Here is a 56574-nt window from a genome sequence, read left to right as displayed (position 1 = left end):
ATGAAAACTCGGCCGGATTCATGGCCGAGGCCGTGCATCACCGCGACGGCGCGCCTGCGATTCTGGTCGCCACTTTGGGTCCGGGCGCGATGAACGGCATCAATGTGGTGGCCAATGCGTTGCAGGACCGTGTTCCGATGATCGTTCTGACCGGTTGCGTCGATGCGGACGAGGCGCTGACCTATACTCATCAGGTCATGGATCACAGCCAGGTTTACCGTTCCATCACCAAGGGCACGTTCACACTGACGGCCAAGGGCGCGGATATCATCGCAGACAAGGCGGTGTCACTGGCCACACAGCCGCGACCGGGCCCGGTCCATATCGATGTTCCGATCTCGGTCGCCGATACGCCAGTGACTGGTGTGAAACGCCGCCGTCTGGCCAAGGTCGCGCCTGTCAGTCCCAATGGTGAATGCCTTGAAAAAGCCCGGCGCTGGGTGGCTGAGGCCGAGCGCCCCATCGCCATTATCGGTCTCGATGTCCTCTATGACGACTCGCGCAGTGTGGTGCAGGCGTTTTTGGAACATTTCGGAATTCCATTTGTGACCACCTACAAGGCCAAGGGTGTTGTTCCCGAAGATCACCCTTTGTGTCTGGGCGGCGCTGGCCTGTCGCCATTGGCAGACAAGCACCTTGTCCCATTGGTCGAACACGCCGATCTGGTGCTGTGTCTGGGGTATGACCCGATCGAAATGCGCCCCGGCTGGCGCGAAATCTGGGACCCCGAAGAAAAGCGCGTCATCGATATATCCGCGGTGATCAATGACCACTACATGCATCAGGCGGGTCTTAATCTGGTGGCCGACACGGGCGAGACGCTGGAGGCCATCGCCAAGGGAAACCCTGCCCGCGCAACGTGGCCGGGTGGTGAGCCCGCGCAGGTCAAATCTGCTCTGGCACAGGCCTTTCCCACTGATGAGGACTGGGGGCCCGCAGCGGTCATCGCCGAAACGCGCGCTACCCTGCGCCCCGAAACGCTGGCAACCGCCGACAGCGGCGCGCATCGCATTCTGCTGAGTCAGATGTGGGACTGCAGCGAGGAACGTGGGCTGATCCAATCCTCGGCGCTCTGCACCATGGGCTGTGCTGTCCCAATGGCCATTGGTCTGAAACTGGCCGAGCCTGACCGCCCGGTGATCAGCTTTTCGGGTGATGCCGGGTTTCTGATGGTCGCCGGGGAATTGTCGACGGCGGCTGAAATGGGCGGCAATCCGATCTTTCTTGTCTTCGTTGATGCCAGCCTTGCCCTTATCGAGTTGAAACAGCGGCAGCGGCAAATGGGCAAGAATGGCGTGGATTTCGGTCACCATGACTTCGCGGCCATGGGCCGTGCATTTGGTGGGAACGGCCACACTGTCCGCAACCGGGCAGAGTTGCGTGCAGCACTTGAAGCTGCTGTAAAGGCCGAGACATTTACCGTCATCGCCGCTGAAATCGACCGTGGAGGATACGATGGCCGCATCTGAGGGCCCGCTGAAGGGCGTCAAGGTTCTAGACCTCAGCCGTATTCTGGCCGGGCCGACCTGCACGCAGTTGCTGGGTGATCTGGGCGCAAGCGTCATCAAGATCGAAAACCCTGCCACCGGGGGCGACGACACACGGCAATGGGGTCCGCCCTATGTCACCGATGCCGACGGCAACCGCTCGGACCTGAGCGCCTATTTCATGTCAGCGAACCGAAACAAGAAATCCGTGGCGCTGGATATCGCGACTGAGAAAGGTCAGGCGGAAATCCGACGGCTGGCCTCACACGCGGATATTCTGATCGAGAATTTCAAACCCGGCGGTCTGGCGAAATACGGGCTGGACTATGCCGCCCTGTCGCAGGAATTCCCCAGCCTCGTTTACTGCTCGATTTCGGGTTACGGCCAAACAGGGCCGAACGCCAGCAAACCCGGCTATGACCTGATGGCGCAAGGTTATGGTGGGATCATGTCCCTGACCGGCGACCCGGAAGGCGCGCCGATGAAAGTGGGGGTCGGCATCGCTGATGTGATGTGCGGAATGTATGCAAGCGTTGGCATTTTGGCCGCGCTGCGCCACCGCGACCTGACCGGTGAAGGCCAGCAGGTCGATCTGGCACTTGTTGATTCTCAGATCGCATGGCTGATCAACGAGGGCGTCAATTACCTGACTTCAGGCGACGTTCCGCAACGCCGTGGAAACGGGCATCCCAACATCGTGCCTTATGACGTTTACGAGACATCCGATGGGCATGTCATTCTGGCGGTTGGAAATGATGGCCAGTTCAGAAAGCTCTGCGGTTTCCTGGGACAACCTGAACTTGCCGACGACCCCAGATTCGCGACCAACCCGGCGCGACTGGAACACCGTGATGCGCTGAACGCCATTCTTCGGCCCGCTGTTCAAGGTCTGGATACGCGATCCGTGATTTCCGGCCTTGAAGACGTGAAAGTGCCCGTAGGTCCGGTACAGACGCTGGATCAGGTTTTTGATACGGAACAGGTGGCAGCACGAAAAATGCAGATTTCGATGCAGGCCCAGCCCGGTGTGGTGAACCTGATCGGGAATCCCCTGAACCTGTCACGTACGCCTGTAACATATCGCAGCGCGCCACCCACCTGCGGGGCGGACACTGACTGGGTATTAAACGCTGAAAACCCGTTCGACGATTGAAACACTTGCACAACTAGGCGGCAAGTTGCTGAAACATGCCTTTGAATCGGCGGATTTTTTCGACTTTTTCACACACGACATTTCACCAATTCGAGAGCGGGGTCGATACTGATACGCCGCTCTCGCACACTCTGTTACATCAAACAGTGTCAAATACCGCAATCAGATTGGACCCAAGTATGAAACAAGACGTTTTTGGACAGATGAACACCTTGGCGCAGCCGGAAGCTGTCGAAGCCTGGAATGGTGTTCTGCTTGGGTTCATGGCACATGCCGCGGTTACGCCCCAACATCTGGGCAAAGTGTTGGAGCTTGAGCCCGATTTTGCTTTGGGCCATGCCGTTAAAGGCCTGTTCATGGCCCTTCTCGGTCGACGAGAGATGATGGCGGTTGCGGTCGAGGCTTTGGCAGCAGCCAATGCTGCGATGAAACGGCAGCCCGTCTCGACGCGCGAGCGGCTGTTTGTCGATGCATTGGGGCTGTATCTGGCGGGCCAACTGACACAGGCGGTGCAAAAGTTCGAAGCGGTCCTGCGCGACCATCCGCAGGATACGTTGGCGATGAAACTCAGCCATGCGACCCGTTTCGTTCTGGGGGATCCGAATGGAATGCGCCGCTCGATCGAACGGGTGATGCCTGCTTACGAACCCGATCACCCCGGTCGGGGCTATCTGCTGGGCTGCCATTCCTTCGCGCTGGAAGAAACCGGAGCCTATGAAAAGGCCGAAATCGCGGGACGTCAGGCGCTTTGGATGGTGTCCGACGATGCCTGGGGTCTGCACGCGGTGGCCCATGTCCATGAAATGACCGGCAACGCGCAGTTGGGCCTTGACTGGCTGGCCGGGCGCGAGGCTGCCTGGGCCCATTGCAACAACTTCCGCTATCACGTCTGGTGGCACAAGGCCCTGATGCATCTGGATCTGGGTCAGGTCGATCAGGTGATGGACCTGTATGACAACCACGTCCGCAAGGACAAAACCGACGATTACCGCGACATCTCGAACGGCACTTCGCTGCTGATGCGGCTTGAATTAGAAGGCGTAAATGTTGGAAATCGCTGGGAAGAACTGGCTGACCTGAGTGCCGCGCGCACCGAAGACGGCTGCCTGATCTTCGCCGATCTGCATTACCTTTTGGCACTGACAGGCGACAATCGCGTCGACGCCACAGCCAAAATGCTGAACCGCATGAGCAAGGATGCAGCGCGTGCCAATGACGACACCACCCGCCGCATGGCTGATCCCGGTGTCGCGGCCGCCATGGGCCTTGAAGCCTTTGGTGACGGCCATTATGGCACGGCATTTGATCACCTGTTGGCAGCGCGCGGTTCAATGCAACTGGCTGGTGGCAGTCACGCGCAACGTGATGTATTTGAACGCATTACCATCGATTCCGGGCTTCGGGCCGGTCGTCTTGATGCGGTTGAACGCATTCTGGATGACCGTCGCGCCAAGCGCGCCGGGGGTGAAGACAATTATGCCATCGCGCGCCGCGCCCTGATTGATGCGGCACGCGACGGCGGAGACATGCAAAGCGTCCCCGCCGAATAACAAGACGACCAAGAAGGACAGAGACCGTATGGCGACCATATCGCCCGCTGCTGATTTTGCACCCGTCGCAGCCCCGGCTGCGGCCCCCGCCCGCACGCGTGACCCGCGACTGGATTTCTATCGCGGCATCGCGATGTTCATCATCCTGATCGCCCACATTCCCAATGATCCTTGGGCGAATTGGATCCCGGCGCGCTTTGGGTATTCGGACGCAACCGAGATTTTCGTGTTCTGTTCGGGCATGGCCTCGGCCATCGCCTTTGGCGGGGCGTTCCTGTACAAGGGCTGGTGGATGGGCACGGCCCGAGTGGCCTATCGCATCTGGCAGGTTTATTGGGCCCATATTGCCCTGTTCTTCTTTGTCGCCATGACAATGGCAGCGCTGGACCTAACCGGCGCGTTCGGGAAAACCTATGTCTCGTCCCTGAACCTTCAGCATCTCTTCAATGATCCCGCCCCGCAGATGGTGGGGATCTTTACCCTGACTTATGTACCGAACTACTTTGACATCCTTCCGATGTATCTGGTGGTACTGGCGCTGATGCCGCTCTACATCGCGCTGTACCGTGTCAGTTTCTGGCTGATGGCGGCTGCATCTGTGACCATCTGGTGCATCACTCAGACCGGCGCGCTGGCCCTTCCGGCCGAGCCGTGGTCGGATCGGCAATGGTTTTTCAACCCGTTTGGCTGGCAATTGCTGTTCTTCACCGGATTTGCCTTGATGCGCGGATGGATTCCCGCTCCACCAGTATCGAAATCTCTGGTCTGGGCGGCTGCCTTGTTCCTGATCCTGTCAGCTCCGTTTGGGTCTTGGAAGGTCTTCCTCTGGGTTAACAGCGCTGCGCCTGAGTTGGGCGCTGCGATCCGAAAGATCTGGCCACTGACCGACGAATTGCGCGACAAGACCGAGTTTGGCGCGCTGCGATATGTCCATTTTCTGTCACTGGCCTATCTGGGCTGGGTCGCGGCTGGCGAACATGGTCACCGCCTGATTGCGACGGGCCACAGCATGGGTGCGCGCGTCTGGCAATTCCTGCTGACGGTCATCACCAAAGTCGGTCAGCAATCCCTTGCGGTGTTTGTATTTTCCATGGCAGCAGCACGACTTATCGGCGTTGCCCTCGATCAAGCTGGGCGGGATGTTGCCACCGTCTTTGTCGCCAACATAATTGGCTTTGCCATGATCATCGGCGTGGCCTATCTGGCAGCTTGGTTCAAGTCTCAACCCTGGAAATTGAAGAGATGAATTTCACCCGTCGCGCATTCCTAGTCTCGACGACTGCCTTGGCCTTTGCCCCATCGGCCTATGCGACCGGGGGCGCAGTCCCCTTTGACCGCGACCACGTGATCGAACTGGCCCGCGAACTGGCCAGCCGCCCCTATGCGGAACGCGAAATGGTTCCACAAGAATGGCAGGATCTGACTTACGAACAATATCGCTCGATCCGTTTTCGACTGGACCGGGCGTTGTGGTACGAAACCGAAACGCCATTCAACGTCGATTTCTTTACACCGGGCCTGTATTTCCCCCGGACCGTCAAGGTGGAAACGGTCGAAAATGGCATGACAACACCAGTCGATTTCGATCTGGGGATGTTCGACAAATCCGAAGATGTGCCGCAATTGCCCATCGACGAGACACTGGGCTTTTCAGGCCTGCGGCTGCGGACCGAGATGCACCGCCCCGGCAAGACGGATGAGTTCTGCGTCTGGCAGGGTGCCAGCTATTTCCGCGCTATTGGTCTGGACGAGGTCTACGGTCTGTCGGCACGCGGTCTCGCCCTGAAAACAGGCGACCCGGATGGCGAGGAATTTCCTGAGTTCATCCGTTTCTGGCTGGAGCGCCCCAAGCCCGGCCATCGGAATATGGTCGTACATGCGCTGATGGACAGTCCCAGCGTGACTGGGGCCTATCGCTTCAATGTCACGGCGGGGGCGGATTGCATTATCGACGTCGAGGCCACGCTGTTTCCCCGCGAAGACCTACCTCATGTAGGTATCGCGCCGGGCACCTCGATGTTTCTGTTCGACCAGACCAACCACAGCCGGTTCGACGATTTCCGTCCGGCCGTCCATGACAGCGACGGGCTGTTGATCCGCAATGGCGCGGGCGAGGTGTTGTGGCGTCCGCTGGCAAACCCGGCCCGCCTGCAAATATCGTCTTTCGTTGACGAGAACCCGCGCGGCTTCGGGCTGATGCAGCGCAAGCGCGAGTTTTCGGACTATGCCGACCTTGAGGCGAATTATCACAAGCGCCCGGGCCTGTGGGTCGAGCCTCGGGATGACTGGGGCAAAGGCACCGTTACACTGGTCGAGATACCGGCCGATCAGGAAATCTATGACAACATCGTCGCCTATTGGCGTCCGGCAGAGCCCTATGCGGCAGGCAGTCGGGTTGACCTGTCCTATCGTCTGATCTGGGGTGAGGAGCCTCAGCGCACTCCGATGCCACGGGTGACCAACACCGCCATGGGCGAAAACACCTTCGGTGAGGGGCGTTTGGCCGTCATCGATTTCGAAGGCAGCGATTTGTTCGATGATATCGAGGCGATCAGTGTCTTCGTGGATTCCCCTCATGCCGAAACCTCGGACGGTGTTCTGCAACGCAACCCGGATACGGGTGGATTGCGTCTGGCGTTTTCGTTCCAGCCTGATGGGCGCGATCATGTCGAATTGCGCGCGCAACTGCTGAAAGACAAACAGCCCGCCTCTGAGGTGTGGCTTTACCGATGGACCATATGAACCGCGATCTGCATATCATGCCGCCTGAAGCACCTCTGGCGATGCCCGCGCAGAATTTCAGCGTGGGGTTCCACGATGCCGATGCCCCGTCGGGCACAGACACGGGCGCGACTGGATTTTGGCGCGCGCTTGCGTTTTCACCGGCGATGGTGGCGACATTGGGCCTGCTGTGGATCATGAGCGACTGGTTCAGCGCCCAGGGGATCAATCTGATCGAGGGCATCCTGTTGGCGCTAATCTCGTTCAACTTCTTCTGGATTTCGTTCACGGTCTGCACCGTTCTGCTGGGTATGGTTTCGCTGTCGCGACAGGATCGCCCGCAGCGCAAGCGCACAGCACAGCCCCTGCGCGTGGCCCTTTTGACACCGGTATACAACGAAGTGCCATGGAACGTACTGGGCAACGCCCGCACCATGCTTGAAGATTTGCAGGCACGCGGAGGGCAGCATCACTATGCCATGTTCATCCTGTCCGACACACGCGATCCTGAAATCGCGGCACAGGAACAAGCCAGCGTCGAAGCCCTGCGCACCACGCTCGCCCCGGGGCTGGAGTTGTATTACCGCCGCCGCGAGCAGAACACCGACCGCAAGGTGGGTAACATCGCCGACTGGGTCAGTCGCTGGGGCGCAGACTGGGACGCGATGCTGGTTCTGGATGCGGACAGCCTGATGACAGGTCGCGCCATACACCGGCTGACCGATGTTTTGGCGCGTGATCCCGGTGCCGGGCTGATCCAGAGCTATCCGCAACTGATCGGCGCGCAATCGGTTTTTGCCCGGATGCAACAATTCGCCAATGGGGTCTATGGCATCGCCTTTGCCGAAGGGTTGGCGCGCTGGTGCGGGCAAGAGGGCAATTATTGGGGCCACAACGCCATAATCCGCACCAAGGCTTTCGCCACCAGTGCCGGACTGCCCAAGCTGCGTGCGTTCAACGGTCAGGACAAGCTGATCATGAGCCACGATTTCGTCGAGGCTGGATTGCTGCGCCGTGCCGGATGGGCGGTGCGGTTCCTGCCGCGCATTCGGGGATCTTACGAGGAAACGCCCCCCACACTGATCGATCATGCGATGCGGGATCGGCGTTGGTGCCAGGGCAACCTGCAACACCTGAAACTGCTGGGCTCGACTGGATTCCGGGCCGTCTCGCGTTTTCACATGTTCCACGGTGCCGTAGGATACCTGATGTCACCGTTGTGGTTTGCGCTGCTGTTGATGTGGGCACTGATCGGTCAGGGCAAAGACGCCTCTGTCCTGCATTACTTCAGCCCCGATAATCCGCTGTTCCCGCAATGGCCGGAAATGTCGGAAACCCGGCACGTTCTGATCATTCTTGTGATGTATGCAATGCTGCTGGCACCCAAGGTGCTGGGAGTTCTGGCTTTGCCGCTAAGCGGTGTGCGTTATTCCGAGTTCGGAGGCGGCCTCAAGTTCCTGACCTCGTTTCTGGCCGAGGTCATTCTGTCGATCCTGTATGCGCCGATCCTGATGGTGCAACAGATGATCGCCGTTTTCCGGACAGCGCTTGGCATTCAGCGGGGCTGGTCGCCGCAAGCACGCGACGGTGGCAGTTACGGATTGCGCACGCTGATCCTGTGTCACGCATTGGAAACCGTCAGTGGCATAGCCTTGAGCGTTGGTATCCTGTCCGGGCTGGTCTCGATCTGGCTGGCTCCGATTGCCATCAGTCTCGCCCTTGCCATTCCGCTATCGGCACTCAGCGGTGTTTCGGCCGGTGCCGCACGCCGGATGGTCGGAATGCGCGAGGATTTCCGCGAACCTGCCATCACCCGGTCGGCCCGGCGTTACCGGGCCGAGCTGAAGCAATTGGTTGAAGGCAAGATCAAGATGACCCCGGCAGAGTGATCAGCTGCCGGGAAGCCCTTCGTACCAATCCACGACCATATCAGCCCAACCGGCTGGAACTGTATGACCGCCCGGGAACAAGGCAAACTCCAGCGCGCTGCCTTTGGCACAGGTGGTCCAGCGGCGGCGCATGAAATTCCCCGTTGTGCTAAAGCCGGCCGGTTTGTGATCGACGCAGCCATTTGCCTCGCGCCAGATTTCGAGCCCGGCATAGATATCGCCCTGCTGAAACCGGCCACCGCCCAGTACGCGCCCCTCAAGCGGTACCACGTTGTCCGTCCAGCCATGGGTATGAAACATCCGGATCGGACCCTTGCAGGTTTCCGGGTGTGGCCGCCAGAATCCTCCGGACACCGGAACATATGCCGAAAATGTCTCGGGCGCCTTGCAGGCGAGATAGTTGACCATAAAGCCACCAGCCGAAAACCCGCCCAGCATGACCCGGTCCGCATTGATTCCAAACCGGTTTTCTGCGTCCTGAACCACTTCGGATAGAAACGCGGTTTCATCCCGTTCGCCAAATCCAGGAATAAAGTTCCAGCTTTTTCTGCCGCCCCGGTTGGGCCTTTCCGAACCTTCCGGTGCCATCACAGCATACCCCCGCGCCAGCAGAGGTTCGACCATCCCGCGATTTCGCATCGTGCCAGATCCACTGCCGCCATACCCGTGCAGAAACACCACCAATGGCGGGTTTTCCGCATCGGGCAATTCGATATGATACGCGCCCAAGGAGGTTTCGCAAATTTCCCCGTGATCAGCACAATCCGCCAAGGCCAACTGCGCGGTGAAGGCAAATACTGCTGCCAGGCTGATTTCCCTGATCATCCTGCATCCTCACTGTATTTACGGACCGGTAAACCGGCTCTTACCCATCCCGGCCCGGCCGCCGAGCCCAACATACCCTCGGGTACGTCGATGATATTTGTGAATCCGGCTTCAATCAAACGATTGCTGAGGCGCGCGGACCGCACCCCACGGGCGCAAATCAGCGCCACGGGCGCAGCCTGATCACCGCCGGTCATTTGTGTCAGAACGTCGACGAAATCCTCGCGGCGCAAGTCCAGCGGTACCGCGCCCTCGCCAATTCCCGAGGCGCGCCACTCGCGCGGTGTGCGGATATCAACCAGCAGAACGCGCCCGTCCACTGCCTGCTCATGAGCGTCGGCCACACTGATCCGGCCACCGCTGTGATCTTCGGGGATCAGCCTGTATTGCCTAATCGCAAACCCGGCAGCAATCGCGGCACCGACGCCAATCACTACCCACCGTCGGGATCGGTTCATTTTTTCGGCCACACCTCAGCCTCCTGTTCGCTGGTGCTGTTTCTATCACAACCAAACAGCAGGTTGCGCGGTGAAAGACAGCTCGCAGATCAAGATCGCGTCATTAATGCGCTGCGCCGCCAATACCTTGGTGATCCATTTCAGCTCGTTAAAAAGTTGCCATCTCTGGACAGTCGGCAAAATATCCTTACAAAATTGACCTCACCCTGACCGCCCAGACCGGAGTATCGCACTTGTCCCTATTCCTTATTGCGGCCCTTCCCTTCCTTGGTGCTGTATTTCCCGCACTGCTGATCCGCGCGGGCCGAAATGCCGCCGCATCCGCAGCCGGGTTGACCACATTTCTGGCCCTGATGGGGCTGCTGATCCACATCCCTTCGGTAATGCGCGGAGACGTCGTGACTGCCCGGTTTGACTGGATACCGAGGTTGGGCCTGAACGCGAATTTCATGCTGGACGGGCTGGGATTTCTTTTCGCCTTGCTGATCCTTGGCATTGGATTGCTCATCATCCTCTACGCACGGTTCTACCTGTCGCGCGAAGATCCGATGGGGCAGTTCTATACCTATCTGCTGCTGTTTCAGGGGGCGATGGTTGGTATTGTCCTGTCCGACAATATCCTACTTTTGATTGTTTTCTGGGAACTTACATCGCTCAGCTCATTCCTGCTGATCGGCTATTGGAAACACCTGCCCGATGGCCGTCAGGGCGCGCGCATGGCTTTGGCCGTCACCGGCTCGGGCGGGTTGGCGATGATCGCCGGGATGCTGATCCTCGGCAATATCGTTGGATCCTATGACCTGAGTGTCATTTTGCAGAACAAGGAGCTGATCCAGGCGTCCCCCTACTACCTGCCAGCGTTGATCCTGATCCTGCTGGGCGCCTTCACCAAGTCGGCACAGTTCCCGTTTCACTTCTGGCTGCCCCACGCAATGGCCGCGCCGACGCCGGTGTCTGCCTATCTGCACTCGGCCACCATGGTGAAAGCCGGTCTGTTCCTGATGGCGCGGATGTGGCCTGTTCTGGCAGGAACAGATGCGTGGTTCTACATCGTGGCCACGACTGGTCTGATCACCATGCTGCTGGGTGCGGTCATCGCGCTGTTCAAGGATGATCTAAAGGCGTTGCTGGCCTTTTCGACTGTATCCCATCTGGGCCTGATCACCATGCTATTGGGCTTTGGCACTAAAATTGCCGCCGTGGCCGCCATTTTCCACATAATCAACCATGCGACCTTCAAGGCCGCCCTGTTCATGACCGCCGGGATCGTGGATCACGAAACCGGCACGCGGAACCTGAAACGGCTGGGGGGTCTGCGTCACCTGATGCCGATCACCTTCACCATCGGCACCATCGCGGCCCTGTCCATGGCGGGTCTGCCGCCGCTGAACGGCTTTTTGTCGAAAGAGATGATGCTGGAAGAGACCGTTCACACCACTTGGTTGCATTCACATTATCTGGTTCCGGGGCTGGCACTTTTGGCAGCGCTGTTCTCGGCCGCTTATTCTTTCCGCTTCGTCAGCCATGTTTTCCTTGGACCCAAGCGAGAAGACTATCCCAGCCATCCGCATGACCCGCCTGTCGGGCTGTGGCTGGCGCCCGCACTGCTGGTTGTACTGGTCGTCCTGATCGGTCTGAATTCCGCCGCGATCGTTGGCCCCCTGATCGCCGTGGTTTCCAGCGCGGTGATAGGCGGCGAGAAGCTGCCGTATTACTCGCTCAAACTGTGGCATGGCTTCACGCCCGCACTTTACATGTCGGTTGTTGCGACATTGGGCGGCCTTTTCCTGCTGGCGCTGCACAAACGCGGCGAGCAGGTCTGGAATGCCCTGCCCCGGCCCGAGGCCAAGGTAATCTTTGAGGCTATCATCGACGCGCTGACCAGATTAAGCCGCTGGATCACCGATGAAATGCATAACGGTGTTCTCAGCCGCTATGCGATCATCTTCGTCGCTTTCACCGTGGGCCTTGGTTATTACGCCTATTCGACAGGAACCATCGGCTTGGAAACCCGCGTTCCGCTGCCAGCGCAGATCATTCCGATGATCGGCTGGATTTGTCTGGTGGGCGCAACGCTTGGTATCATGTGGTTCCACCGGAACCGCCTGTTGTCGCTGGTGTTGATCGGCGTCGTGGGCCTGATCGTTTCCATCGCGTTCAACTATCTTTCCGCTCCGGACCTTGCCCTGACGCAAATCTCGGTCGAGGTGGTAACGATGATCTTGTTGCTGCTGTCGCTGAACTTCCTGCCGACCGAGACGCCATGGGACAGCAGCGCAGCGCGGCGATGGCGGGATGCCGCGATTTCCGTCGTTGCCGGTCTTGGGACCGGCGCGCTGGTCTACGCGATGATGATGCGCGATTTTGCATTTCCAACGATTTCAGAGTTCCATCTGGCCAATTCCTATAAGGGCGGTGGCGGCACCAATGTGGTCAACGTGATCCTGGTCGACTTCCGGGGTTTTGATACGTTTGGAGAGATCATCGTGCTGGGCATTGCCGCGCTGATTATCTTTGCGCTGACGGAATCCGTGCTAAGCACCAATGTCCGCAGTTACCTGCTGAATCGCAAACCGCACTGGCCGCAGTCTGGTGATTCACACCCGCTGATGATGGTTGTGGCGACCCGCGTGATGATGCCGATTGCGCTGATGGTCGGAGCCTATATTTTCTTCCGTGGGCACAACCAGCCCGGCGGCGGATTTATCGCTGGGCTGATCGTCGCCATCGCCTATCTGATGCAATACATGGCCAGCGGCTATACTTGGGCGATTGAGCGGCAGCGGTTTTATTACCACGGCACCATTGGCTGGGGCGTGCTGATCGCCGCTGCCACGGGGCTGGGGGCCTGGTTCAATGAACGCCCCTTCCTGACCAGTGATTTTGGCTATCTCCACTGGCCCCCGCTTGAGGAATTCGAATGGGCCACCGCCATGCTGTTTGACACGGGCGTGTTCCTTGCGGTTCTGGGTGCGGTCATGCTGGCACTCGACAGCCTGTCCCGCTTTGCGTGGCAGCCCGGAATGGCACAGGAATTCCCGATGGATATCAATCCCCTGCGGGACTCTCCACCGGAACAAGAACAAGAGAAGGAGCAGGCCTGATGGAAGCGCTCGTAGCCTCTGCCGTCGGTATATTGACCGCTGCCGGAATATTCCTGATCCTGCGCCGCCGGACGTTTCCGGTCATTCTGGGCCTGTCGCTGATCACTTACGCAGTCAACGTGTTCCTGTTCGCGACCGGGCGCCTTGCGCTGAACGCCCCCCCGGTTCTGAACAAATACAAGGACGTCGCTTATACAGATCCTTTGCCACAGGCGCTGGTGCTGACCGCAATTGTGATATCTTTTGGGATGACCGCGGTGATCGTGATGATTTCGCTCAGCGCGTACCTGTCCTCCAAGGATGACCATATCGACATGACAGCGCAGGACAGCGTGGACGCAGCAGGAGAAGACGCATGAACCACTGGATCGTTGCGCCGATCGTCCTGCCCGCGATCCTGGCTCCGTTTAGCATCATGGTCCTGCGATACCATCTGGATCTGCAGCGCATCTTTTCCGTTGCCGGTGTTGTGGCCTTGCTTGGGATTGCGCTGACAATCACGGCGCAGGCTTCGGGCGGAGATATTCAGGTTTACGAGCTTGGAAACTGGCCCGCCCCGTTTGGCATTGTCATGGTACTGGATCGAATGTCGGCCATGATGGTTCTACTAACCGCGCTGCTGGCCTTACCGATTGTCCTCTATGCAATAGCTTCGGGCTGGGATGATAGGGGCAAACACTTCCACGCCCTGTTCCATTTTCAGCTTATGGGTGTCTGCGGCGCATTCCTGACCGGAGATGCCTTTAACCTTTTCGTGTTTTTTGAAGTTCTGCTGATCGCCTCTTACGGTCTGATGACCCATGGTGGCGGTGCGGTACGGTTGAAGGCGGGTGTGCAATATGTGGCTTACAACCTGTTGGGATCGACCTTGTTCCTGTTCGCCTTGGGCACGATCTATGGCGTGACCGGGACACTGAACATGGCGGATATCGCCACAAGGGTTGCCGAAATCCCGGCCGAGGATACGGCATTGTTGCGGGTTGGCGCAGTCCTTTTGCTTTTGGTCTTTTGCATCAAGGCCGCCGTTCTGCCCCTGCATTTCTGGCTACCTGCCAGCTATGCCAATGCGCCAATGCCCGTCGCAGCCCTGTTTGCAATCATGACAAAGGTCGGGGCTTACTCGATTCTGCGGATGTTCACACTGGCCTTTGGCCCCGATGTCGCAGCGACAGAGGGTCTGGCGGGTGAGTGGTTGCAACCTGCTGCGCTTGTCACTTTGGCTGTCGGGACTATCGGCATTCTGGGGTCAAAACATATCGCCCGCATGGTGGCGTTCTGCGCGATTGCATCCATGGGCACCCTGTTGATCGCAATCTCGCAATTCACGCCTGACGCAACAGCCGCAGCGCTGTACTATGTGTTCCATTCGACACTGGCGACAGCCCTGCTGTTCCTGGTTGCCGATCTGGTGATGGCGCGGCGAGGCGGGGCCATCGCACCAACGCCCCCCATGCCGCAAAGCGGGCTGGTGTCCGCGCTGTTCTTCGTGGGGGCGATAGCAATGGCGGGAATGCCGCCCTTGTCCGGATTTATTGGCAAGCTGCTTGTGCTGGACGCCTCGCGCGATGCTTCCGATGCCACGATGGTCTGGGCCGTGATTCTGATCAGCTCTTTCGTCACAATTATCGGGCTGGCCAGAGCCGGGACATTGATCTTCTGGAAAAGCCACGACACTCAGGCTGTTCCAATAGAGATGCCTGCGGAAAACGAGGCTGCCCCTGAACCAGTCGCACCGGAACCGCAACCGGGTCTTGCCTTTACCGCCGTTTTCGGCGCAGTAGCCGGCCTGATCCTGCTGACATTGTTCGCGGGCCCTGCGCTGGAATATACAAGCCAAACCGCAGAGCAGCTGTTTGCGCCTGAAAACTACATCTCTGCCGTATTGGGAGGGGCCGAATGATGAAACTGCTACACCGGATATTTCCGCACCCTCACCTGACCATTTTGTTGACGATCGTCTGGATCCTGCTGGCGAACAAGCCGTCGCTGAATTCTCTGGTCTTTGGCCTGATCCTTGGGATCATCATTCCCTTTGTCACACAACCCTACTGGCCCGACAGGCCCAAGCTGCGCAACTGGCCAATGGTCGCCGAGTACATGATCGTAGTGCTGTGGGATATTGTCGTCGCGAATGTGACCGTGGCCCGCATCGTCCTGTTCAAACGCAATGAAGACCGGCGGCCCAACTGGGTGTGCATTCCACTGGAGCTTCGGACACCCGAGGCCATAACCGTGCTGGCCGGGACCATCACGATGACGCCCGGCACCGTCAGTTGCGACCTGTCAGCACAGGGGCACAATCTGCTGGTTCATTGCCTGGACGCGCCGAACCCAGATCAGGTGCGCGACGAAATCAAGCAGCGCTATGAACGTCGCCTGAAGGAGATTTTCGAATGATCGAATACGCAATCTACTTTGCATTTGCCTGTTTCGGCGCGGCGATCATGATGTGTCTGTGGCGGATCATCACCGCGGATGGCGTTGGGACCCGGGTTCTGGCTCTGGATACAATGGTCATCAATACGATTGCCCTGATGATCCTTTATGGCCTGTCGAAAGGGACCGAGATTTTCTTTGAAGCGGCCATGATCATCGCGATGCTGGGTTTCGTCTCGACCGTGGCATATGCGCGCTTCATGCTGCGCGGCAACATCATCGAATGAGGGTGATATGACATTCATTGCAGAGCTGCTGATCGCCGTTTTCCTTATAATCTCGGGTGTTTTCGGGTTTGTCGGGTCCTTCGGCATGATCAAGCTGAATGACCCTATGTCCCGCCTTCACGCACCGACCAAGGCGACAACTTTAGGCGTGGGTGGGGTGTTGCTGGCTTCGATCACCCATTCCGTTCTGCTGGAAGGCAAACTGTCGCTGCACGAGCTTCTGATCACGCTGTTTTTATTCCTGACGGCTCCGATCACGGCCCTGTTCATTGCAAAATGGCATATTCACCGTCATGAACTGCCCAGCGACCTGCCCGATGCTGGCGAGGATGAGCTTTGGGCCACCCACGCTGTCGAGCAGGTCGAGGATGTTCCGGACCACAGCGCGAATTAACACAAATGCACACATCTCCGCTGCCCCTGACCCGTGATCTGGTTTTAATTGGCGGCGGCCACACCCATGCTCTGCTGCTGCGCAAATGGGGAATGAGCCCTTTGCCCGGCGCGCGGGTAACCGTGATCAACCCCGGCCCCACCGCTCCCTATTCCGGGATGTTGCCCGGATATGTCGCCGGACATTACGACCGGTGGGAGCTGGATATCGATCTTGTCAGACTGGCCCGTTTCGCAGGTGCGCGGGTGATCTTGGGCACGGTCAATGGCATCGATACCGAAACACACGAAGTGCATGTCCTCGGGCATCCTCCGGTAGGCTTCGACGTGGCTTCGGTCAATGTAGGGATCACGTCGGACATGCCCGCCTTGCCAGGCTTTGCGGAACATGCAGTGCCAGCCAAGCCGCTGGGACCTTTTGCTGCGAAATGGGCCGAGTATCTAAAGGGTCAAGGCCCGGCCTCGGTCGCTGTGATCGGTGGCGGCGTCGCGGGCGTCGAACTGGTCATGGCGATGGCACATGCGTTGAAGGCCAGGGGGCGGGCGGCACAGATTACCCTGATCGATAGGGCCTCGGCCCTGACTGCAACCAAACCCAAGGCGGCGGCAACAATCCGGATTGCAATGCATGACCTTGGTGTGGAGGTGATTGAAAACGCGGTGATCACCCGGATCGGGCAGGATCACGTGGAACTACAGGACGGGCGCACAATTCCGGCTGGTTTCGTGACCGGTGCCGCCGGAGCCCGCGCCTATGACTGGATCGCAAACACAGGGCTTGACCTTCAGGACGGACACATCCGAGTGAACGGCTACCTGCAATCCAGTGATCCGGCTGTGTTTGCCGCCGGGGATTGCGCCCATCTTACGGACAACCCCAGACCGAAGGCCGGTGTCTATGCGGTGCGCGAAGCGCCGGTTTTGTACGATAATCTTCGCGCAGCGCTCGGCGCGGGACAGATGCGAAAATACACACCGCAAAAAGATTATCTCAAACTGATCTCACTGGGTGGCAAGTCAGCACTGGCCGAGCGTTTGGGAACATCGTTCAGCGGCCCGTTGATGTGGACATGGAAGAACCATATCGACCAGACCTTTATGAACAAGTTTCGCGACCTGCCGCAAATGACACCGCCCGCCCTGCCACGCGACCGGGCAGCCGGGCTTGATGAGGTTTTGGGTGAAAAGCCCATGTGCGGCGGATGTGGAGCAAAGGTCGGGCGCGACGCATTGCAACTCGCCCTGAAATCCCTCCCCGCCCTTACTCGTACCGACATCACCGCCCTACCCGGCGACGATGCCGCGCTTTTGCAAACAGGCGGGGCGCAGCAAGTCATGACGTCCGACCACCTGCGGGCTTTCACCAACGATCCCGCACTTATGACGCGGATCGCTGCCGTTCACGCTCTGGGGGATATCTGGGCCATGGGGGCCGCACCTCAGGCGGCCACGGCAACAATCATCCTGCCGCGCATGTCTGCCGCCCTGCAAAGCCGCACAATGTCCGAAATCATGTCGGTCGCGAGTGACGTCATGCGGGCTGCGGGCGCGGAAATCGTGGGCGGGCACAGCTCAATGGGCGATGAGATGACTGTCGGTTTCACGCTGACTGGCCTGTGCAAGTCTACCCCGATTACATTGGCGGGTGGTCAGCCGGGGGATCGCCTGATCCTGACCAAGCCCTTGGGAAGCGGTGTTCTGATGGCGGCGGAAATGGCTGGTCTTGCCGAAGGGGCCTGGGTCGCGGCAGCCTACAAACATATGACACAGCCCCAGGGCGATGCAGCCCGCATTTTGGCCAACGCCCATGCGATGACCGACGTGACCGGGTTTGGTCTGGCCGGGCATCTGCAAGGCATCTGCGACGCATCGCATTGCGGCGCTACGCTTGAACTGGACGCGGTAAAGGTGATGGACGGCGCGCTTGCGCTGACGGATCAGGGGGTCCGGTCAACGATTTTTGCCGACAACAACGCGATTGCGCCCGATCTTCCGTCCGGGGGCAAGGCGGCGCTGCTTTTTGACCCGCAAACAGCCGGGGGTTTGCTGGCCGCCGTGAATGCGAAGGACGCCGAAACCCTTCTGCAAGATCTTCTGGACGCGGGATATACGGCAATGATCATTGGCCAGCTGACCGACACACCGGGTTTGCGCCTTCAAAGCTGATCCAGAAGGCTTTCAATTTGCGCGGCCGCGTTGCTCAGCCCCGTGTTGTCCAAAGTTTCCACATCAAAACTGGCCAATACCTGCACCGGGCGGGATTGCCGGGATTTGGTGTATGCGGGATCATAATGCTGTTCCATCAACGCCTGTGTCAGCGCCTGTTTTTGACCCGCATCAATCAATCGCAGCCATCCGTCCACGACCTCATGCCCGCGATGGAACCGCAGCGGCGATAACCGGTCACGCAAACGGTCACTGTCAGACAGGATGTCGTCATAAGCCCGCACCAGATAGGCCGAACGTGCTTCAATCGAAGCCGTGATGTTCACACGCGGAGCATTACACAACGCGTTCCAAAGGCTGGGTGGCAGGATCAAGCTGCCAATTTTGGATGATTCCGCTTCGACCACGACTGGACGCGCCGGATCCATTGAACACAGCGCAGCGGACAGGGCAGATTCAAACCCCTTCTGACTGGGCTGCCCCCCTGGCCTTTCGCCCAGCAAGGACCCGCGATGGTTGGCCAGCGCTTCAAGGTCCAGAATCTGTACGCCTCGTGCGTGCAACAGAGCCAAAAGATCGGTCTTTGCGGTGCCCGTGTAGCCATCCAGCGCGATCAGCCGATGTGGCAAGGGATCATCGTACAAATAAGCGTTCACCAATCGACGGTAGGTACGATAGCCGCCGTCTACCACTTCGGCGCGCCAGCCAATTTGCTGCAACATCCATGTGAATGATCCGGAACGCTGTCCACCGCGCCAGCAATAGACCAAGGGGCGCCACGCTCCGTCATGATGGCTGAGGTGGTGTTCGATGTGATTGGCTGCATTGCGGAATACCATAACAGCACCCAGCTTGCGCGCCAGAAAGGGGCTGTCCTGTACATAAATGGTTCCGACCCGGGCGCGTTCCTCGTTGTTCAGCACAGGCAGGTTTATTGCACCCGGCAGATGATCTTCGGCAAACTCGGCAGGGCTGCGAACGTCGATCACGGTATCATAGCCGTGCGCGTAAAGTTGGGTCAGGTCAGGAAATTTCAGAGCCATGCCGAAGGTCTAGCTTGCTGCGTTTCCGATGAAAAGGTCACGCGTCACAAGGTTCGATCAGCTCTGGCCCGCTGGCCCGGTTCGAGTTCACCGCAGGCCCGACCCGGTGGAAGGTCAACACATCCTCGTTCCCCGGCTGCATCAGCCGCGCGGCCCCTTTTCCGGCTTCACCCAACCACAATGGCCAGTCATTGGGTTCTACGATCAAGGGCATTCGCTGATGGATGACCTCAAGCCATTTGTTGGCAGCCGTCGTCACGATAGCACAGGTGCCCTGCCGTTCGCTTTCAGGGCCCCAGTCCTGCCAGACCCCGGCAAAGGCAATGGGAGCTTTGTCCTGACGGTGGATATACCAAGGCAGGCGCGTTCCCTGTTTGGTTTTTGTCCATTCATAGAACCCAGTCGCTATGATCAGGCAGCGGCGCGTCCGGCAGGCATCGCGAAAGGCGGGCTTGTCCGCCAGGGTCTCGGCCCGGGCGTTGATCAGTAACGGCCCCGCCGTTTCGGTCTTGTACCAATGTGGCAGAAATCCCCAGCGCAGCGCATCCAGATGGCGGCCTGTTTCGCCGCTACGCACGACATGTACCTGATTTGTCGGACAAACATTGAAATTCGGCACCACAGGTAGCGCATTTGCCGGGCGCGCTGAAAACAGCTGCGCCATTGCGTCGTTGGGAAGAGTTATTGCAAACCGTCCGCACATGGGTAATGAACCACCGATACATTCTTGATACAGGCACAGGATCTCACGGGGTCACATGGAATACCAGACAACGCAATCCCTCAAGAGCAAAGCACTGGCGCTTCTGGAAGCAGGCAAGCTGCCGCAAGCTTTGAAAAAGGCCCAGCTGGGTGTCAAGAAATTCCCAAAAGACTCGGATTATCATGCCATCGCCGGCTTTGTTTTGACCGAGATGAAGCAATACAAGAAATCTATTCCGCATTTTGTTGAAGCCTCGCGGATGAAACCGGACGACCTGCAGTTTGTCGAAAACCTGGCGAATGCATTGATGCAGACCGGGCAAATTTCCAAAGCCCTGGACTATACCGAACAAAAGCTGGAGCAATTCCCCAACAACCAGGAACTGAACCGCGTGCTGGATGAAATTCACCTCAAAGGCACCAATTGGCGCATGATGATCGAACATGCGAGCAAGAAGCTGGAGAGCGATCCAGACAATGTGGACCTTCTTGCAAAACGTGCCAGAGCTTACGCCAATATCGGCTTTGACGATGAAAACTCGCGGGATGTCGCCCGCGCCTACGAGTTGGACCCCGAGAACACAAAGATTGCCCTTATTAAGTCTGTAAACCTTCACCAAACGGGTGAAAAGAACGAGTCCAAGGCAATACTGAGGCGCGTTCTTCAAAACGAACCCGAACATATGTCGGCTTTGCTGCAATTATCGGCAATTGCAACCACAGAAGAAGCTCCGGAGCTGCTAGAAGCCGTTAATAAAGCCATCTCCGAAAAGGGAGATGATAAGCTGGAGCTCCAGTTCGCCAAGGCGCATTTGATTTCAAAGTTAGACGGGTTGAATGCCGCCATGCCGCATTATGCGCGGGCCAATGAAATTCAGCACCAAGGCAACCCCTATGTCCCGGCGGATGAAGAGGAAAAACTGTTCCGGATCACCAGCTTGTTCCCTGTCGATTCCGATGCACCAGAGTCCGGCTTTGCCGAGGGGCCAGCACCGATCTTTGTACTGGGTCAACCCCGCTCTGGCACGACATTGATGGAAATGATGCTGAGTTCAGCCCCCGGAATTTCCGGTTGCGGCGAACTGACTTTGGGGGCCGATCTGTCGCGTGAGTATGAGAAAAAAGGCCAGAAGTATGACGCTGCCAAAGCGTCCGAGCTCGCGCGGGAATTCCTCGAATTGATGCCGCCCATTCCGGGCGACTCTGTCGCCTTTGTCGATAAGATGCCGCACAATTATCAACGTATTGGATTCCTGCTGTCTGCCTTCCCAAAGGCAAAGATTATCAACATGCTGCGCGATCCGCGTGATGTTGGATTGTCCAAATGGATCAGATGTTTTCCTGCGGGCGGAATGCGCTATGCCTCGAATATGCAGGCCATCGCCCATTCGGCAAATATGTATCGTCGTTATATGGCGCATTGGGATACCGTGTTCGGAAATCGTATTCTGACGGTACCTTACGAAGAACTGGTGGCCGACCCGAAAACCTACAGCCAGCAGGTTGCTGCGTTCTGCGATTTGGAGTGGAACGAAACGATGATGCACCCCGAGAAAAACACCAAACAGGTACGTACGGCAAGCATCGATCAGGTGCGCAACAAGATCTCGACCAAGTCTATCGGCGGCTGGCGCGGGGTTGCTGAGCACATCAAACCGATGCTGGACGGGTTCGATCCGAAACTCTGGCCGGAATATGATTTCAGCTGATCCGTTCCCAAACAAAAAAGCCGCATCACAGGGATGCGGCTTTTGTCTTTGTCGTAAGCCCAGTTACTTCTGTTTGATACGCCCGTCTACATACGGCTGATAGGGTGCATTTTCCGCCAGGTATTCCGCGGTGACATCCGCAAGGTCCGGGCCGAAGTCATAGGCGTTCTTGTCATCGCCTTCGAACATCTTGTACCCGTCACCACCGTTGCGGACGTAGTTGTTGGTGACGACCAGGTAGGTCTTGTTCGGGTCGATCGGAATAAAACCGTCACCCTCGGCAATCATCACCTCGCTGACGCGCCCCTCGTTCGGTGCCACGCTTGGGTCCCAGGTAAAGCTAAGACCGGCGACTTGCGGAAAACGGCCTTTCACTTCTTCCACCTGACTTACGCCATTTTCGAGTGCGTCAATGACACCCTGTCCGCTGATTTCAAAGGTCGACAGTGTATTCTGGAAAGGCAACACCGTCAGAACCTCGCCCATGGTCACATCACCGGGATCGATAGAAGCCCGCAATCCACCCGAGTTGGCAATGGCAATCTGAACGCCCTGATCCGCCACACGCGCCAGCATCGCATCGGCAACCAGGTTGCCCATCTGGCATTCCTGCACGCGGCAAATTGAGCGATCCCCTTCAATGGCTTCTGCAGCGCTTGCAACAACCTTGTTGCGGATTTCATCCAAAGGCACCGCCAGTTCCGCAATCCGGTCCAGCGCGGCCTGATCCTCGGTCACAGCGTTGTCCATGATCAAAGGCTCGCCAGCTGCCTCGATCACTTTGCCATCGTCATCGAAAGTGACGTTCAATTCGCCCAGAAACTTGCCATAGGCATAGGCCTGAACGATCTGTACGCCGTTTACCACTGTTGGGTACGGACCTGCCGCCTTATCCGACACATTCGAAAGATACGTGTTCGAATGCCCGCCGACGATCACGTCAACACCAGTCGTCTCTTGCGCGACACGCTGATCGACGCCATAGCCGGAATGGCTGAGAACGATGATCTTGTTGACACCCTCACCTGTCAGTTTATCGACTTCGGCCTGCACAGCTGGCACCGGGTCCGAGAACGTGACATTGGGGCCGGGCGAGGCAAGCTCATCCGTGTCGATTGGGCTCAGGCCGATCAAGCCGATCTTCTCGCCGCCTACTTCGATAACGGTCGATTTCTTGATCCTGTCCGTCAAAAGCTCTTCGTCGTGAATATCGGCGTTGGACATCAGGACCGGGAAGTCGACCGAGTCGATGAACCCCCGCAACACTTCGGGGCCGTCATCAAACTCGTGGTTGCCAACGGTCATGGCATTATAGCCCAGCTTGTTCATGAACTCGGCTGCGACCTTGCCCTTGTAATAGGTATAGAAAAGGGACCCCTGGAACTGGTCACCTCCATCCACCAGAATCGAATTCTCTGCCCGTGCGCGCGCGTCGGCAACTGCCGTTACAAGGCGCGCCGATCCGCCAAAGCATTTGCCTTCTGCATTGTCTTCCTCACCGCAACCGCTGTCGTATTTGTTGATCGGCTCAAAGCGCGAATGGAAATCGTTGGTGTGCAGAATTGTCAGCTTGTAATCGGCTGCTGCGGCACCCGCCGTCAGGCCCACCACCGCGACCGAAGTTAAAAATCGGGTCAACATCTTGGAACTCCCTGTTATTATTGCCGGGGATCGTGCGCTTATGTCGACCGAGAGTCAAAGGAGAAATCCAGCTTGATTCCAAGCGCCGTGCGGGGCATCAGGTCATCATGCTGATCTACAAGATTTTCCGAGCCGTCGAATGGGCTGAACTGCAAAGTCTGGGCGCCACAGACGGAGCACCCATTGACGTGTCAGACGGGTTTGTTCACTTTTCTACCGCTGAACAAGCTGCTGAAACCGCTGCCAAGCATTTTGCGGGCGTTGAAGGGCTTACGCTGTTGGCCTGTGATGCCGATGCCATGGGCGATGACCTGAAATGGGAAGTGTCGCGAGGAGACGCCCTGTTTCCACATCTGTATCGTCAGATCAGGTTAAGCGACGTTGTCTGGGCGCGACCCCTGCCTTTTGTCGGCACGGCACATCAGTTTCCCGAGGACATGGCATGATATCTTATGTCGATCCGGATCGCGGCCAGTTCGAGGCGTTCAAGGCCCTGGACCGCGACCAGCCGATCGAAATGCTCAATCTGGTGAAGTTCCGCGCCGAGGCGCAGTATCCCAAATCACATGAATTGGCGGGCGCAGGGTTGACCGGGGCGCAGGCCTATCAGAAATACGGGACTGAAACCGCCCCAATCATTGGCCGTATCGGGGCAAGCATCCTATGGCGGGGTGTCTTTGAAACGACACTGATCGGACCGGCTGATGAGGTATGGGATGCCGTCTTTATCGCACGCTATCCGACTGCATATGCGTTTCTTGAAATGGTGACCGATCCGGCCTACCGGGCGGCGGTGGTCCATCGGCAGGCTGCGGTAGAGACCTCGCGCCTGATCCGGTGCGGATCAAGCGAAAGCAGGAAAGCGTTCGGATGAAACTGACCGAGAAATTCGGGCTTGCAGCCCTGCACTGCATGGACCCCGAAACCGCCCACGGGATGTCGATCAGGGCTTTGAAGGCGGGGCTTGCGCCTGCGCCGGGGCCGGTGACAACGCCGCGCCTGAAAACAAGCCTTGCCGGGTTGGACCTGCCTAACCCGGTAGGATTGGCCGCGGGCTTCGACAAAAACGGTGAAGTTCTGACGCCGCTGTCGCGCGCAGGGTTCGGTTTCATCGAAGTCGGGGCCGTCACACCGCGCCCGCAACCGGGAAACCCCAAACCACGCCTGTTTCGCCTGACCGAGGACAAAGCGGCGATCAACCGTTTTGGCTTCAACAACGAAGGCATGGAGGTGATGGCAAAACGGCTTGCTGATCGCCCCCAAAATGCGGTGATCGGCCTGAATCTGGGTGCCAACAAGGACAGCGAGGATCGCGCAGGTGATTTCGTCAAGGTGCTGGCATATTGTGCCCCGCATCTGGATTTTGCCACCGTCAACGTGTCATCCCCGAATACGGAAAAGCTGCGGGATTTGCAGGGCAAGGCGGCGCTAAGCGCGCTTTTGAACGGTGTGATTGAAACCCGTGATGCGCTGCCTCGCCCGCTGCCCATCTTCCTGAAAATCGCGCCGGACCTGACCGATGCCGAGTTGCAGGACATTGCTGATGTTGCGCGCGAGACCCGTGTGGATGCCGTGATCGCCACCAACACCACCCTGTCGCGTGACGGGTTGCGCAGTTCGCACAAAGGTGAAACCGGCGGACTGTCCGGCGCACCGCTGTTCGAGAAATCAACACGTGTTCTGGCGCGGCTCAGCCAGTTGACCGGGGGTGACATTCCCCTGATCGGCGTCGGTGGCATCAGCAATGCGGAACAGGCCTATGCCAAGATCTGCGCCGGGGCATCTGCTGTGCAGTTCTATACGGCGATGGTGTATGGCGGCATTTCTCTGGCGGCTGACATTGCGAACGGGCTGGATGAACTGCTGGCCTGCGACGGCTTTGACAATGTGGCTCAGGCCGTCGGCAGCAAACGAGAGGACTGGCTATGATCGAATATTGGCACAACCCGCGCTGTTCAAAATCCCGCGCCGGTCTTGCATTGCTGGAAGAAAATGGTGCACGGGTCACGGTGCGCAAATATCTTGAGGATGCACCATCAATTGATGAGCTGCGAGCGGCACAATCCGCCTTGGGGCTTTCGCCCGTCGAGATGATGCGCACCGGAGAATCCCGGTTCAAGGAACTGGGGCTGACAAAGACCTCGCCAGACGACGCCCTGATCCGGGCCATGGCTGAAAACCCGATCCTGATTGAACGTCCGCTTGCCATTGCGGGGGATAAAGCCGCCATCGGGCGTCCACCGGAAAACCTTCTTGCGCTGCTCTAGGCCACCTGCGCCTCGAGCTTGGGATAGCGCCATCCTAAAGTCACGCCGCGCGCGATATTAAGCACCATCAACGCGGCCCACAGGCCGTGATTTCCGAAACTCGGCACCAGAATAAACAGCGCAACCAGATAGATCACAACCGATTGGAACATCGCGCTGCGCATTGCCCGGGTCCAGGTGGCGCCTATGTAGATTCCGTCAAACATCCAGCTTGCCACACCGATAACGGGTGCCAACGCGGCCCAGACAAGAAACTCGCGCCCGGCCTCGCGCACCTGCGGTGAGGTCGACATGAGGTCGATCAACGCCGGTCCGGCGACAAAGAAAACCGCACCCAGTAACAGGGCGCCCCCGACACCCCATTGCGAGGTCATGACAGACGCGCGGCGCACCTGATACCTGTCTCTGGCACCCACCGCGCTTCCGACCAGCGCCTCGGCGGAAAAGGCGAACCCGTCCAGCGCGAAAGCCGTGATTTCAAGAAACTGAAGCAAGACCTGATTGGCCGCCAGATTGACATCACCCAGATCCGAACCGACGAAAAGAAAGGTCGTGAAGGATCCGGTCAGCAAAACCGACCGGATCATGATATCGCCGTTGACCTGCAACATCCGGCGCAGTCGGGCAGCGTCAAATATGCGGGCCCAGTCACGCCAGATTCCGTCTTCGAACCCATCCCGACACAGCCAAAGGCCCAGCGCCAGACCTGTCCATTCCGCGATCAAAGTGGCTATGGCAACCCCTTCGACACCCCAGCCAAGACCAAGCACAAACCACAGGTCCAGAACGATGTTCAATCCGTTCATCCAGACCTGAAGAACAAAAACCCCACGCGTGCGTTCAACCGCAATCAACCATCCGGTAACCGCATAAAGCGCGATAGTTGCTGGCGCCCCCCAAATTCGAATCTCAAGATAGGCGCGGGCGAGCGTTTCGACCTCGGGGCTCGCCGGAGATAAAGCGAACGCACCCGCGAACACGGCCACTTGTGTAAGGATAAAGAACAGCCCAGCCGCGCCGCCAAGCATCAGGCCGCGCATCAGCAATGCCCGGGTTTCAACAGCGTCGCCTGCCCCGCGTGCCTGCGCCGCCATCCCGGTGGTTCCCATCCGCAAGAAACCGAAGATCCAGTAGATCGTTGACAGGATCACTGCACCGATCCCGACCGCACCAATAGGCGCAGCCTGCCCCAACTGGCCGACAACGCCGGTATCAACTGCCCCCAGAATCGGAACGGTGGCGTTCGACAGGACAATCGGCACAGCGATCTTCAGTACCCGTCGATGCGTGATGGGCGCCGAGGCGTCCTGCATGGTCAGCTCTTGCCCCGAGGCGGTTGCGGCATCAGGAAATGCCCGGAGGCCTGCGCAAACAGTTTCGCATGATTGTCCTGCCAGGCTTCAACCCGTACCGAGGCGTAACGCCGCCCCGACCGGCTGATAAATGCCCGCGCATAGGCGTCTCGCGGCAAGCCCGAACGCAGATAGTCAACGGTAAAGTCGATCGTCTTGGGAAACCGGATGCTTTCGTCTGACACGATGGCCTCTGCATCGATCTCTCCGCTTTCAATACTTGGGAACATGTGTTCCCAGCTCAGCGTGATAACGGCTGTCACTTCCAAAAAGGCAGCCGTCACACCACCATGAATTGCAGGCAGAAACGGATTGCCGATCAACTTGTCATCGAAATTCAAAACGCCGGTCAGCTCATCCCCGCGCCTGTCAAAACTGATGTTCAGGAAACGTATATACGGTACGCCGTCGACAAGCGCACGCAGGGCTGCATCGCGGCGCTGCTTGACCACCTGCATCGGCTCGGGACGAGGTCTTGGCATATTACTTCCCTTCAACCGTAAAGGACCCTGAGGCTGTCGCCACCGGCAGGTCCGTGTCGTTGTCCATTGCGGTGGCCCGCACGAAGGCAACGTTTCGCGTGATATGGTGACAGACGGCATGTGCAGTAATCGTCTGACCTGGCGTCGCCGCGCGCATATAGTCTATCCGCAGATCGATTGTTGCGGTTCCTCCGGGGGCCGATGGGTGGCTCATCACCGCAGCGCCACAACAGGTGTCCAGAATCGTGGATATCGCTCCCCCATGAATCACCGCTGTACGCGGATCCCCGATCAGGTCTTTGTTGTAGGGCAGAGTTATCTCTGCCTCACCCTCGCCGATCTGCGTGAGCGTAAGGTTCAATGCCCGCGCATGGGGGATCGCCTCGATAAACTGGCGGGCTAAAACTGTCTTATCGACCATAAGTATGCGTCCTGTTCTCTGCACCGCCTTTATGAGCCGGTGTTCCGGTAAAGAGCAAGCCTACCTGTTGCGCTTGGGATCGGGACCGCCTAGGTTGCTGACGAGGAGACCGGGAATGTCCAACAACCGTTTGTCATTCAAAGAAATGTGCGCCGAGTTTGACGTGACGCCGCGCACCCTGCGCTACTACGAATATATCGAGCTTTTGCAACCGGACCGCGAAGGGCGTTCGCGCTTTTACGGGCCCCGGGAATGCGCGCGGATGAAACTGATCATGCGCGGCCGAAAGTTTGGTTTTCCTCTAGAAGAGATTCGCCAATGGCTACTGATCTATGAAGATCAGGGAAACGAGGCCCAGATGGCCACCTTTGTCGAAATGGCGGACCGCCAGATGAGTGAGCTTCAGCAGCAGCGACAGCAACTGGATGAGGCAATGGACGAACTCAAAAGCCTGCGCGACCAAACGGCCAAGTCGCTGGAATAACCTTTTCCGATATTTCATAATCAAGCATTGCAGGTGGCAGAACCTGTCGAAACCGGTGCGCATCCCCTTCAAGGCACCCGTTTATTCATGCCGGAAATCAGTTGACGTAACGGTAACAAAATTACGCCGAAAGCCCCTTACGTGCACGGATGTTACGTCAACTTCAAAGTGACGCAGCGTCTGGATTACGTAAACGTCACTCACATGTTGTAAAGCACCCACCAACTGCGCAACTCATGTTTCATGACGCCAGTGACGAGAGTATGACGAATGACCGAAGATGTGATGACCATCCGCGAGATGTGCGAGACCTATGATGTCACACCACGCACCTTGCGGTTCTATGAGGCAAAGGAACTACTGTTCCCGATCCGCGAAGGCCAAAAACGTCTGTTCACCAAACGTGACCGGGCGCGGCTGAAGCTGATCCTGCGCGGCAAAAGATTCGGGTTCAGCCTCGAGGAAATTCGACAGCTGCTGGATCTCTACCATGTGGGCGATCAACAGGTCACCCAGATGAATCGCACTTATGAAATCGCGTGCGAGCGTCTGGCTGACATGGAATCGCGCCGCGAAGAGCTGACGCAGGCCATCGACGATCTGAAAGAGCAGTTGCGCTGGGGCGAGAAAGTCATCGCCTCGATGAAACAGGAAAAGAAGGCGGCCGAGTAACCTCGCCCTGCCTTCCGGACATATGAATTAAGGGAGCTTCACATGCCCGTTTACAACGCGCCAACCAAAGACATGCAGTTCATTCTGCACGATGTTCTGAAAGTCTCGCAGTCGGACATCCCCGGCTATGACGAACTGGAGCCCGAATTCACCGGCGCAGTTCTGGAAGAAGCAGGCAAGGTTGCCACCAACGTCCTGCATCCTTTGAACGTTGTTGGTGACACCGAAGGGTGCCGGTTGGAAAACGGCATTGTGTACACCCCTACCGGGTTCAAAGACGCCTTCGAGCAGATGAAGGAAGGTGGCTGGACTGGCCTCGACATGCCGGAAGAGTATGGTGGCCAGAACATGCCTTACGTGATCGGCACAGCTGTGGGTGAGATGTTCTCGGGCTCCAACCAGGCTTTCACCATGTATCAGGGCCTGACCCACGGCGCGGCCTCGGCCATTCTGGCGCACGGGACAGACGAGCAGAAGAACAAATACCTGCCCAACATGGTCAGCTGCGAATGGACCGGCACCATGAACCTGACCGAACCGCATTGTGGCACCGATCTGGGCCTGATGCGCACCAAAGCAGAACCGCAGGGTGACGGCAGCTACAAGATCTCCGGCCAGAAGATCTTTATCTCGGCTGGCGACCACGACATGGCAAACAACATCGTCCATCTGGTGCTGGCCAAGATCTCGGGTGGCCCCGAGGGCATCAAAGGCGTGTCGCTGTTCATTGTGCCCAAGTTCATTGTGAACGAAGACGGCAGCCTGGGCGAGCGCAACGGCGTATCGGTCGGCAAGATCGAAGAGAAAATGGGTATCCACGGCAACTCGACCTGCGTCATGAACTATGACGAAGCCACCGGCTGGCTGCTGGGCGAAGAGCACAAGGGCATGCGCGCCATGTTCACCATGATGAACGAAGCGCGTCTGGGGGTGGGCATGCAGGGCCTGTCGCAAGCCGAAGCGGCCTATCAGAATGCTCTGGAATACGCCAAGGACCGTTTGCAGGGTCGCGATGTGACCGGTGTCAAGAACCCGGATGGTCCGGCCGATCCTCTGATCGTGCATCCTGATATCCGTCGCAACCTGATGGATCAGAAAAGCTTTACCGAAGGCGCGCGCGCGTTCATCCTTTGGGGCGCGACCATGATCGACAAGGCGCACCGCGCGGGAGACAAGGATGCGGACGGGCTGATCTCGCTGCTGACCCCGGTCATCAAAGGCTTCCTGACCGACGAAGGCTACGACATGACCGTTCAGGCGCAGCAGGTCTATGGTGGCCATGGCTACATCGAAGAATGGGGCATGTCGCAATATACCCGCGACGCCCGCATCGCGATGATCTACGAAGGTGCAAATGGCGTTCAGGCGCTTGATCTTGTGGGTCGCAAGCTGGCGCAGGATGGCGGCAAGCACGTCATGGCGTTCTTCGAGATGGTCAAAACCTTCTGCAAGGAAAACGCGGGCCAGAACGAAGCATACGACAAGGCGTTCATCGAACCGCTGAAAGCCGCATCCAAGGATCTTCAGGCCGCTGGCATGTATTTCATGCAGGAAGGCATGAAGAACCCGAATAACGCATTGTCCGGTTCCTATGACTTTATGCACATGTTCGGCCATGTTTGCCTGGGCCTGATGTGGGCGCAAATGGCGAAAGCGGCTCAGGAAGCGCTGGATGGTGGAGCCTCGGACAAAGAATTCTACGAGACCAAGATTGCCACCGGCCGTTTCTACATGGCCCGCCGCCTGCCCGCGACAGCGATGCATCTGGCGCGAATCCAGACCGGCGCGGACACGGTAATGGCACTGGACGCGGCGAACTTCTGATCTCAGTCTGGGTCCGGGCAACACCGCCCGGACCCAGCTTACCGGAGGAGACCAAATGCCAAAACGTTTTCGCCTGACCCGCCGCTTTCCGGTTGCGATGACTGAAGATGGGTATCGCAAACTCAAAGCGTTCGCGCGTGATGCCGGTCTGGACGAAGGTGAGGCGCTGTCTTTCTTGTTCGAGAATTTCAACAGCGTGATTGATGAGGAGAACCTGACCCACCGCCTGCGCATCTTCAATTCCGAACTTGAGGCACGGAAGAGGTGAACTGCTGCGGAGAAAACTCAACGGCGACTTTAATTTGAATGCCGGACGCCTCCGGCGGGAGTATTTGTGAAAAGATGAAGCGGCGATGCGTCCCTGCCACCGGGCACACTCGCCATCAGGACAGGAACGACTTCACCTTTTGCGGTCATCGGCTCTCCAGCCTGTACCGCACGACCACTGAATACGAAGATGGTTGATGAAACGTTACCTACTGCCCTTCATCTTTTCAAAAATACTCAAATCCGGCCTAGCCACATGCGCCTTGGGAGGGGCGAGCACATGACCATCAAACTTCATTGCTTCGGAGAAAGTGGAAACAGCTACAAGGCTGCTTTGGCTCTGGAAATGTCCGGTTTGGAGTGGGAACCGGTCTTTGTCGATTTCTTCAAAGGTGTAACCCGCACGCCGGAATATCGTGCTGACGTAAACGAGTTGGGTGAAGCACCAGTTCTGGTCGATGGAGATTTTCACACCAGCCAATCCGGTGCGATTCAGGCCTATGTCACGGAGAAATCCGGCAAGTTCGGTGGCAAGGACCGGGAAGAAGACTACGATATTCTGCGTTGGGTTTTGTGGGACAATCACAAACTCAGCTCAATGGCAGGTTTGACGCGGTTCCTGATCAATTTCCTACCCGTGCAGCACCGCAACCCTGATGTCATTGCATTCAATAAAGGACGTTTGAAGGCGGCTTATGAAATCCTGAACAACCACCTGGATGGTCGCGACTGGATCGTTGGTGATGGTGTGACCAACGCCGACCTTAGCTGCTGTGGTTATCTGTATTACCCTGAACCATTTGGCTTTGACCGTGCCGACTGGCCCCATATCGACGCCTGGCTGACCCGCTTGTCCGAACAGCCCGGCTGGAAACACCCCTATGACCTGATGCCCGGCAACCCGTCGGATCGAGCTTGAGGAGAAGACCCATGACCGAAGCCTATATCTATGACGCCCTGCGCACGCCGCGCGGCAAGGGCCGCAAGGATGGCAGCCTGCACGAGGTAACCTCGGTGCGCCTGTCCGCCCTGACCCTGAACGCGATGAAAGAGCGCAACAACCTGGAAGGTCACGCCGTCGAAGACGTGATCTGGGGAAACGTCACGCAAGTGATGGAGCAAGGCGGCTGTCTTGCGCGCTCGGCCGTTCTGGCATCCGACCTCGACCAGTCGATCCCGGGTCTCGCGATCAACCGTTTCTGCGCCTCGGGCATGGAAGCCGTGAACCTGGCCGCAAACCAGGTGAAAGGCGGCGCAGGCGATGCCTATATTGCGGGCGGTGTCGAGATGATGGGTCGCGTGGCCATGGGCAGCGACGGTGCAGCAATCGCTGTTGACCCCTCGCTGGCGATGGAGACCTATTTCGTGCCTCAGGGCATCTCGGCCGACATCATCGCGACCGAGTATGGCTTTACCCGTGATGACGCGGATGCGCTGGCGGTTGAATCGCAAAGACGTGCTGCGGAAGCCTGGGCCGACAACCGGTTCGAGAAATCCGTGATCACCGTCAAGGATCAGAACGGCCTGACCATTCTTGACCGCGACGAATACATGCGCCCCGGCACTGACATGCAGAGCCTCGGTGCGCTTAACCCGTCATTCGCTATGATGGGCGAACAGATGCCTGGCTTCGACAAGGTTGCGATGCTGAAATACCCCCATCTTGAGCGCGTGAACCACATCCACCACGCCGGCAACAGCTCGGGCATCGTGGACGGAGCCGCTGCTGTTCTGATCGGCAACAAGGAATTTGGCGAGAAATACGGCCTCAAGCCGCGTGCCCGCATCAAAGCAACCGCCAAGATTGGCACTGATCCGACCATCATGCTGACTGGCCCGGTTCCGGTGACTGAAAAGATTTTGGCCGACAATGGCATGAAGATCAGCGATTTGGACTTGTTTGAAGTGAACGAAGCTTTCGCCTCGGTCGTGCTGCGGTTCCAGCAGGCATTTGATGTCGATCCCGCACTGGTCAACGTCAACGGTGGCTCGATCGCGATGGGTCACCCGCTGGGTGCCACGGGTGCAATGATTATCGGCACGCTGCTGGATGAACTTGAGCGTCAGGACAAGGAAACCGGTCTGGCCACGCTTTGCATTGCATCTGGCATGGGTGCGGCAACCATTATCGAGCGTGTCTGATGCCCAAGCTGGATCTCTCTAAGATCCCGTTTCAGGGCGGCTCGGCCTATCCCGGCAAGCTGGCCGAAGCGACCACAGGTCGCTTTGCGCAGCGCGTGGGCGATGCGGGCGGGCTGACCCAATACGGGGTCAACATCGTGCGGCTGGATCCGCAGGGCCTGTCATCGCTGCGCCATTACCACATGAAGCAGGACGAGTTTGCCATCATCCTCAGCGGCTCGTGCACGCTGGTCGATGATGATGGCGAGCACGAGATGCAGCCCGGCGATTGCGCCGCCTGGCCCGCAGGTGAGGCCAACGGCCATCACCTTGTGAACAACACCGATGCGCCCATGACCTTTCTGGTGGTGGGCACACGGACCCCGACCGAGACCGGCTATTACAGCGACATGGACATGATGGTGAAGGTTGATGAGAACGGATTTTCCTTCACCCGCAAGGATGGCAGCCCGCTGACGGCTGACCAGATTGGAGATGACAATGACTGATTTCACTCTGAGCAAAGACGCAGACGGCGTCGCCACGATCACCTGGGACGTGCCCGGGAAGACCATGAACGTGATGTCCTTTGACGGGCTGGCAGAATTGAGCGATTGCATCGATCAGGCGCTGGCCGACGATGAGGTGAAAGGCATCATTGTTACTTCGGGTAAAGAAGGGTCATTTGCGGGCGGCATGGACCTGAACCTGCTGGCGGTGATGAAAGAACAGGCGGGCGACAATCCGGCCAAGGGTCTGTTCGAGGGCACGATGAAAATGCACGCCCTGCTGCGCAAGATCGAACTGGCGGGTATGGACCCCAAGACCAAGAAGGGCGGCAAGCCGATTGCTACCGTTCTACCCGGGACCGCTGCGGGCATCGGTATGGAACTGCCCCTGTCCACCCATCGTATCTTTGCGGCCGAGAACCCAAAGGCAAAGTACGGCCTGCCCGAGATCATGGTCGGCATCTTCCCCGGCGCGGGCGGCACCACGCGGATGGTCCGCAAAGTCGGCGCCATTGCGGCGGCTCCGCTGCTGCTTGAAGGTAAGATGCTGGACGTCAAGAAAGCCAAAGGCGCAGGCTATGTTGACGAGATCGCAGCCGATCCAATGGCGGCAGCCAAGGAATGGGTGCTGAACGCCAAGGACGCCGATCTGGTCAAACCATGGGATGCAAAGGGTTATAAGATGCCCGGTGGCGCCCCCTATCATCCTGCGGGCTTCATGAACTTCGTTGGCGCGTCGGCGATGGTGAATGGCAAGACCCAAGGGGCCTTCCCGGCCGCCAAGGCTCTGCTGAGCGCGGTTTACGAAGGCGCTCTGGTCGATTTCGACACCGCGCTGAAAATCGAAGCGCGCTGGTTCACGTCCGTGCTGATGAACCCGTCGTCAGGTGCGATGATCCGGTCACTGTTCCTGAACAAGGAAGCACTGGAAAAAGGAGCCGTGCGCCCCGCTGGTGTCCCGGACCAGTCAGTCAAGAAGATCGGCGTTCTGGGCGCGGGCATGATGGGGGCTGGTATCGCTCTGGTATCGGCGCAGGCCGGTATGGAAGTTGTTCTGATCGACCGCGACCAGGAGGCTGCGGACAAAGGCAAAGCCTATACCGAGACCTATCTGGACAAAGGCATGAAGCGCGGCAAGGTCACGGCTGAGAAAAAAGAGGCCATGCTGGGTCGCATCACTGCAACGCCGGATCTGGACAACCTGAAAGGGTGTGACCTGATCATCGAAGCGGTCTTTGAAGACATGGGCGTCAAGGCTGAGATGACGAAAAAGGTTGAGGCGATTATCCCCGAAGATTGCATCTTTGCATCGAACACATCGACCCTGCCGATCAGCGATCTGGCCAAAGCCTCTGTCCGAGCTGACCAGTTCATCGGCATCCACTTCTTCTCACCGGTCGAAAAGATGTTCCTGGTCGAGATCATCAAGGGCAAGGAAACCGGGGATCGTGCAGTGGCCAAGGCGCTGGACTATGTGCGTCAGATCCGCAAGACCCCGATCGTGGTCAACGATGCGCGTTTCTTCTACGCAAACCGCTGCATCATTCCATATATCAACGAAGGCGCGCGCATGGTCACTGAAGGCGTCAGCCCCGTTTTGATCGACAACGCCGCGCGGCAGTTGGGCTTCCCGGTCGGTCCGATCCAACTGACCGACGAAACCTCAATTGATCTGGGTGCCAAGATCGCCCGCGCGACAAAGGCGGCGATGGGCGATGCCTATCCGGAAAGCCCCTCGGACGATCTGATCTTCTGGATGGAGGAACAGGGCCGTCTGGGGCGCAAGGCAAATGCCGGTTTCTTCGACTATGACGAGAAGGGCAAGCGCGTCGAATACTGGAAGGGCCTGCAAGACAAGTATCCGCTTGCCGATGACCAGCCTGACCTGATCGAAGTGCAGGAACGTCTGATGTTTGCTCAGGTTCTGGAAGCTGTCCGCGCGCTGGAAGAGGGTGTTTTGGAAGACATCCGCGAGGGTGATGTCGGTGCAATTCTGGGCTGGGGCTTTGCCCCGTGGTCGGGTGGTCCGTTCAGCTGGCTGGACATCATCGGCACGCCCTACGCGGCCGAACGTTGCGATCAATTGGCCGAGAATTACGGTGAACGCTTTGCCTGCCCGACGCTGCTGCGCGAGATGGCAGAAAAAGGTCAGAGCTTCTACGGTCGCTTCAACCCTGAAGCAAAAGCCGCTTAATCCAATGACGCGGGCGCATGTCACCATGCGCCCGCATCGTTCTTGTCAGTGTTTGGTTAGATCTGCCATTCGGGCCGCAGGAACAGAACCGGCGCGCTTGGGCGTCCCGGTCGACCCGGTCGCCTGACCCCAAACGGCGGGCGGATCGGAAATATCGGTTCCTGGGGAATGGGTGCAGGCAGCGCACCCAATGGGTTGGCAAGAGCCGACATATCGCCCTTGCTTATAAGTGAGTGGATCAGGTCTGAGGCCACCTCTTCGGCCGCGACATCGTACCGTGTTCCGGTGGTTGCACCGCGCATGTTGAAGCGACCGGACGGGCAATAGGCCTGCAATCCGCCTTCGACAAAGATCACCTGATCATCATCAAAGAACAAGGAAAACACTTCAAAAGACGACCCCGGTGCCTGTGACGTCAGGCGACCGGCTCCGTTCAGCAAACGCGCGGGCAACACCGAAGGTCCATCGGCCTTGGCGTTGATCCGGGACAGGTTCAGCGCCATGCCCTGTTCGGGCATCAACCAGACAGCTCGCCCGTTATATGCGGCGTGGGCAGGCACGAGGATCGGCAGGAACTCGACCCGGCGCTCATCGGCCGGAATGACCACAACGCTTATTGAGATGCGCCGAACCTCTTTGAACCCATGATCGAGGGTTCGAACCAGATCACCTACCGCGATCCGTTCGACCGGCTTCCACCCTGCAGTCGTGGCGATCTTGGTGCCGTGCAAAAACCCGCCACGGCGCGCATTTACCGCCTGTTTTTTGTTGGTTCGATCAACTTCTGGCAGCTGATCCAGATAAACAGAAATACTTGTTACTTCGGACACGTGCCTTACCCCCTTTTGGCACAAAACATTTATGCCAATGAGCTAACACCAAAAATCCAACCCGTCACATTTCAGACATATTTGCGCCCAATTTTGACCAATTCCGTGTAATTGCCGATGGTTTTCGTGGACACTCCAGGACTCTCATCCGACATTTTTGCCATTTCTGAAACGAATGCCTTTTGTCGATCCACCGAATCCACGGCGTTTCACCGGATACGGAAGTAACGAAACGATCTGGCTTAGACGTGCATACGACCCAATCGCGTCAGGCGACTTTTTGCTGTTCAGATGATCGACTGGCGCGCCACCCCAGCAACAGACCCGCTGCCGCAATCATAAGGATGCCCGAAATCTGAAAGACGCCAATGGTTTGCCCAAAGGCCACAAATGCGAAGAGCGGGCCGAAGATCATGACAGAATACTCGAACACCGCCACATAAGACGGCTCACCCACTTGATATGCCTTGATCAGCATGAAAACCGCGATTGTTGAACCGACAGCCTGAGTAACCAGCCACGGTATGGCAGGTCCCATATCCCAGACCCACCCACGCGTAACAAACCCCTCGGCACCGTCTGCCGTAACAACCGGCGAGATTGTCAGGAACGTGACCCCCAACGCCCCGGCCAGACCCATTGTTATGACCATGACAGCCAGCATGGCCACAGTGCTTTCCCGCGAACAATGCGTACGCGTTAGGATCGAACTGAAGGCATAGAAAAACCCCGCCGCCACAGGCACCAACGTACGCAGGTCGAAATCGCTGGGGTTTGGCTGCAACACCAGAAGGATGCCGGTAAATCCAATCAGCACGGCCAGTATGCGCCACGGCCCTATCGATTGTCTGAGCACCAGAGAGGAGATTAACAGCACAAAAATCGGTGATGTGAACAACCCTGCCAGCGCCTGCGCAATTGGCATCATGGCAAGGGATGCAAAATAAAAGAACATTGCTGTGGTGATCAGGGCGCTGCGCAAAATGACAGGTCCCCATCGCACAGGCCGCAGCCTACCCAGCCCCAGAAACGACAGGCCGACGATCAGCGGCAGCATCAAAAGCGCACGGGTCATATGAAACTGCCACAGCCCGACGGTTTCGGCCAATAGGATCACAACATTGTCGATAACGCCGACAATTGCCATCGCACTGACCATCAGGGCCGAAGCCAGCACAGCAGAAGATGAGGAATGCGCCTGCATGAAGTCGTGTCCTGATTGTGATCGTGGACCGACAGTCTCGATCCTTTCGGGTATCCAGCACAATTCGCAATGACTGCGCAACAGGTTTGCGCCCTGCGATTTCACCATGCTAAGCTGCAGCAAAACAAACTCGAGCAGACCCACCCAGATGACGGCCCTGAAACAGTACCAGCGGATCGAAGCCACCGGTCTGTGGCGCCCTTCGCCCGATGAACAGCGGCGCGAGGTTGTGGTGTCTATCGGTGAAGCCACCCTGACCATTTCCGATTTCAATGACAGGGCGCTGACCCACTGGTCGCTGGCAGCACTTGAACGCCAGAACCCTGGTTCCTTTCCGGCCATATTCAACCCGGACGGTGATCCGGATGAAACGCTTGAGCTGGCCGAATCCGAAACCACGATGCTTGAAGCGATCGACCGATTGCAGCGCGCTATTGATCGGTCCCGCCCCCACCCGGGGCGTTTGCGCTGGCTGAGTGTCGGAGGCGTCGTGGCCGCTGTGCTGGCCCTGTTGCTGTTCTGGCTGCCCGGTGCGCTGCAAAACCATGTTGTCTCGGTCGTGCCCCAGGTCAAGCGGCAAGAGATCGGCGATATGATCCTGCATCGGATCGAGCGCGTCTCGGGCCGGGCCTGTACGTCGCGGGATGCTCGGGATTCATTGGAACAGCTGGCCCGGCGCACTGGCGTACGGCAGATCATCATTCTTCCAGCAGGCGTTCAAGACAGCCTCAGCTTGCCTGGCGGCACTGTCCTGCTCAGCCGTGCTTTGGTCGAGGATTACGAAGATCCTGCCGTTGCAGCGGGTTATGTGATTGCAGAACGGGCGCGGGCCGCGCAAAAGGATCCGCTTGATGACCTGCTGGACAGAACCGGCGCGACCTCAGCCTTTAGGCTGCTGACAACCGGCGGACTGACGCCCGAGATTATCGACACATATACCGAGCAGGTCCTGTCACAGCCCCGTCCGGCCATTTCTGACGATGACGTGCTGGCGATGTTCTCGCAAAGCGCGCTTCCCTCAACCCCCTACGCCTATGCCCGTGATGTGACCGGCGAAACGGTTCTTGGCCTGATCGAAGCGGATCCAATGGCGGGAAGGGCGCTGGAACAGGTGCTGCCGGACCGCGACTGGGTACGGCTACAGAATATTTGCGGCGAATAAACCGGATCACTTGGTTCCGAACATCCGGTCACCGGCATCCCCCAGACCGGGCATGATGTAGCCTTTCGAGTTCAACTCGCGGTCCAGCGCTGCCGTGACGATACGCACGTCAGGGTGTGCTTCTTTCATCCGCGCGACACCTTCGGGTGCCGCCAACAGGCACAGAAAGCGAATATCCGTCGCCCCGGCCTGTTTCAGCAGGTCAATGGCCGCGGCCGAGCTGTTACCAGTCGCCAGCATCGGATCCACCGCAATGACCAAACGGTCCTTCAGGCTTTCGGGGGCCTTGAAATAATACTGTACGGGTTTCAGCGTTTCTTCGTCGCGATATAGGCCCACAAAACCGACGCGTGCTGAAGGCACAAGTTCCAGCACCCCATCCAACATCCCGTTTCCGGCGCGCAGGATTGACACCAGCGCCATTTTCTTACCTGCCAGTATGGGGGCGTCCATTTCTTCCATCGGCGTTTCGATATTGCGCGTGGTCAGGGGAATGTCGCGCGTGACCTCGTAGGCCAGAAGCAATGTGATCTCGCGCAGCAACTGCCGGAACCCGGCGGTCGAGGTGCCCTTGTCCCGCATGAGCGTCAGCTTGTGTTGCACCAGCGGGTGATCGACGACGGTCAGGTGTTCGCTCATGTGTTCTCCAATCTTTTCTTGACCCGCGCGCGGGTGTCATCATCACAGAAGGCCGCGTTCAGGGCCGTCTCATTCAATGCCGCAAAATCCCCGGCCTCCCAGCCGAACGCCGCGTTCAACATCTCATATTCCCGCCGCATGGTCGTGTGAAAAAACGGAGGATCGTCGGTGGAAATCGTAACCTTTACGCCCGCATCGCGCAGTTTCGCGATGGGGTGGGCGGCAAAATCTGGGAAAAGACCCAGAACCACATTCGAACCCGGACACACCTCAAGCGTGACATCCCGGTCAACCAGTTCACGAACAAGTTCAAGGTCTTCGATGGCGCGGACGCCGTGCCCGATACGCTCAACCCCCAGATCGCGCACAGCGTCGCGCACACTGTCAGGACCGCCAAACTCACCCGCATGCGTGGTCAGGCGCAGCCCGGCTTCGCGGGCACATTCGAAAGACCATTTGAAGTCACCCTGCGTGCCAATGGATTCGTTGCCGCCCATGCCAAAACCGGTGATCCAGTTTCCGGCGGTCTCGGCCGCACAATGGGCACTCCGCCTGGCTTGTTCGGGGCCAAAATGGCGGACACAGGTAACGACACCGCGCAAGGTGATATCGAATTTACGCTCGGCTTCGTCTGCCGCATCCTGAATGGCATTCAGATAATCCCGCCACGCATGCAGGTCGCCACCGCCGCAAAAATCAGGGCTGAGGAAGGTCTCGGAATAAACCACGCCATTTTCAGCGCTTTCCTCAAGAATGGCCAATGTCAGCCGCCGGAAGTCTTCGGGCGTTTTCAGAACTTCGCAAGCGGCTTCGTACACGCTCAGGAAATGCGCGAAATCACGAAAATCATAAGATCCGTCTGCCTTGAAGATACCGCTCAGGTCAACGCGTTTTTCGTGGGCAAGCTGGCGGATGAAGGCCGGAGGTGCCGCGCCTTCGTGGTGAAGATGCAGTTCAATTTTGGGCAGGTCTGCAACGCTCATAAAAAGTTCCTTCCCGGCCCTTGCGCCGGAATGTTCAGATGGTGGGCAATGCTGGCCGCAATATCGGTAAAATCTACTTGCCCGATTTGTCCGGTACCCTGCCCCGCAATCAGAACCGGAACCTGTTCACGGGTGTGATCTGTTCCGGTCCAGCTTGGGTCATTGCCATGATCAGCTGTTAACAGCAACAGATCGCCTGGTCGAAGTTTCTTCAGGATACCCCCGATCTCGCGGTCAAACCATTCCAACGCTCGGGCATAGCCGCTGATGTCGCGGCGATGCCCATAAAGGCTGTCAAATTCGACAAAGTTGGCGAAGGTCAGACTGCCCTCTTCCGCCTCGTCTATAAGATCAGACAGGTGCTGCATCAGCTGGGCATCCGACCCTTTGCGCAGCGTGTCGATCCCCTGCATCGAGAAGATGTCGCCGATCTTGCCCACTGCATGAACCCGTCGCCCTGCATCCTGCACCCAGTTGGTCAGCACCGGTGCCGGGGGCAGAATGGCGAAATCCTTGCGATTGGTCGTCCGTTCGAACCCCGTCTCAGGCGTTCCGACAAAGGGGCGCGCGATGACACGCCCCAATTTCATCTTGTGCAAGCGCGGAGCAAGCGCGCGGCACATGTCCAACAACCGCTCAAGCCCAAAGCTTTCCTCATGGGCCGCGATCTGAAACACACTGTCAGCGGATGTGTAGCAGATCGGCCAACCGGTGCGCATATGTTCGGCACCCAGTTCGGCTATGATCGCTGTCCCCGACGCGTGGCAGTCACCAAGAATACCTTCGGTCCCGGCAGCTTCGGCTGCCGCGCGGCTCAGTTCCGCTGGAAAAGCCGGAACCGTGTTTGGAAAGTAATGCCAATCCCAAGGCACCGGCAGGCCCGCCAGTTCCCAGTGGCCTGAGGGCGTGTCCTTACCCGGCGAATGCTCACGCGCGCAACCCCATAGTCCAGCAGGTTCGGCATCGAGGCCCGGAGTGGCGTCTCCAGACGCCAGCCGCACAGCCGCGCCCAAACCCAGCGCGTCCAGGTTGGGCAGGTGCAACGGGCCGGTGCGCCCATCTACTGCGCGGCCTTCCGCGCAGGCTTGGGCGATATGGGCCAGCGTGTTTGCCCCGGCATCCGGAACATCACCGTTGAAAAACCGGTCTGCATCAGGTGCCCCGCCTATTCCGACGGAATCCATGACGACAAGAAACGCTCGGCTCATACGCTGATCCTTTCGTGGATCAGATCGGGCAGCTTTGGAACTGTATCGCTGATTGTCATCGCACTCAGCACAGTTTCCGCTGCCCGCCGTGCAGCGCCTTCCCGTGCAGCGTGGACCACGGCAATGGGTGAACCTTTTGACACACGATCCCCCAGCCTGAGGATGTTGGATATTCCTACTGCCGGATCGATCTCATCACTTTCGACCTGGCGGCCGCCACCCAGCGCGACCACGGCAAGGCCCAGCGCCTCTCCGTCGATGGCGGAGACGTAACCGTCTTCGGGGGCAGGAACCTCCTGAATAACGCTCGCCTCAGGCAGGAAACGGGTCCAGGTATCGACGAATTTCACAGGACCACCAACCGCTGCCATCATGCGGCCAAACCGTTCGGCGGCGCGACCGTCACGGATGATCTTGGCGATCTGCTCACGCCCCTCCTCGACCGAGATGCACATGCCTGCATCGGCCAGCAGGACGCCGCCCAACTCGGCAGAAATGTCCACCAGTGGCGAAGCGCCAGGACCGGTCAGAACCTTCATCACTTCCGCGACCTCCAGTGCATTGCCCAGCGCCGGGGCCAAAGGCTGGTTCATGTCCGTGATCACCGCCGAAGTCCGGCACCCAGCCGCGTTCGCAGTCTCGGTCAATGCTGTGGCCAGCTTGCGGGCATCCTCAATTGTTTTCATAAAGGCACCGCTGCCAACCTTGACGTCAAGAACCAACGCATCCGGGCTGGCCGCCAGCTTTTTGGACAGGATCGACGCTGTGATCAGATCCAGACTTTCGACCGTCGCCGTCACGTCCCGAACTGCATAAAGCCGCTTGTCCGCCGGTGCAATCTGGCCCGTCGCGCCGACGATAGCCGCACCCGATTCGCGCAATATCTGCGCAAGTCGGTCCTGACTGATCTGAGTGCTGACACCCGGAATCGCCTCGAGCTTGTCCAATGTTCCACCCGTGTGCCCCAAACCCCGACCCGAGATCATCGGCACATAAGCACCACATTCCGCCAGCGCCGGAGCCAGCACAAGGCTGACGCAGTCCCCGACCCCACCGGTCGAGTGCTTGTCGATCACCGGCCCGTCCACATCCCAACCGAGAACATCGCCGCTATCGCGCATCGCAATCGTCAAGTCCGCACGCCCCTGAGGACCCAGCCCGCCCATACAGACGGCCATGGCAAACGCCCCGGCCTGCGCATCGCTGACGCTGCCGTCTGCCAACCCTTGCGCGAACCAGATAAGCTCGTCGCGGCCTGGGACTTCGTGCCTGCGCAGTTTGGCTATGATTGAACGGGCGTCCATGCGTTCAGACATCCTCCATGTGCGACGCGTCGAACGCACCCGGCAGCAAATCTCCGATGGTTGTCTCAAACTCCGCACCATCGACGGTTGCCAGAGTAACCTTTACATCGCGCTTGCCAAACTCGGCCAGCTTCTGACGGCATCCACCGCAAGGCGGCACAGGCTGAGGGCTGGAGGCAACCACGTAGACCTCGGTCAGTTCCTGCTCGCCCGCGGCCACCATTGCGGCAATTGCACCTGCTTCCGCGCAGGTCCCCTCGGGATATGCCACATTCTCGACGTTGCACCCGGAAAAGACATGACCCGAAGAAGACCGAAGCGCTGCGCCAACTTTGAAGTTCGAATATGGCGCGTAGGCGTTTTCCCGGACAGACAAGGCAGCGTCTTTCAGCGACATGGCGAATCCTCATTTTTGATCATCTGGTCAGAAATTTGCACGCTAACGTATTAAGGCGGGGAATTTGAAGCCCCTGACCCATGTTTTTCGCTTAACCCAGCGTTGTGTTGAAGGTACCGGGTAAGGTGACTTCCAACAATTCGATATTGTCTGTTGGCTCGGACAACCGTGTGCGCATCCCAGGTGGGATGACAAAAGCATCCCCTTGCTCCAGCCGGTAGGGATCGCGCCCCTCGCCTTCCAGGGTGACCTCGCCGTCCATCACAAAGGTAAAGTGAATGTCGGTGTCATGGCTGGCCCATTCCGGATCACCCGACCCTTTGCGCACAACCTGCACCCCAGCGACACCCTTGGTGTTCTCGGCAATCGTGGTGTCGCGGCAGGTGTACCCCGGCAGGCGGAAGGGCATCCACTCGGCACCCTTGGCCTGATTATAGACAAAGCGTTGCCCCTGCCATTCGCGGTCCGGGCGGATGTGCGGAGTGGGAAGTGTCATGTCATGGTCGATCTCTGTGACATGCTCAGCCGGCACTCCGATCTCGATGACCTGAACATTATCAGAAGCTTCGAGAACGCGGTGCCGGATTTCCGGAGGTTGAATAAAGCAGTCCCCCGCTGTCAGACGCATTTTCTCGCCCTGATCCTCATAGACTACATCCACCCAGCCATGGATGCAAAAGATCAACTGAAACCCGACCTTGTGAAAATGCACCATGTCCGGAACCGGCCCACCATCGGGAATGCGGATATGGCTGGCAATAATCGACCCACCCAACCGATCCGGCACCAGATCGCGATAGTGCATCCCGGCCCGACCGATGATCCAGGGGGCCTGATCCTTGAGCCTGCGCACGACAAAGGAATGCACGGTCTCTGGCATCACCAGTGGCGGATTTCGTTCTTCAACTTCGATCCGGGTGCCATTCGGGGCTACAAGAACGCGTTCACCACCGGCGAAATCTGACGGATTATCCGTCAGGATACGCAATGTTCCTGGGCTTTCCGGTGCGTCTTTTTCAATGCGCAACCGCACGCCATGCCCCGAAAACACCGCGACGCGCGGATCGTCAGCGGGATAAATCATGTCCATCTTCATCCCCAGTTTTTTTGTGTAAAAAGGGATGTCGTCGCGAATTTCCTGTGTGGGCAGGCGAATTTCAGCGTGCGTTTTCGCCAGATCGGATGTCTTGGTCATCAGTATTCTCTTCGAATTGCAACTTTGGCCATCCGATCAGAACAGAGGTCAAAATGCCAACCGAAAAGAACATCTCCGGCATTTCTTCCATAACGAAGAAGCGCATTTCAATAATCACAGGTAAAACTCCGCCGTTCAGCGTGATGAACTCGACCAAATCTGGGTGACGACAACCGCCCAACACCGCTGCAACCAACATCCAACCTAATGATCCCTCGTTCGTTACCAGCCGGGTCATCAGTTCTGAATGTCACAACGGCCTTGCCAGAGTGATCTTGGTCGTCACAATGTGAAAAGGCGAAAATGAACTCAGACAATATCAATCCGAATTCACGGTTGCGACATCACGGCAGAGTTACGTAGCGTAGCCAAGTCCAAAAAAATAGTTTAAGGCTAAATCAAATTCTCAATGGGAGCTGAATCGCCGATGTCTGACACCCCCAGCCTGCGACAAGCTGCGCTCGAATATCATGAATTTCCCAAACCCGGAAAGCTTGAGATCAAGGCTACCAAACCGATGGCCAACGGGCGCGATCTGGCCCGCGCCTATTCGCCTGGCGTGGCCGAGGCAAGCCTTGAAATCAAGGCCGATGCAGCTAATGCGGAACGTTACACGGCGCGCGGCAATCTTGTCGCCGTGGTTTCAAACGGCACCGCCGTGCTTGGCCTGGGGAATATTGGGGCACTCGCGTCGAAGCCGGTTATGGAAGGCAAGGCCGTTCTGTTCAAGAAGTTTGCGGGCATCGACTGTTTCGATATCGAGGTCGACCAGCCCGATCCCGAAAAGCTTGCGGATATAGTCTGTGCCCTTGAACCAACATTTGGCGCCATTAACCTTGAAGACATCAAGGCCCCCGATTGCTTCATCGTCGAAAAGCTCTGCCGGGAGCGTATGAACATCCCGGTTTTCCATGACGACCAGCATGGAACCGCCATTGTGGTCGGTGCTGCGGCCAAGAATGCGCTGCATGTGGCCGGAAAGTCATTTGAGGACATCAAAGTCGTTTCGACCGGCGGCGGGGCAGCCGGGATCGCGTGCCTGACCATGCTGGTCAAGCTGGGTGTGAAGCGAGAAAACATATGGCTGTGCGACATTCACGGGCTTGTCTACGAAGGACGGGCCGAGGACATGAACCCGCACAAGTCACAGTTCGAGCAGAAGTCGGATTTGCGGACGCTGGACGATGTGATTGGTGGGGCCGACCTGTTTCTGGGTCTCAGCGGCCCAAATGTTCTAAAGCCTGATATGGTCCGGAAAATGGCCAGCCGCCCGATCATCTTCGCCCTGGCCAACCCGACGCCGGAAATTCTGCCAGAGGACGCGCGCGCAGTAGCACCAGACGCAATCATCGCCACGGGGCGCAGCGATTTTCCCAATCAAGTCAATAACGTGCTGTGCTTTCCGTTTATCTTCCGGGGTGCTTTGGATGTCGGCGCGACCGAGATCAACGACGCGATGCAGATTGCCTGCGTGGATGGTATTGCTGAAATGGCGCGTGCAACCACAAGTGCCGAGGCGGCGGCTGCCTATAAGGGCGAACAACTGACCTTTGGCCCGGAGTACCTGATCCCAAAACCATTTGACCCACGTCTTGTGGGCGTGGTGTCATCGGCGGTTGCCAAGGCCGCCATGGAAAGCGGTGTTGCAAAACGCCCTATCGAGGACCTTGAAGCCTATAAGGAAAAGCTCAACCAGTCGGTCTTCAAATCAGCCCTTCTGATGCGTCCTGTGTTCGAGGCCGCGGCCGTCGCATCCCGTCGCATCGTTTTTGCCGAGGGTGAAGATGAAAGGGTTTTGAGGGCTGCGCAGGCCATTCTCGAAGAGACGACGGAAACGCCAATTCTGATTGGGCGACCCGATGTGATTGAAACCAGATGTGAAAAGCTGGGGCTGACCATTCGTCCGGGCAAGGACTGTCAGATCGTTAACCCGGAGAACGACCCGCGCTATTACGATTACTGGACTTCCTACCACCAGATCATGCAGCGCCGCGGTGTGACGCCGGATCTGGCCAAGGCGATCATGCGCACCAACACAACGGCCATTGGTGCGATCATGGTGCATCGTGGCGAAGCGGACAGCATGATCTGCGGCACATTTGGTGAATTCCGCTGGCACCTGAACTATGTCGAACAGGTGTTGGACGACAGCAAACTGCGCCCGCATGGTGCGTTGTCCCTGATGATCCTGGAAGATGGCCCCCTGTTCATTGCCGATACGCATGTACGGCAATTGCCATCGCCGGAAGAACTGGCCGAAACCACCATTGGCGCCGCGCGACATGTTCGCCGGTTCGGGATCGAACCCAAAATTGCCTTCTGTTCGCAGTCGCAATTCGGCAATCAGGCTGAAGGATCAGGCAAACGGCTGCGGGCGGCGCTTGAAATCCTTGATCGGCAGCCGCGCGATTTTGTCTACGAAGGCGAAATGAATCTGGATGCGGCTTTGGATGCAGACCTGCGGGCGCGTATCTTCCCAGCGTCGCGACTAGAGGGGGCGGCCAACGTTCTGATATTCGCCCACGCAGATGCTGCCAGTGGTGTACGCAATATTCTGAAGATGAAGGCGGACGGGATTGAAGTTGGCCCGATCCTGATGGGCATGGGCAACAAGGCCCATATTGTTACTCCATCCATCACCGCGCGCGGTCTGCTGAACATGGCGGCGATTGCAGGAACACCCGTGGCGCATTACGGTTAACCGGGGGCAGCCTTGCTGGCGCCCCTGCCAACAGGGGGGGGAAGCGCATGAAAGGACATTGCCACTGCAACGCCGTGCATTGGGAAAGCGATGCCCAAGCCGCGTGGAGCTGTTATTGCCACTGTTCAGATTGCAGGCGAAACTGCGCCGCGCCGGTCACGGCTTTTTTCGGGCTGCCGCATGAGGCGGTCAGATGGTTGGGTCAGGCACCAAAGATCTATCGCTCATCGGAAGGGGTTGAACGTCTGTTTTGCGGCAACTGCGGAACCCAGATGGCCTATCGCACAGCGCGCGATACGGTGAACATTCATCTTTACACCGCAACGCTGGACAACCCGGAGACCCTGCCGCCACAGTTTCACGTGTTCCACGCCGACCACCTGCCCTGGCTGAACCTTCAGGACAAGCTGCCACGTTACGCCAAAACGGCTGGTTGAGCTGATTCTCGGAACGGCACAATATTTGCACGCAATAGTTTGCAATTTTGCAAAACTTTCTATTGCTGCGACAAAAACTGTGCTTCAACTGTAATTTTGCAAAAATTTGCAAGTCGTTTTTTGCCGATCTGCAAATTTTTTGCGATAAACTGACGCGTCGTCATGCGTCGCGCTTGCCCGGTTGTTTTCTGCGACCTAACACAATGTCCAAGCCGTTGTGAGGAGGACAAGATGGCGTATCAGGACGTTTATGACAGCTGGAAAACCGACCCCGAAGCGTTCTGGATGAACGCTGCAAAAGGGATCGATTGGGTCAAGGCCCCCAGCAAAGCACTGTTCGACGACAATGCGCCCTTGTACGAATGGTTCAGCGACGCGCGGGTCAATACCTGTTGGAATGCCGTAGACCGTCATGTGGAAAACGGGCGCGGTGAACAAACCGCCATCATCTATGACAGTCCCATCACCCACACCAAGCGCGAGATATCCTATGTCGAGCTTCGCAACCGCGTGGCCACTCTGGCCGGCGCGCTGCGCGCAAAGGGTGTCGAGAAAGGCGACCGTGTCATTATCTACATGCCGATGATCCCCGAAGCGCTTGAGGCGATGCTGGCCTGTGCCCGCCTCGGCGCCGTGCATTCGGTCGTGTTCGGCGGGTTTGCCAGCAACGAACTGGCCGTGCGCATCGACGACGCCAAACCCAAAGCAATCATCGCCGCGTCCTGTGGGATGGAACCCGGTCGCGTGGTTCACTATAAGCCCCTGCTTGACGGTGCGATCGAACTGGCCAACCACAAACCTGATTTTTGTGTGATCTTCCAGCGGGAACAAGAGGTCGCCCAGTTGATTGAAGGGCGCGATTTCAACTGGCATGGTTTCCAATACGGTGTCGAACCGGCTGAATGCGTGCCGGTTGATGGCAAGGACCCGGCTTATATCCTGTACACCTCTGGCACTACGGGTGCACCCAAAGGGGTCGTGCGCCCCACTGCCGGACACCTTGTGGCACTGAACTGGACAATGAAGAATGTCTATAACGTCGATCCAGGCGACGTGTTCTGGGCAGCCTCCGATGTGGGCTGGGTCGTGGGGCACTCCTATATCTGCTACGCACCCCTAATCCACGGAAACACCACAATTGTGTTCGAGGGCAAGCCAGTCGGCACCCCGGATGCTGGCACCTTCTGGCGCGTGATCTCGGAACATAAGGTCAAAAGCTTCTTCACCGCACCTACGGCCATCCGCGCCGTCAAACGAGAAGACCCCAAGGGCGAATTGATCGGCAAATACGATCTGTCTCATCTACAGGCCCTCTATCTGGCAGGCGAACGCGCCGACCCTGACACAATTATCTGGGCACAAAACGCGCTGAAGGTTCCGGTGATCGACCATTGGTGGCAAACCGAAACCGGCTGGGCCATTGCCGGGAACCCGCTGGGTATCGAAGAGCTTCCGGTCAAGCTGGGCTCGCCCGCAAAACCGATGCCGGGTTATGACGTGCAAATTCTGGATGAAGGCGGTCACCCGATGAAGGCCGGTGAACTGGGTGCCATCGCGGTTAAATTGCCCCTGCCCCCAGGCACCTTGCCAACACTGTGGAATGCCGAAGCACGGTTCAAGAAATCTTATCTTGAACACTTCCCCGGATATTACGAAACCGGCGATGCCGGGATGATTGACGAAGACGGGTACCTCTACATCATGGCGCGCACCGATGACGTCATCAACGTTGCCGGCCATCGCTTGTCGACGGGCGGGATGGAAGAAGTGCTGGCTGCCCACCCCGATGTGGCTGAATGCGCGGTGATCGGAGTTTCGGACCAGCTGAAGGGGCAGATGCCGGTCGGCTTCCTGTGCCTGAATGCTGGTGCCACACGGGATCATGGCGATGTGGTTCAGGAAGTCGTCAAAATGGTTCGGGAGAAAATCGGGCCGGTGGCCGCCTTCAAACTGGCTGTTGTCGTCGACAGGTTACCCAAGACCCGTTCCGGTAAGATCCTGCGTGGTACGATGGTGTCGATTGCAGACGGTCAGGACTACAAAATGCCTGCAACAATTGATGATCCTGCCATCCTTGATGAGATCAAGGAAGCGTTGCAGACAATTGGTTACGCCAAGTAACCATCGGGCGGCACAGGCCGCCCATGTCATGTCCGCCCTTGCAACCTGAATCTGGGCCCCTACTGTCGCTGTAAGACAGTGAGGGCCCATGACACATACCGATATCTGGCGTCTCAGCGCCACAGAGCTGACCACCTTGACCCGACGCGGCGATCTGAGCGCGACCGAGGCGGTACAGGCCTCGATTGATCGCATGGACGCGGTGAACCCCGCGCTGAACGCGGTCGTCGAAGACTTGCGCACCGAGGCCCTGGAACGCGCGCAGTCGCTAGATGCTGCACGGCGGAGTGGTCAGCCGACCGGCCCGCTGCATGGTGTTCCGGTAACAATCAAGGTGAATGTCGATCAGAAAGGCCACGCCACCACCAACGGTGTCATTGCGCTGAAGGACGTAATCGCTCCGGATGACGCGCCGGTGGTCAGCAACTTGCAAAAAGCGGGGGCCATTGTGATCGGGCGAACGAATACGCCCGAGTTTTCCTTCAGGGCCGACACCGACAACCCCCTGCATGGGCGCACGTTCAACCCGTGGGGACGGCACATTTCACCCGGGGGATCATCCGGTGGCGCTGCTGCCGCCGTGATGGCAGGTCTCGGTGCGCTGGCCCATGGCAACGATATTGGCGGCAGCCTGCGCTTTCCGGCAGCCGCTATCGGAGCGGTTACGGTGAAACCGGGGCTGGGGCGCGTTCCCGCGTGGAACCCAAGTCAGAAGGCCGAACGCGGATTGCTGGCGCAATCAATGTCGGTTCAGGGCCTGATCACCCGGTCGACTGCGGATCTGCACCTGTCCATGCCCAGCCTGATCGCCACCGATGCGCGGGATCCGTTCCACGTACCAATGCCCTGGCGCGGCGAGCGTTTTGACCAGCCGATCAAGGTGGCATTCACCAAGAACACCTTCGGCTATGCGCTGCACCCCGAGGTCGAAAAAGCCCTCGACACTGCGCGCGATGCGCTGGTCGATGCAGGGTACGACGTTGAAGAGGTCGATCCACCCGATGTCTTTGAATGTGGTCGGATCGGGTATCGGACCTTGATGGGCGAAGTGCTGACCCTGATGAAATCGGACATTGAAGCCGCTGGTTCCAAAACCATCCGCGACATCTTTGACGTCTACTTTCAGGAATTCCCACCCATCGTTGAAACAGAATTGGTTCGGATGCTGGCCAAGCGCAGCCATTATGCCCGTGAATGGTCCCTGTTTATGCAGGACTACCCGCTGGTTTTGTCCCCTTTCCTGCCACAGCCATTTTTCAAACCTGACCGGGACACCGAAGGCGCTGAAGGCGTGCATGATGTTTTGGGATGCGCTGTCTATTCCTATGCGATGAACTTTCTGGGACTGCCTGCAGCCTGCGTTCCGTCACGATTGGCCAACCTTCCCAAAGGGCCTCAACCTATCAATGTACAGATCGCGGCACAGCGCTGGCGCGAGGATTTGGCCGTGGATGCCGCCGCCGCGATAGAAGCTCGCGTGGGACAGATGTGTTTCCCGCTTTGGGATCACATGTAACAAAAAATAGACCCCGGGTCATTGTGCCCGGGGTCCAGCTGCTAAAATAAGCCCGGATTTCTGATGACGAGCGTAGCACCACCCACCCTCGCCAGCGCAAAATCTGCGCAACCATTCGAAAACACCGTTCAGGTGGCCACTCACTCCCACCTTGGCGTGTTCTCCGGACAAGTTCACATTAGCCAATCGTTAAGGGAATTCCTGTGAACTGCTTCACATAGGCGTGAGAAAAATTCGGGGATGGCCAATTTTACGTGAATTGTTCTGATATTAGACGTTCTTCCAACCCATGGCCGGGGTCGAAAAGGATACGGTGCGCAATGGCTGGTTCCGACCTGATCTCGACCCAGTCGATATCCGGGAAAGAAACGGAATCAGCAGCCACGATGACCGGTCGTTTGTCTGCTTCGACCACATCGAACCTGACTTTCGCCATTTTCGGCAACAAGGCACCACGCCACCGCCGTGGGCGAAACGCCGCGATGGGTGTCAGGGCAAGAACGTCAGCGCCAATCGGAACAATCGGCCCATGCGCGGAATAGTTATAGGCGGTCGATCCCGCGGGCGTGGCAAGTAGTGCCCCGTCACAGACCAGTTCGGCCATGCGTACCCGGCCGTCTACGCTGATCTTGAGCCTTGCTGCCTGAGGACCCGCGCGCAGCAATGACACTTCGTTGATCGCCAGCGCCTCGTGCAGTTTTCCAGATTGGTCCATCGCTTGCATGGCCAACGGGTTGATAACCTCTTCCTCGGCATCCTCCAGCCGCGCCATCAGATCGTCTTCGTGATACTCATTCATCAGAAAGCCGATCGTGCCGCGATTCATCCCGTAAACCGGAGTATCGAGATGCTGCACATTGTACAAAGTGTGCAACATGAAGCCGTCGCCGCCCAATGCAACCACTACATCTGCGTCCCGAGGTGCCACATTACCATATTTGGTCACCAGGGTGTCACGCGCTGTTTGCGCCACTTTGACCTCACTGGCGAGAAAGGCGATTCTCTTTTTCATGTTTTGTGGTTTCCGGTGTTGCACATTTGGTTCCGAAACAAACATACCTTTCCCCAATAGGCCAGTCTTGACGCCGCAGCAGGCCAAATCGTCGCTTTAAGCCTTTTGCGAATGTGGCGTTTCCGATAGGAAATCCGCAAGATTTATACCCAGCCATGTGGAGCGCCAATGAACGCCAATCTTCGTGACACCGGATTTTTCACCCAGTCCTTGTCGGACCGCGACCCTGAGCTTTTTGGCTCGATCCGGTCTGAGCTGGGTCGTCAGCGCGACGAGATCGAGCTGATTGCGTCCGAGAACATCGTCTCTGCCGCCGTGATGGAGGCGCAGGGTTCGGTGATGACCAACAAATATGCCGAAGGTTACCCGGGCCGGCGCTATTACGGAGGCTGCGAGTTTGTTGATATCGCCGAGAATCTGGCCATCGACCGCGCCAGGCAGCTGTTTGGCTGTGGCTTTGCCAATGTGCAGCCGAACTCGGGCAGCCAGGCCAACCAGGGCGTGTTCCAGGCGCTGATCCAGCCCGGCGACACCATTCTGGGCATGAGCCTGGATGCCGGTGGCCACCTGACCCACGGCGCGCGGCCCAACCAGTCGGGCAAGTGGTTCAACGCCGTGCAATACGGCGTGCGCCAGCAGGACAACATGCTGGACTATGATCAGGTCGAGGCGCTGGCGAAAGAGCATAACCCCAAGCTGATCATCGCGGGCGGTTCGGCCATCCCGCGTCAGATCGATTTTGCCCGCATGCGTCAGATCGCCGACATGGTCGGCGCCTATCTGCACGTGGACATGGCGCATTTCGCCGGTCTGGTTGCGGCGGGCGAGCACCCCAGCCCGTTCCCCTACGCGCATGTGGCGACCACCACCACACACAAGACCCTGCGCGGCCCACGTGGGGGCATGATCCTGACCAATGATGAAGATATCGCTAAGAAAGTGAATTCGGCGATCTTCCCCGGCATTCAGGGCGGCCCGCTGATGCATGTGATCGCGGCCAAGGCCGTGGCCTTTGGCGAGGCGCTGCGCCCCGAGTTCAAAAGCTATATCCAGCAGGTCGTGACCAATGCGCAGGCGCTCAGCGATCAGTTGATCAAGGGCGGGCTCGACACCGTGACCCACGGCACCGACACCCATGTGGTGCTGGTCGACCTGCGCCCCAAGGGCGTCAAGGGCAACGCCACCGAAAAGGCCCTGGGCCGGGCGCATATCACCTGCAACAAGAACGGCGTGCCGTTTGACCCGGAAAAGCCGACCATCACGTCGGGCATCCGCCTTGGCAGCCCCGCCGGCACCACCCGCGGCTTTGGCGAGGCCGAGTTCCGCCAGATCGCCGACTGGATCATCGAAGTGGTCGACGGCCTGGCCGCCAACGGCGAAGACGGCAACGCCGAAGTCGAAGCCCGCGTCCGCGCCCAGGTCGCAGACCTCTGCAACCGCTTCCCCATATACCCGAACCTGTAAGCCGAAAGGTCCCAACCATGAGCTTTCAACCAATTGAACAAGCCCCCGCCCGCCTGAACCGCAGCGAGCTTGCCGTGCCCGGCAGCCAGCCCGGAATGTTTGAGAAGGCTGCGAAATCGGACGCGGATGTCATCTTCCTCGATCTGGAAGACGCCGTCGCGCCCGATGAAAAGGAGCAGGCGCGCAGGAACATCATTCAGGCGCTGAATGATATCGACTGGGGGAGCAAGACCATGTCGGTCCGGATCAATGGTCTGGACACCCATTACATGTACCGGGACGTCGTGGATGTTGTCGAACAGGCGGGCCAGCGTCTGGACCTGATCATGATCCCCAAGGTCGGGACAGCTGCAGATGTATATGCGGTCGACATGCTGGTGACCCAGATCGAAGACGCCAAGGGATACAAGAAACGGATCGGGTTCGAACACATCATCGAAACCGCGCTTGGTATGCAGAATGTCAGCGCGATCGCGGCTGCATCAAAGCGCAATGAAAGCCTTCATTTTGGTGTCGCGGATTATGCCGCCTCGACCCGCGCGCGGACCACAATCATCGGGGGCGTAAACCCTGACTATTCGGTTCTGACCGACCCGGATACCGACGGAGGCCGCCTGACCCACTGGGGCGACATGTGGCACTACGCCCTTGCCCGCTTGGTGGTTGCTGCGCGCGCCAACGGGCTGCGTCCGATTGATGGGCCTTTTGGCGATTTTCAGGACCCCGACGGTTACAAGGCCGCCGCAAAACGTGCCGCCGTTCTGGGCTGCGAGGGCAAATGGGCCATCCACCCCAGCCAGATCGCACTTGCCAATGAGGTGATGTCGCCCTCGGATGCCGAAGTTACCAAGGCACGGCGTATCCTTGTCGCCATGGCCGAGGCCGAGGCAGACGGAAAAGGTGCCGTGTCTCTGGATGGCCGTCTGATCGACTATGCCTCGATCCGTCAGGCCGAAGTGCTGGTTGAAAAGGCCAGTCAGATCGCTGCGGCCTGATCGCCCGCACCAAACCTGACCTGCGTGGGCGCAAGGTCCACGCGGGCTCGGTGCTGCGTTGACTGGTGGATCACGAGACAAACGCGAAAGGTTATCCATGTTCCGGGGCGGCCGTCCCCAGAAATCGCTTGTTCCGAATTTCGTCCGGGCTGACGTCAAAGCTGCGTTGAAAGGCGCGTTTCAGCGCGACAGTCGATGAAAAGCCGGTCGCTGTCGAGATTTCGATCTGCGACATGTTGGTGAATTGTAAAAGGCTCTGCGCCCGCTCCAGCCGTAGCTCTTTGTAGGTCGACAAAAGTTTCGCACCGGTTTTGCTTAGAAACCTTCGCTGTAACTGGCGAGTCGAGGTCCTGAGCACATTGGAAAGTTCCGAGATCGTCAAAGGATCTTCGATGTTTTCCTGCATCGCATCCAGCGTGCGCATGACAAGCTGATCACCTTTTGCACGGTGCACCAGACGGGCGGCAAGCGTGCTGCCGTGCTTTTGTGTGGGTTCCGTCAGTCCAATGTATCCGCGCAGTATGTCTGCGATATGTTCCCCGTGGTCGATCGACACAAATTCTGACAGCAGGCGCAGCGCGCTTAGCCGGGTGGTTGCGCTATGGGCGCACCCGTCTGCGGCCAGATGCGTGCCGGTGCCACAATCTTCCAGCCCGCCCTCCAGTGCAGCGGCTGCGAAATTCGGGTGGACAGCAACGGTGTTCCGGCCTGTTTTTCCGAGTTGCGGCAGAAGCAGCACCGCGCCGCCGACCAGTACAACCCGTGAAGACAGGTTCAGGACCTGCGATACCCAGAATCTGCGCGAATGTGGAATGGACCAGATGTTCTCCAGATCTCCCCAGAAAATCGCCGTTCGTCCGGCCCAGTATAACGGTCCACCCGCAGGTTCCGAGCCAGCGACACGAAGGTTGACCACATAGGTGCAGTTTTCGGCCAGAGTGTTTAACGCCTGATAGAATTCGATGACCATTCCAGCTGACGCCATAGCCGCTTCACCGTTGAGAATGACATCGATATGTTTCAATCTTTCGGGTGCCTCAGGCTCCGTTTCAGACAGATTGGCGTGATCATTTGCGAGGACATAGTGTTTCATTGTTCCTCCGACGATTTGGGCGTGGCAGCGCCCCGATTGGCGCTGCCCTCAGGGTGTAAATCCGATCCGTCAGGCGAATTGACGGATCGGACAGACACGGGTTTCACTCAGCGGCGTCTTCGTATTCTGTCATTGGTGGGCATGTGCAGACGAGGTTTCGGTCGCCGTATGCGTTGTCGACGCGGTTGACGGGGGACCAGTATTTGTCGACGCCCA

The 56574-nt window shown here is 58.1% G+C and carries 52 protein-coding genes (1 of these 52 only partly in view); 33 read left to right on the top strand and 19 right to left on the bottom strand.

Annotated elements, in window-relative coordinates:
- From ACR0DY_RS14385 to mdoH, 6 genes are all read left to right on the top strand, one after another.
- Positions 1-1469 carry the 3' portion of a thiamine pyrophosphate-binding protein gene (locus ACR0DY_RS14385; RefSeq protein WP_480484236.1) on the top strand. Its footprint begins 151 nt before the window's first position, so the window shows 1469 of its 1620 coding nt (coding positions 152-1620); its start codon lies beyond the left edge, outside the window; its stop codon occupies positions 1467-1469.
- Complete coding sequence (locus ACR0DY_RS14380; RefSeq protein WP_480484237.1) at positions 1456-2640, top strand: CaiB/BaiF CoA transferase family protein; 1185 nt, start codon at positions 1456-1458, stop codon at positions 2638-2640. The genes ACR0DY_RS14385 and ACR0DY_RS14380 overlap by 14 nt, the downstream gene beginning before the upstream one ends.
- Positions 2641-2819: 179 nt before the next feature.
- On the top strand, positions 2820-4190 hold the full coding sequence (locus ACR0DY_RS14375; protein ID WP_480484238.1) for a tetratricopeptide repeat protein: 1371 nt from the start codon (positions 2820-2822) through the stop codon (positions 4188-4190).
- A 28-nt stretch (positions 4191-4218) separates the two neighbouring features.
- Entirely contained in the window at positions 4219-5436 is a 1218-nt protein-coding gene (locus ACR0DY_RS14370) for an OpgC family protein (RefSeq protein WP_480546492.1), read from the top strand.
- A complete protein-coding gene (locus tag ACR0DY_RS14365; RefSeq protein WP_267363684.1) occupies positions 5433-6932 on the top strand; it encodes an OpgD/OpgG family glucan biosynthesis protein in 1500 nt (499 codons plus the stop codon). Before ACR0DY_RS14370 ends, ACR0DY_RS14365 begins: the two co-directional genes overlap by 4 nt.
- Complete coding sequence (gene mdoH, locus ACR0DY_RS14360) at positions 6929-8800, top strand: glucans biosynthesis glucosyltransferase MdoH (protein WP_480898595.1); 1872 nt, start codon at positions 6929-6931, stop codon at positions 8798-8800. The genes ACR0DY_RS14365 and mdoH overlap by 4 nt, the downstream gene beginning before the upstream one ends.
- Here the strand turns inward: mdoH and ACR0DY_RS14355 are convergent, their stop codons facing one another.
- Both ACR0DY_RS14355 and ACR0DY_RS14350 read right to left on the bottom strand, forming a co-directional pair.
- Complete coding sequence (locus ACR0DY_RS14355) at positions 8801-9625, bottom strand: CE1 family esterase (protein ID WP_480898554.1); 825 nt, start codon at positions 9623-9625, stop codon at positions 8801-8803.
- On the bottom strand, positions 9622-10083 hold the full coding sequence (locus ACR0DY_RS14350) for a rhodanese-like domain-containing protein (RefSeq protein ID WP_480898593.1): 462 nt from the start codon (positions 10081-10083) through the stop codon (positions 9622-9624). Before ACR0DY_RS14350 ends, ACR0DY_RS14355 begins: the two co-directional genes overlap by 4 nt.
- A gap of 233 nt (positions 10084-10316) precedes the next feature.
- On the opposite strand from ACR0DY_RS14350, the gene ACR0DY_RS14345 reads away from it, so the two are divergent.
- From ACR0DY_RS14345 to selD, 7 genes are read left to right on the top strand one after another with little or no spacing between them, the layout of a single operon-like run.
- Positions 10317-13187 (top strand): monovalent cation/H+ antiporter subunit A, encoded by a 2871-nt coding sequence (locus tag ACR0DY_RS14345; protein WP_480485184.1) that lies wholly within the window; start codon positions 10317-10319, stop codon positions 13185-13187.
- The gene (locus ACR0DY_RS14340) at positions 13187-13546 is read left to right on the top strand and encodes a Na+/H+ antiporter subunit C (RefSeq protein ID WP_209503290.1); all 360 of its coding nucleotides are present in this window, start codon (positions 13187-13189) and stop codon (positions 13544-13546) included. The genes ACR0DY_RS14345 and ACR0DY_RS14340 overlap by 1 nt, the downstream gene beginning before the upstream one ends.
- Entirely contained in the window at positions 13543-15087 is a 1545-nt protein-coding gene (locus ACR0DY_RS14335) for a monovalent cation/H+ antiporter subunit D (protein ID WP_480546482.1), read from the top strand. Before ACR0DY_RS14340 ends, ACR0DY_RS14335 begins: the two co-directional genes overlap by 4 nt.
- Entirely contained in the window at positions 15087-15584 is a 498-nt protein-coding gene (locus ACR0DY_RS14330; protein ID WP_209504851.1) for a Na+/H+ antiporter subunit E, read from the top strand. The genes ACR0DY_RS14335 and ACR0DY_RS14330 overlap by 1 nt, the downstream gene beginning before the upstream one ends.
- Positions 15581-15850 carry a K+/H+ antiporter subunit F gene (locus ACR0DY_RS14325; RefSeq protein ID WP_209503286.1) on the top strand — a complete coding sequence of 90 codons (270 nt, stop codon included), beginning with the start codon at positions 15581-15583 and terminating at the stop codon, positions 15848-15850. The genes ACR0DY_RS14330 and ACR0DY_RS14325 overlap by 4 nt, the downstream gene beginning before the upstream one ends.
- A gap of 7 nt (positions 15851-15857) precedes the next feature.
- Complete coding sequence (locus tag ACR0DY_RS14320; protein WP_209597047.1) at positions 15858-16244, top strand: Na+/H+ antiporter subunit G; 387 nt, start codon at positions 15858-15860, stop codon at positions 16242-16244.
- 5 nt (positions 16245-16249) lie between these two features.
- Positions 16250-18409, top strand: a complete 2160-nt coding sequence (selD, locus tag ACR0DY_RS14315; RefSeq protein ID WP_480546480.1) for a selenide, water dikinase SelD — start codon at positions 16250-16252, stop codon at positions 18407-18409.
- On the opposite strand, the gene mnmH is transcribed toward selD, so the two are convergent.
- Together mnmH and ACR0DY_RS14305 are read right to left on the bottom strand one after the other, a co-directional pair.
- A complete protein-coding gene (gene mnmH / locus ACR0DY_RS14310; protein WP_480546478.1) occupies positions 18400-19452 on the bottom strand; it encodes a tRNA 2-selenouridine(34) synthase MnmH in 1053 nt (350 codons plus the stop codon). The two genes, selD and mnmH, sit on opposite strands and share 10 nt — an antisense overlap.
- Before the next feature lie 37 nt (positions 19453-19489).
- Entirely contained in the window at positions 19490-20155 is a 666-nt protein-coding gene (locus tag ACR0DY_RS14305; protein ID WP_480485180.1) for an SOS response-associated peptidase, read from the bottom strand.
- Between the two features lie 55 nt (positions 20156-20210).
- Between ACR0DY_RS14305 and ACR0DY_RS14300 the strand changes: the two genes are divergently transcribed.
- Complete coding sequence (locus ACR0DY_RS14300) at positions 20211-21863, top strand: tetratricopeptide repeat-containing sulfotransferase family protein (RefSeq protein WP_480898549.1); 1653 nt, start codon at positions 20211-20213, stop codon at positions 21861-21863.
- A gap of 63 nt (positions 21864-21926) precedes the next feature.
- On the opposite strand, the gene ACR0DY_RS14295 is transcribed toward ACR0DY_RS14300, so the two are convergent.
- A complete protein-coding gene (locus ACR0DY_RS14295; protein WP_480538198.1) occupies positions 21927-23504 on the bottom strand; it encodes a bifunctional metallophosphatase/5'-nucleotidase in 1578 nt (525 codons plus the stop codon).
- A 107-nt stretch (positions 23505-23611) separates the two neighbouring features.
- Here ACR0DY_RS14295 and ACR0DY_RS14290 point away from each other — a divergent pair, with 107 nt between their 5' ends.
- The 4 genes from ACR0DY_RS14290 to arsC are packed head-to-tail and all read left to right on the top strand — an operon-like array spanning position 23612 to position 25771.
- Positions 23612-23950 (top strand): DUF952 domain-containing protein, encoded by a 339-nt coding sequence (locus ACR0DY_RS14290; RefSeq protein WP_209503272.1) that lies wholly within the window; start codon positions 23612-23614, stop codon positions 23948-23950.
- Positions 23947-24378, top strand: a complete 432-nt coding sequence (locus ACR0DY_RS14285) for a DUF1330 domain-containing protein (RefSeq protein ID WP_480538200.1) — start codon at positions 23947-23949, stop codon at positions 24376-24378. Before ACR0DY_RS14290 ends, ACR0DY_RS14285 begins: the two co-directional genes overlap by 4 nt.
- Complete coding sequence (locus ACR0DY_RS14280) at positions 24375-25433, top strand: quinone-dependent dihydroorotate dehydrogenase (RefSeq protein ID WP_480898546.1); 1059 nt, start codon at positions 24375-24377, stop codon at positions 25431-25433. The genes ACR0DY_RS14285 and ACR0DY_RS14280 overlap by 4 nt, the downstream gene beginning before the upstream one ends.
- Positions 25430-25771, top strand: a complete 342-nt coding sequence (arsC, locus tag ACR0DY_RS14275) for an arsenate reductase (glutaredoxin) (RefSeq protein WP_480484252.1) — start codon at positions 25430-25432, stop codon at positions 25769-25771. Before ACR0DY_RS14280 ends, arsC begins: the two co-directional genes overlap by 4 nt.
- On the opposite strand, the gene ACR0DY_RS14270 is transcribed toward arsC, so the two are convergent.
- The 3 genes from ACR0DY_RS14270 to ACR0DY_RS14260 are packed head-to-tail and all read right to left on the bottom strand — an operon-like array spanning position 25768 to position 28026.
- Complete coding sequence (locus ACR0DY_RS14270) at positions 25768-27084, bottom strand: MATE family efflux transporter (protein WP_480484253.1); 1317 nt, start codon at positions 27082-27084, stop codon at positions 25768-25770. The genes arsC and ACR0DY_RS14270 overlap by 4 nt on opposite strands.
- Before the next feature lie 2 nt (positions 27085-27086).
- Positions 27087-27605, bottom strand: coding sequence for a PaaI family thioesterase (locus ACR0DY_RS14265; protein ID WP_267364663.1), 519 nt, complete (start codon positions 27603-27605; stop codon positions 27087-27089).
- A gap of 1 nt (position 27606) precedes the next feature.
- Positions 27607-28026, bottom strand: a complete 420-nt coding sequence (locus tag ACR0DY_RS14260) for a PaaI family thioesterase (protein ID WP_480546472.1) — start codon at positions 28024-28026, stop codon at positions 27607-27609.
- A gap of 115 nt (positions 28027-28141) precedes the next feature.
- Here ACR0DY_RS14260 and ACR0DY_RS14255 point away from each other — a divergent pair, with 115 nt between their 5' ends.
- From ACR0DY_RS14255 to ACR0DY_RS14220, 8 genes are all read left to right on the top strand, one after another.
- Positions 28142-28510, top strand: coding sequence for a MerR family transcriptional regulator (locus ACR0DY_RS14255; protein ID WP_480485170.1), 369 nt, complete (start codon positions 28142-28144; stop codon positions 28508-28510).
- Between the two features lie 270 nt (positions 28511-28780).
- Positions 28781-29182, top strand: coding sequence for a MerR family transcriptional regulator (locus tag ACR0DY_RS14250; RefSeq protein WP_209503256.1), 402 nt, complete (start codon positions 28781-28783; stop codon positions 29180-29182).
- 42 nt (positions 29183-29224) lie between these two features.
- Positions 29225-31006, top strand: a complete 1782-nt coding sequence (locus tag ACR0DY_RS14245; protein WP_480538210.1) for an acyl-CoA dehydrogenase C-terminal domain-containing protein — start codon at positions 29225-29227, stop codon at positions 31004-31006.
- Positions 31007-31061: 55 nt separating this feature from the next.
- Positions 31062-31274: a hypothetical protein gene (locus ACR0DY_RS14240; protein ID WP_209503252.1), complete on the top strand. Its 213-nt coding sequence runs from the start codon at positions 31062-31064 to the stop codon at positions 31272-31274.
- A gap of 279 nt (positions 31275-31553) precedes the next feature.
- Positions 31554-32192 (top strand): glutathione S-transferase family protein, encoded by a 639-nt coding sequence (locus tag ACR0DY_RS14235; RefSeq protein ID WP_480546470.1) that lies wholly within the window; start codon positions 31554-31556, stop codon positions 32190-32192.
- An 11-nt stretch (positions 32193-32203) separates the two neighbouring features.
- Complete coding sequence (locus ACR0DY_RS14230; protein ID WP_267364658.1) at positions 32204-33415, top strand: acetyl-CoA C-acetyltransferase; 1212 nt, start codon at positions 32204-32206, stop codon at positions 33413-33415.
- Complete coding sequence (locus ACR0DY_RS14225; RefSeq protein WP_480546468.1) at positions 33415-33903, top strand: cupin domain-containing protein; 489 nt, start codon at positions 33415-33417, stop codon at positions 33901-33903. Before ACR0DY_RS14230 ends, ACR0DY_RS14225 begins: the two co-directional genes overlap by 1 nt.
- Entirely contained in the window at positions 33896-36097 is a 2202-nt protein-coding gene (locus tag ACR0DY_RS14220; protein WP_480546466.1) for a 3-hydroxyacyl-CoA dehydrogenase NAD-binding domain-containing protein, read from the top strand. Before ACR0DY_RS14225 ends, ACR0DY_RS14220 begins: the two co-directional genes overlap by 8 nt.
- Before the next feature lie 56 nt (positions 36098-36153).
- Here ACR0DY_RS14220 and ACR0DY_RS14215 read toward each other — a convergent pair whose 3' ends face one another.
- Complete coding sequence (locus tag ACR0DY_RS14215; RefSeq protein WP_480546464.1) at positions 36154-36927, bottom strand: Hint domain-containing protein; 774 nt, start codon at positions 36925-36927, stop codon at positions 36154-36156.
- 268 nt (positions 36928-37195) lie between these two features.
- Positions 37196-38131 (bottom strand): DMT family transporter, encoded by a 936-nt coding sequence (locus ACR0DY_RS14210; RefSeq protein WP_480546462.1) that lies wholly within the window; start codon positions 38129-38131, stop codon positions 37196-37198.
- A 148-nt stretch (positions 38132-38279) separates the two neighbouring features.
- Here ACR0DY_RS14210 and ACR0DY_RS14205 point away from each other — a divergent pair, with 148 nt between their 5' ends.
- On the top strand, positions 38280-39293 hold the full coding sequence (locus tag ACR0DY_RS14205) for a hypothetical protein (RefSeq protein ID WP_480484261.1): 1014 nt from the start codon (positions 38280-38282) through the stop codon (positions 39291-39293).
- Positions 39294-39299: 6 nt separating this feature from the next.
- Here the strand turns inward: ACR0DY_RS14205 and upp are convergent, their stop codons facing one another.
- The 7 genes from upp to ACR0DY_RS14170 all read right to left on the bottom strand — a co-directional run bounded on the left by upp (position 39300) and on the right by ACR0DY_RS14170 (position 45257).
- On the bottom strand, positions 39300-39932 hold the full coding sequence (gene upp / locus ACR0DY_RS14200; RefSeq protein WP_480484262.1) for a uracil phosphoribosyltransferase: 633 nt from the start codon (positions 39930-39932) through the stop codon (positions 39300-39302).
- The gene (locus tag ACR0DY_RS14195) at positions 39929-40915 is read right to left on the bottom strand and encodes an adenosine deaminase (protein WP_480484263.1); all 987 of its coding nucleotides are present in this window, start codon (positions 40913-40915) and stop codon (positions 39929-39931) included. Before ACR0DY_RS14195 ends, upp begins: the two co-directional genes overlap by 4 nt.
- Positions 40912-42123 carry a phosphopentomutase gene (locus ACR0DY_RS14190; protein ID WP_480484264.1) on the bottom strand — a complete coding sequence of 404 codons (1212 nt, stop codon included), beginning with the start codon at positions 42121-42123 and terminating at the stop codon, positions 40912-40914. The genes ACR0DY_RS14195 and ACR0DY_RS14190 overlap by 4 nt, the downstream gene beginning before the upstream one ends.
- Positions 42120-43427, bottom strand: a complete 1308-nt coding sequence (locus ACR0DY_RS14185) for a thymidine phosphorylase (RefSeq protein ID WP_480546460.1) — start codon at positions 43425-43427, stop codon at positions 42120-42122. Before ACR0DY_RS14185 ends, ACR0DY_RS14190 begins: the two co-directional genes overlap by 4 nt.
- Before the next feature lie 4 nt (positions 43428-43431).
- Entirely contained in the window at positions 43432-43824 is a 393-nt protein-coding gene (locus ACR0DY_RS14180; protein ID WP_267365809.1) for a cytidine deaminase, read from the bottom strand.
- 91 nt (positions 43825-43915) lie between these two features.
- Positions 43916-45019, bottom strand: coding sequence for a cupin domain-containing protein (locus ACR0DY_RS14175; protein ID WP_480546458.1), 1104 nt, complete (start codon positions 45017-45019; stop codon positions 43916-43918).
- Positions 44982-45257, bottom strand: coding sequence for a hypothetical protein (locus ACR0DY_RS14170; protein ID WP_480484267.1), 276 nt, complete (start codon positions 45255-45257; stop codon positions 44982-44984). The genes ACR0DY_RS14175 and ACR0DY_RS14170 overlap by 38 nt, the downstream gene beginning before the upstream one ends.
- 189 nt (positions 45258-45446) lie before the next feature.
- Here ACR0DY_RS14170 and ACR0DY_RS14165 point away from each other — a divergent pair, with 189 nt between their 5' ends.
- From ACR0DY_RS14165 to ACR0DY_RS14150, 4 genes are all read left to right on the top strand, one after another.
- Positions 45447-47720, top strand: a complete 2274-nt coding sequence (locus ACR0DY_RS14165) for an NADP-dependent malic enzyme (protein ID WP_267365814.1) — start codon at positions 45447-45449, stop codon at positions 47718-47720.
- A gap of 47 nt (positions 47721-47767) precedes the next feature.
- Positions 47768-48157, top strand: a complete 390-nt coding sequence (locus tag ACR0DY_RS14160) for a GFA family protein (RefSeq protein WP_480484268.1) — start codon at positions 47768-47770, stop codon at positions 48155-48157.
- A 231-nt stretch (positions 48158-48388) separates the two neighbouring features.
- Positions 48389-50278, top strand: coding sequence for a propionate-CoA ligase PrpE (gene prpE / locus ACR0DY_RS14155; protein WP_480485159.1), 1890 nt, complete (start codon positions 48389-48391; stop codon positions 50276-50278).
- A gap of 88 nt (positions 50279-50366) precedes the next feature.
- Positions 50367-51794, top strand: coding sequence for an amidase family protein (locus ACR0DY_RS14150; protein WP_480485158.1), 1428 nt, complete (start codon positions 50367-50369; stop codon positions 51792-51794).
- A gap of 250 nt (positions 51795-52044) precedes the next feature.
- Here the strand turns inward: ACR0DY_RS14150 and ACR0DY_RS14145 are convergent, their stop codons facing one another.
- Positions 52045-52851 (bottom strand): NAD kinase, encoded by an 807-nt coding sequence (locus ACR0DY_RS14145; protein ID WP_480484271.1) that lies wholly within the window; start codon positions 52849-52851, stop codon positions 52045-52047.
- 123 nt (positions 52852-52974) lie between these two features.
- On the opposite strand from ACR0DY_RS14145, the gene glyA reads away from it, so the two are divergent.
- Both glyA and ACR0DY_RS14135 read left to right on the top strand, forming a co-directional pair.
- The gene (glyA, locus tag ACR0DY_RS14140; RefSeq protein WP_480898540.1) at positions 52975-54270 is read left to right on the top strand and encodes a serine hydroxymethyltransferase; all 1296 of its coding nucleotides are present in this window, start codon (positions 52975-52977) and stop codon (positions 54268-54270) included.
- 17 nt (positions 54271-54287) lie between these two features.
- Entirely contained in the window at positions 54288-55265 is a 978-nt protein-coding gene (locus ACR0DY_RS14135) for an HpcH/HpaI aldolase/citrate lyase family protein (protein ID WP_480489515.1), read from the top strand.
- 91 nt (positions 55266-55356) lie between these two features.
- Here the strand turns inward: ACR0DY_RS14135 and ACR0DY_RS14130 are convergent, their stop codons facing one another.
- Positions 55357-56358 carry a helix-turn-helix domain-containing protein gene (locus ACR0DY_RS14130; protein WP_480547720.1) on the bottom strand — a complete coding sequence of 334 codons (1002 nt, stop codon included), beginning with the start codon at positions 56356-56358 and terminating at the stop codon, positions 55357-55359.
- Positions 56359-56574 lie beyond the last annotated feature (216 nt).

Source organism: Ruegeria sp. O6, from assembly GCF_056535045.1.
This window is presented reverse-complemented; position numbering and strand designations above follow the sequence as displayed.

What these genes read in the sequence shown, in the direction of transcription:
- prpE (WP_480485159.1), top strand. Translation starts at nt 48,389, where the DNA reads ATGGCGTATCAGGACGTTTATGACAGCTGGAAAACCGACCCCGAAGCG.
- ACR0DY_RS14335 (WP_480546482.1), top strand. Translation starts at nt 13,543, where the DNA reads ATGAACCACTGGATCGTTGCGCCGATCGTCCTGCCCGCGATCCTGGCT.
- ACR0DY_RS14280 (WP_480898546.1), top strand. Translation starts at nt 24,375, where the DNA reads ATGAAACTGACCGAGAAATTCGGGCTTGCAGCCCTGCACTGCATGGAC.
- ACR0DY_RS14170 (WP_480484267.1), bottom strand. Translation starts at nt 45,257, where the DNA reads ATGACCCGGCTGGTAACGAACGAGGGATCATTAGGTTGGATGTTGGTT.
- ACR0DY_RS14180 (WP_267365809.1), bottom strand. Translation starts at nt 43,824, where the DNA reads ATGTCGCTGAAAGACGCTGCCTTGTCTGTCCGGGAAAACGCCTACGCG.
- ACR0DY_RS14290 (WP_209503272.1), top strand. Translation starts at nt 23,612, where the DNA reads ATGCTGATCTACAAGATTTTCCGAGCCGTCGAATGGGCTGAACTGCAA.
- ACR0DY_RS14205 (WP_480484261.1), top strand. Translation starts at nt 38,280, where the DNA reads ATGACGGCCCTGAAACAGTACCAGCGGATCGAAGCCACCGGTCTGTGG.
- ACR0DY_RS14130 (WP_480547720.1), bottom strand. Translation starts at nt 56,358, where the DNA reads ATGAAACACTATGTCCTCGCAAATGATCACGCCAATCTGTCTGAAACG.
- mnmH (WP_480546478.1), bottom strand. Translation starts at nt 19,452, where the DNA reads ATGGCTCTGAAATTTCCTGACCTGACCCAACTTTACGCGCACGGCTAT.
- ACR0DY_RS14365 (WP_267363684.1), top strand. Translation starts at nt 5,433, where the DNA reads ATGAATTTCACCCGTCGCGCATTCCTAGTCTCGACGACTGCCTTGGCC.
- ACR0DY_RS14225 (WP_480546468.1), top strand. Translation starts at nt 33,415, where the DNA reads ATGCCCAAGCTGGATCTCTCTAAGATCCCGTTTCAGGGCGGCTCGGCC.
- ACR0DY_RS14235 (WP_480546470.1), top strand. Translation starts at nt 31,554, where the DNA reads ATGACCATCAAACTTCATTGCTTCGGAGAAAGTGGAAACAGCTACAAG.
- ACR0DY_RS14265 (WP_267364663.1), bottom strand. Translation starts at nt 27,605, where the DNA reads ATGCCAAGACCTCGTCCCGAGCCGATGCAGGTGGTCAAGCAGCGCCGC.
- ACR0DY_RS14330 (WP_209504851.1), top strand. Translation starts at nt 15,087, where the DNA reads ATGAAACTGCTACACCGGATATTTCCGCACCCTCACCTGACCATTTTG.
- ACR0DY_RS14145 (WP_480484271.1), bottom strand. Translation starts at nt 52,851, where the DNA reads ATGTTTGTTTCGGAACCAAATGTGCAACACCGGAAACCACAAAACATG.
- upp (WP_480484262.1), bottom strand. Translation starts at nt 39,932, where the DNA reads ATGAGCGAACACCTGACCGTCGTCGATCACCCGCTGGTGCAACACAAG.
- ACR0DY_RS14260 (WP_480546472.1), bottom strand. Translation starts at nt 28,026, where the DNA reads ATGGTCGATAAGACAGTTTTAGCCCGCCAGTTTATCGAGGCGATCCCC.
- glyA (WP_480898540.1), top strand. Translation starts at nt 52,975, where the DNA reads ATGAACGCCAATCTTCGTGACACCGGATTTTTCACCCAGTCCTTGTCG.
- ACR0DY_RS14270 (WP_480484253.1), bottom strand. Translation starts at nt 27,084, where the DNA reads ATGCAGGACGCCTCGGCGCCCATCACGCATCGACGGGTACTGAAGATC.
- ACR0DY_RS14355 (WP_480898554.1), bottom strand. Translation starts at nt 9,625, where the DNA reads ATGATCAGGGAAATCAGCCTGGCAGCAGTATTTGCCTTCACCGCGCAG.
- arsC (WP_480484252.1), top strand. Translation starts at nt 25,430, where the DNA reads ATGATCGAATATTGGCACAACCCGCGCTGTTCAAAATCCCGCGCCGGT.
- ACR0DY_RS14325 (WP_209503286.1), top strand. Translation starts at nt 15,581, where the DNA reads ATGATCGAATACGCAATCTACTTTGCATTTGCCTGTTTCGGCGCGGCG.
- ACR0DY_RS14250 (WP_209503256.1), top strand. Translation starts at nt 28,781, where the DNA reads ATGACCGAAGATGTGATGACCATCCGCGAGATGTGCGAGACCTATGAT.
- ACR0DY_RS14370 (WP_480546492.1), top strand. Translation starts at nt 4,219, where the DNA reads ATGGCGACCATATCGCCCGCTGCTGATTTTGCACCCGTCGCAGCCCCG.
- ACR0DY_RS14375 (WP_480484238.1), top strand. Translation starts at nt 2,820, where the DNA reads ATGAAACAAGACGTTTTTGGACAGATGAACACCTTGGCGCAGCCGGAA.
- ACR0DY_RS14210 (WP_480546462.1), bottom strand. Translation starts at nt 38,131, where the DNA reads ATGCAGGCGCATTCCTCATCTTCTGCTGTGCTGGCTTCGGCCCTGATG.
- mdoH (WP_480898595.1), top strand. Translation starts at nt 6,929, where the DNA reads ATGAACCGCGATCTGCATATCATGCCGCCTGAAGCACCTCTGGCGATG.
- ACR0DY_RS14350 (WP_480898593.1), bottom strand. Translation starts at nt 10,083, where the DNA reads ATGAACCGATCCCGACGGTGGGTAGTGATTGGCGTCGGTGCCGCGATT.
- ACR0DY_RS14165 (WP_267365814.1), top strand. Translation starts at nt 45,447, where the DNA reads ATGTCTGACACCCCCAGCCTGCGACAAGCTGCGCTCGAATATCATGAA.
- ACR0DY_RS14220 (WP_480546466.1), top strand. Translation starts at nt 33,896, where the DNA reads ATGACTGATTTCACTCTGAGCAAAGACGCAGACGGCGTCGCCACGATC.
- ACR0DY_RS14175 (WP_480546458.1), bottom strand. Translation starts at nt 45,019, where the DNA reads ATGACCAAGACATCCGATCTGGCGAAAACGCACGCTGAAATTCGCCTG.
- ACR0DY_RS14245 (WP_480538210.1), top strand. Translation starts at nt 29,225, where the DNA reads ATGCCCGTTTACAACGCGCCAACCAAAGACATGCAGTTCATTCTGCAC.
- ACR0DY_RS14255 (WP_480485170.1), top strand. Translation starts at nt 28,142, where the DNA reads ATGTCCAACAACCGTTTGTCATTCAAAGAAATGTGCGCCGAGTTTGAC.
- ACR0DY_RS14380 (WP_480484237.1), top strand. Translation starts at nt 1,456, where the DNA reads ATGGCCGCATCTGAGGGCCCGCTGAAGGGCGTCAAGGTTCTAGACCTC.
- ACR0DY_RS14230 (WP_267364658.1), top strand. Translation starts at nt 32,204, where the DNA reads ATGACCGAAGCCTATATCTATGACGCCCTGCGCACGCCGCGCGGCAAG.
- ACR0DY_RS14240 (WP_209503252.1), top strand. Translation starts at nt 31,062, where the DNA reads ATGCCAAAACGTTTTCGCCTGACCCGCCGCTTTCCGGTTGCGATGACT.
- ACR0DY_RS14305 (WP_480485180.1), bottom strand. Translation starts at nt 20,155, where the DNA reads ATGTGCGGACGGTTTGCAATAACTCTTCCCAACGACGCAATGGCGCAG.
- ACR0DY_RS14285 (WP_480538200.1), top strand. Translation starts at nt 23,947, where the DNA reads ATGATATCTTATGTCGATCCGGATCGCGGCCAGTTCGAGGCGTTCAAG.
- ACR0DY_RS14135 (WP_480489515.1), top strand. Translation starts at nt 54,288, where the DNA reads ATGAGCTTTCAACCAATTGAACAAGCCCCCGCCCGCCTGAACCGCAGC.
- ACR0DY_RS14300 (WP_480898549.1), top strand. Translation starts at nt 20,211, where the DNA reads ATGGAATACCAGACAACGCAATCCCTCAAGAGCAAAGCACTGGCGCTT.
- ACR0DY_RS14295 (WP_480538198.1), bottom strand. Translation starts at nt 23,504, where the DNA reads ATGTTGACCCGATTTTTAACTTCGGTCGCGGTGGTGGGCCTGACGGCG.
- ACR0DY_RS14160 (WP_480484268.1), top strand. Translation starts at nt 47,768, where the DNA reads ATGAAAGGACATTGCCACTGCAACGCCGTGCATTGGGAAAGCGATGCC.
- ACR0DY_RS14190 (WP_480484264.1), bottom strand. Translation starts at nt 42,123, where the DNA reads ATGAGCCGAGCGTTTCTTGTCGTCATGGATTCCGTCGGAATAGGCGGG.
- ACR0DY_RS14185 (WP_480546460.1), bottom strand. Translation starts at nt 43,427, where the DNA reads ATGGACGCCCGTTCAATCATAGCCAAACTGCGCAGGCACGAAGTCCCA.
- ACR0DY_RS14340 (WP_209503290.1), top strand. Translation starts at nt 13,187, where the DNA reads ATGGAAGCGCTCGTAGCCTCTGCCGTCGGTATATTGACCGCTGCCGGA.
- ACR0DY_RS14195 (WP_480484263.1), bottom strand. Translation starts at nt 40,915, where the DNA reads ATGAGCGTTGCAGACCTGCCCAAAATTGAACTGCATCTTCACCACGAA.
- ACR0DY_RS14150 (WP_480485158.1), top strand. Translation starts at nt 50,367, where the DNA reads ATGACACATACCGATATCTGGCGTCTCAGCGCCACAGAGCTGACCACC.
- ACR0DY_RS14320 (WP_209597047.1), top strand. Translation starts at nt 15,858, where the DNA reads ATGACATTCATTGCAGAGCTGCTGATCGCCGTTTTCCTTATAATCTCG.
- selD (WP_480546480.1), top strand. Translation starts at nt 16,250, where the DNA reads ATGCACACATCTCCGCTGCCCCTGACCCGTGATCTGGTTTTAATTGGC.